Origin of the sequence: Vibrio sp. 10N.286.52.C3, assembly GCF_041468865.1 — a bacterium.
GTDB classification, from domain to species: Bacteria; Pseudomonadota; Gammaproteobacteria; order Enterobacterales; family Vibrionaceae; genus Vibrio; species Vibrio crassostreae_C.
Genome location: NZ_JBFRJM010000030.1, coordinates 1 through 45,772, shown reverse-complemented (window position 1 = coordinate 45,772; position 45,772 = coordinate 1). Strand labels below are relative to the sequence as shown.

42 protein-coding genes and 2 tRNA genes are annotated in these 45,772 nt (G+C 44.2%); 10 read left to right on the top strand and 34 right to left on the bottom strand.

Annotated elements, in window-relative coordinates; translation table 11 throughout:
- Positions 1-208, top strand: a 208-nt coding sequence (locus AB4138_RS13120; protein WP_372306275.1) for a hypothetical protein, incomplete at its 5' end; no start/stop codon positions are given.
- Positions 209-220: 12 nt separating this feature from the next.
- On the opposite strand, the gene AB4138_RS13115 is transcribed toward AB4138_RS13120, so the two are convergent.
- The 7 genes from AB4138_RS13115 to dusA form a co-directional block, all read right to left on the bottom strand.
- The gene (locus AB4138_RS13115; RefSeq protein ID WP_017059954.1) at positions 221-997 is read right to left on the bottom strand and encodes a phosphoadenylyl-sulfate reductase; all 777 of its coding nucleotides are present in this window, start codon (positions 995-997) and stop codon (positions 221-223) included.
- The gene (cysI, locus tag AB4138_RS13110; RefSeq protein ID WP_372306271.1) at positions 990-2,717 is read right to left on the bottom strand and encodes an assimilatory sulfite reductase (NADPH) hemoprotein subunit; all 1,728 of its coding nucleotides are present in this window, start codon (positions 2,715-2,717) and stop codon (positions 990-992) included. The genes AB4138_RS13115 and cysI overlap by 8 nt, the downstream gene beginning before the upstream one ends.
- Complete coding sequence (locus AB4138_RS13105; protein WP_102394623.1) at positions 2,717-4,582, bottom strand: assimilatory sulfite reductase (NADPH) flavoprotein subunit; 1,866 nt, start codon at positions 4,580-4,582, stop codon at positions 2,717-2,719. Before AB4138_RS13105 ends, cysI begins: the two co-directional genes overlap by 1 nt.
- A gap of 123 nt (positions 4,583-4,705) precedes the next feature.
- A complete protein-coding gene (locus AB4138_RS13100; RefSeq protein ID WP_004735813.1) occupies positions 4,706-4,936 on the bottom strand; it encodes a hypothetical protein in 231 nt (76 codons plus the stop codon).
- Between the two features lie 201 nt (positions 4,937-5,137).
- Entirely contained in the window at positions 5,138-5,809 is a 672-nt protein-coding gene (locus tag AB4138_RS13095; RefSeq protein WP_017059951.1) for a TIGR04219 family outer membrane beta-barrel protein, read from the bottom strand.
- A 135-nt stretch (positions 5,810-5,944) separates the two neighbouring features.
- Positions 5,945-6,166 (bottom strand): envelope stress response protein PspG, encoded by a 222-nt coding sequence (pspG, locus tag AB4138_RS13090; RefSeq protein WP_017059950.1) that lies wholly within the window; start codon positions 6,164-6,166, stop codon positions 5,945-5,947.
- A gap of 206 nt (positions 6,167-6,372) precedes the next feature.
- Positions 6,373-7,374 carry a tRNA dihydrouridine(20/20a) synthase DusA gene (gene dusA / locus AB4138_RS13085; protein WP_017069030.1) on the bottom strand — a complete coding sequence of 334 codons (1,002 nt, stop codon included), beginning with the start codon at positions 7,372-7,374 and terminating at the stop codon, positions 6,373-6,375.
- A 110-nt stretch (positions 7,375-7,484) separates the two neighbouring features.
- Here dusA and AB4138_RS13080 point away from each other — a divergent pair, with 110 nt between their 5' ends.
- On the top strand, positions 7,485-8,549 hold the full coding sequence (locus AB4138_RS13080; RefSeq protein ID WP_372306268.1) for a site-specific integrase: 1,065 nt from the start codon (positions 7,485-7,487) through the stop codon (positions 8,547-8,549).
- 348 nt (positions 8,550-8,897) lie between these two features.
- Positions 8,898-9,521: a hypothetical protein gene (locus tag AB4138_RS13075; RefSeq protein ID WP_372306265.1), complete on the top strand. Its 624-nt coding sequence runs from the start codon at positions 8,898-8,900 to the stop codon at positions 9,519-9,521.
- A gap of 27 nt (positions 9,522-9,548) precedes the next feature.
- Here AB4138_RS13075 and AB4138_RS13070 read toward each other — a convergent pair whose 3' ends face one another.
- The 6 genes from AB4138_RS13070 to AB4138_RS13045 form a co-directional block, all read right to left on the bottom strand.
- Complete coding sequence (locus AB4138_RS13070) at positions 9,549-9,710, bottom strand: hypothetical protein (RefSeq protein ID WP_172837676.1); 162 nt, start codon at positions 9,708-9,710, stop codon at positions 9,549-9,551.
- Positions 9,710-9,841, bottom strand: a complete 132-nt coding sequence (locus AB4138_RS13065) for a hypothetical protein (RefSeq protein WP_346763020.1) — start codon at positions 9,839-9,841, stop codon at positions 9,710-9,712. Before AB4138_RS13065 ends, AB4138_RS13070 begins: the two co-directional genes overlap by 1 nt.
- An 85-nt stretch (positions 9,842-9,926) precedes the next feature.
- Positions 9,927-12,290: a hypothetical protein gene (locus tag AB4138_RS13060; protein WP_017059945.1), complete on the bottom strand. Its 2,364-nt coding sequence runs from the start codon at positions 12,288-12,290 to the stop codon at positions 9,927-9,929.
- Positions 12,291-12,333: 43 nt separating this feature from the next.
- Positions 12,334-13,809 (bottom strand): glycerophosphodiester phosphodiesterase, encoded by a 1,476-nt coding sequence (locus AB4138_RS13055; protein WP_017065767.1) that lies wholly within the window; start codon positions 13,807-13,809, stop codon positions 12,334-12,336.
- A 216-nt stretch (positions 13,810-14,025) separates the two neighbouring features.
- Positions 14,026-15,180 carry a hypothetical protein gene (locus AB4138_RS13050; RefSeq protein ID WP_017059943.1) on the bottom strand — a complete coding sequence of 385 codons (1,155 nt, stop codon included), beginning with the start codon at positions 15,178-15,180 and terminating at the stop codon, positions 14,026-14,028.
- Positions 15,181-15,204: 24 nt separating this feature from the next.
- On the bottom strand, positions 15,205-15,414 hold the full coding sequence (locus tag AB4138_RS13045; protein ID WP_017059942.1) for a hypothetical protein: 210 nt from the start codon (positions 15,412-15,414) through the stop codon (positions 15,205-15,207).
- 433 nt (positions 15,415-15,847) lie between these two features.
- On the opposite strand from AB4138_RS13045, the gene zur reads away from it, so the two are divergent.
- Together zur and AB4138_RS13035 are read left to right on the top strand one after the other, a co-directional pair.
- On the top strand, positions 15,848-16,306 hold the full coding sequence (gene zur / locus AB4138_RS13040; RefSeq protein WP_372183218.1) for a zinc uptake transcriptional repressor Zur: 459 nt from the start codon (positions 15,848-15,850) through the stop codon (positions 16,304-16,306).
- Between the two features lie 17 nt (positions 16,307-16,323).
- Positions 16,324-16,785 carry a chemotaxis protein CheX gene (locus AB4138_RS13035; protein WP_017059940.1) on the top strand — a complete coding sequence of 154 codons (462 nt, stop codon included), beginning with the start codon at positions 16,324-16,326 and terminating at the stop codon, positions 16,783-16,785.
- Positions 16,786-16,938: 153 nt separating this feature from the next.
- Here the strand turns inward: AB4138_RS13035 and pgi are convergent, their stop codons facing one another.
- Positions 16,939-18,591: a glucose-6-phosphate isomerase gene (pgi, locus tag AB4138_RS13030; RefSeq protein ID WP_017065622.1), complete on the bottom strand. Its 1,653-nt coding sequence runs from the start codon at positions 18,589-18,591 to the stop codon at positions 16,939-16,941.
- A gap of 326 nt (positions 18,592-18,917) precedes the next feature.
- Between pgi and AB4138_RS13025 the strand changes: the two genes are divergently transcribed.
- Positions 18,918-19,337: a secondary thiamine-phosphate synthase enzyme YjbQ gene (locus AB4138_RS13025; protein WP_017059938.1), complete on the top strand. Its 420-nt coding sequence runs from the start codon at positions 18,918-18,920 to the stop codon at positions 19,335-19,337.
- Positions 19,338-19,454: 117 nt separating this feature from the next.
- Here the strand turns inward: AB4138_RS13025 and AB4138_RS13020 are convergent, their stop codons facing one another.
- Genes AB4138_RS13020 through AB4138_RS13010 form a run of 3 tightly spaced genes read right to left on the bottom strand, consistent with a single transcriptional unit; the run spans position 19,455 to position 23,167 of the window.
- On the bottom strand, positions 19,455-20,660 hold the full coding sequence (locus AB4138_RS13020) for a BamA/TamA family outer membrane protein (RefSeq protein ID WP_017059937.1): 1,206 nt from the start codon (positions 20,658-20,660) through the stop codon (positions 19,455-19,457).
- Between the two features lie 23 nt (positions 20,661-20,683).
- The gene (alr, locus tag AB4138_RS13015) at positions 20,684-21,769 is read right to left on the bottom strand and encodes an alanine racemase (RefSeq protein ID WP_017065624.1); all 1,086 of its coding nucleotides are present in this window, start codon (positions 21,767-21,769) and stop codon (positions 20,684-20,686) included.
- Positions 21,770-21,775: 6 nt separating this feature from the next.
- Positions 21,776-23,167, bottom strand: coding sequence for a replicative DNA helicase (locus AB4138_RS13010; RefSeq protein WP_016767560.1), 1,392 nt, complete (start codon positions 23,165-23,167; stop codon positions 21,776-21,778).
- A gap of 176 nt (positions 23,168-23,343) precedes the next feature.
- Here AB4138_RS13010 and AB4138_RS13005 point away from each other — a divergent pair, with 176 nt between their 5' ends.
- Positions 23,344-24,261, top strand: a complete 918-nt coding sequence (locus tag AB4138_RS13005; protein ID WP_372306260.1) for a DUF481 domain-containing protein — start codon at positions 23,344-23,346, stop codon at positions 24,259-24,261.
- A gap of 180 nt (positions 24,262-24,441) precedes the next feature.
- On the opposite strand, the gene rplI is transcribed toward AB4138_RS13005, so the two are convergent.
- From rplI to rnr, 5 genes are all read right to left on the bottom strand, one after another.
- Positions 24,442-24,894: a 50S ribosomal protein L9 gene (gene rplI / locus AB4138_RS13000; RefSeq protein ID WP_010434182.1), complete on the bottom strand. Its 453-nt coding sequence runs from the start codon at positions 24,892-24,894 to the stop codon at positions 24,442-24,444.
- Between the two features lie 38 nt (positions 24,895-24,932).
- Entirely contained in the window at positions 24,933-25,160 is a 228-nt protein-coding gene (gene rpsR, locus AB4138_RS12995; RefSeq protein ID WP_000090472.1) for a 30S ribosomal protein S18, read from the bottom strand.
- A gap of 112 nt (positions 25,161-25,272) precedes the next feature.
- Positions 25,273-25,662 (bottom strand): 30S ribosomal protein S6, encoded by a 390-nt coding sequence (gene rpsF / locus AB4138_RS12990; protein ID WP_004741278.1) that lies wholly within the window; start codon positions 25,660-25,662, stop codon positions 25,273-25,275.
- A 277-nt stretch (positions 25,663-25,939) separates the two neighbouring features.
- Positions 25,940-26,680 (bottom strand): 23S rRNA (guanosine(2251)-2'-O)-methyltransferase RlmB, encoded by a 741-nt coding sequence (gene rlmB / locus AB4138_RS12985; RefSeq protein WP_017063180.1) that lies wholly within the window; start codon positions 26,678-26,680, stop codon positions 25,940-25,942.
- A 188-nt stretch (positions 26,681-26,868) separates the two neighbouring features.
- Positions 26,869-29,370, bottom strand: coding sequence for a ribonuclease R (rnr, locus tag AB4138_RS12980; RefSeq protein WP_372306256.1), 2,502 nt, complete (start codon positions 29,368-29,370; stop codon positions 26,869-26,871).
- Positions 29,371-29,617: 247 nt separating this feature from the next.
- Here rnr and AB4138_RS12975 point away from each other — a divergent pair, with 247 nt between their 5' ends.
- On the top strand, positions 29,618-31,027 hold the full coding sequence (locus AB4138_RS12975; protein ID WP_017065627.1) for an amidohydrolase: 1,410 nt from the start codon (positions 29,618-29,620) through the stop codon (positions 31,025-31,027).
- 143 nt (positions 31,028-31,170) lie between these two features.
- On the opposite strand, the gene motX is transcribed toward AB4138_RS12975, so the two are convergent.
- Positions 31,171-31,806 (bottom strand): flagellar protein MotX, encoded by a 636-nt coding sequence (motX, locus tag AB4138_RS12970; protein WP_372128234.1) that lies wholly within the window; start codon positions 31,804-31,806, stop codon positions 31,171-31,173.
- Between the two features lie 298 nt (positions 31,807-32,104).
- Entirely contained in the window at positions 32,105-33,421 is a 1,317-nt protein-coding gene (locus AB4138_RS12965; RefSeq protein WP_010434108.1) for an adenylosuccinate synthase, read from the bottom strand.
- A gap of 172 nt (positions 33,422-33,593) precedes the next feature.
- On the opposite strand from AB4138_RS12965, the gene AB4138_RS12960 reads away from it, so the two are divergent.
- A complete protein-coding gene (locus AB4138_RS12960) occupies positions 33,594-33,782 on the top strand; it encodes a DUF2065 domain-containing protein (protein ID WP_010434105.1) in 189 nt (62 codons plus the stop codon).
- Positions 33,783-33,940: 158 nt separating this feature from the next.
- Here the strand turns inward: AB4138_RS12960 and hflC are convergent, their stop codons facing one another.
- From hflC to tsaE, 8 genes are all read right to left on the bottom strand, one after another.
- Entirely contained in the window at positions 33,941-34,918 is a 978-nt protein-coding gene (gene hflC, locus AB4138_RS12955) for a protease modulator HflC (protein WP_017059930.1), read from the bottom strand.
- A 2-nt stretch (positions 34,919-34,920) separates the two neighbouring features.
- On the bottom strand, positions 34,921-36,123 hold the full coding sequence (gene hflK / locus AB4138_RS12950) for an FtsH protease activity modulator HflK (RefSeq protein WP_017063176.1): 1,203 nt from the start codon (positions 36,121-36,123) through the stop codon (positions 34,921-34,923).
- 27 nt (positions 36,124-36,150) lie between these two features.
- The gene (gene hflX / locus AB4138_RS12945; protein WP_017059928.1) at positions 36,151-37,458 is read right to left on the bottom strand and encodes a ribosome rescue GTPase HflX; all 1,308 of its coding nucleotides are present in this window, start codon (positions 37,456-37,458) and stop codon (positions 36,151-36,153) included.
- Positions 37,459-37,502: 44 nt separating this feature from the next.
- Positions 37,503-37,766, bottom strand: a complete 264-nt coding sequence (gene hfq / locus AB4138_RS12940) for an RNA chaperone Hfq (protein WP_017059927.1) — start codon at positions 37,764-37,766, stop codon at positions 37,503-37,505.
- A 192-nt stretch (positions 37,767-37,958) separates the two neighbouring features.
- On the bottom strand, positions 37,959-38,891 hold the full coding sequence (gene miaA / locus AB4138_RS12935; RefSeq protein ID WP_017059926.1) for a tRNA (adenosine(37)-N6)-dimethylallyltransferase MiaA: 933 nt from the start codon (positions 38,889-38,891) through the stop codon (positions 37,959-37,961).
- A 97-nt stretch (positions 38,892-38,988) separates the two neighbouring features.
- On the bottom strand, positions 38,989-41,193 hold the full coding sequence (mutL, locus tag AB4138_RS12930) for a DNA mismatch repair endonuclease MutL (protein ID WP_372225548.1): 2,205 nt from the start codon (positions 41,191-41,193) through the stop codon (positions 38,989-38,991).
- A 102-nt stretch (positions 41,194-41,295) separates the two neighbouring features.
- Positions 41,296-43,011, bottom strand: a complete 1,716-nt coding sequence (locus AB4138_RS12925) for an N-acetylmuramoyl-L-alanine amidase (RefSeq protein WP_372158196.1) — start codon at positions 43,009-43,011, stop codon at positions 41,296-41,298.
- Complete coding sequence (gene tsaE / locus AB4138_RS12920; protein ID WP_004735870.1) at positions 43,005-43,469, bottom strand: tRNA (adenosine(37)-N6)-threonylcarbamoyltransferase complex ATPase subunit type 1 TsaE; 465 nt, start codon at positions 43,467-43,469, stop codon at positions 43,005-43,007. The genes AB4138_RS12925 and tsaE overlap by 7 nt, the downstream gene beginning before the upstream one ends.
- Before the next feature lie 240 nt (positions 43,470-43,709).
- Here tsaE and queG point away from each other — a divergent pair, with 240 nt between their 5' ends.
- A complete protein-coding gene (gene queG, locus AB4138_RS12915) occupies positions 43,710-44,888 on the top strand; it encodes a tRNA epoxyqueuosine(34) reductase QueG (protein WP_017059922.1) in 1,179 nt (392 codons plus the stop codon).
- A 633-nt stretch (positions 44,889-45,521) separates the two neighbouring features.
- Here the strand turns inward: queG and AB4138_RS12910 are convergent.
- Positions 45,522-45,597, bottom strand: a tRNA-Gly gene (locus tag AB4138_RS12910).
- Between the two features lie 56 nt (positions 45,598-45,653).
- Positions 45,654-45,730: transfer RNA gene (locus AB4138_RS12905), tRNA-Met, on the bottom strand.
- Positions 45,731-45,772 lie beyond the last annotated feature (42 nt).

Here is a 45,772-nt window from a genome sequence, read left to right as displayed (position 1 = left end):
GAGGCGGCATTATAGAGATGTTCATCACATTGGCAAGTGTTTATTAAAGAAAGATGCAAAAATAACGATTACATGGCGAATAAACACTCAAAGCCTTATTTGTGCAAGTTTAACTACAGAGTACTTACAAAATAACCACAGACTTATCCACAATTGCTCTGATTTTCATCCTAGAAAACAAAAAAGCTGCCTCATCGCAGCTTTTTAAATGGCAACGAGTCTAAATCCCAGAACCATATTGCTCTCCATCATCTTCATGGAGACCACATTCGCGTTTCAACCCATTAAAACGAGTTTCCTCTTCAGTCATACCCGGTTCCCACTTCTTAGTTGTATGTGTATCTCCAACAGAAAGGTAACCCTGCTCTCGAAGCGGGTGATAACCGAGACCATGCTCTTCTAGGTAATAGTGAACATCTTTATTCGTCCAATCGATTACCGGCAAAAATTTAAACACACCATTTTGGATAGATAAGATTGGCAAATTTGCACGCGATTGAGATTGCTCTCTTCTTAAACCGGAAAACCATGTCCCAGCCTCGAGCTCATCCAACGCTCTTCTCATCGGTTCAACTTTATTAAGCTTGTTGTACTTCTCTATCCCTTCTATACCTTGATCCCAAAGTTTTCCATATTGCGCTTCTTGCCAATTAGGGCTCTGTTGGGCGCGAAAGACTTGAAGGTTTAGAGTCAACTTCTGACTTAACTCATCAATAAAGCGATAGGTCTCCGGAAATAGATACCCTGTGTCAGTCAAAATAACCGGAATATCTGGTTTTGCTTGGGTCACTAGGTGCAACATCAATGCTGCTTGGATTCCGAAACTAGAAGACACAACATGTGTCCCTTCTAAATTATCTAAAGCCCACTTAACTCTTTCTAATGCGGTTAGCTGCTCTAACTCTGCGTTGATTTGTCCAAGACGAAGTATTTGCTCCGTCTTAGTCAATGCGAGTAGCTCTGCTAACTTCAATTTTGAAGCGACAGAATTATGCATGCAGATCCCTCTTGGAAATGATCACCTCTTCGATGATGCCAGCTCGGATTGTAAAATCACCGAACCCTTCTTTGTCGTTGCGTTCTGTAGCCCAACGTCCCACCAGCGAATCAATCTCTTCTAAGATCTGAGCTGATGTGATGTTCTCTTTATACATCTTAGGGATACGAGTTCCGGCCTTGTTGCCACCTAGGTGCATGTTGTAACGCCCCGGAGCCTTACCCACTAAACCAAGTTCAGCCAACATTGCACGACCACAACCGTTTGGACAACCTGTGATTCGAAGGATGATGTTATCTTCTTCTGGTAATCCATGTTTTTTCAGAATGTCTTCAACATCCGTTACAAACTCAGGAAGAAAGCGCTCAGCTTCTGCCATTGCTAAAGGACATGTTGGGAAAGCCACACACGCCATTGAGTTTTTACGTTGCTCTGAAACAGCATCATCCATCAAGCCATATTGACGCGCCAGTTTTTCAATCTTGGCCTTTTGACTCGTCGACACACCCGCAACAATTAGGTTTTGGTTTGCAGTCATGCGGAAGTCACCTTTGTGGATCTTCGCTATTTCAGCAACACCTGTTTTCAGAGCTTTACCCGGAAAATCAAGTAAACGACCATTCTCGATAAATAACGCCAAGTGGTGCTTACCATCAATGCCTTCCGCCCAACCAATGCGATCACCACGGCCAGTAAACTCATAAGGACGGCTTTCAGAAAATTCTACGCCTGCACGCTTTTCTACTTCTGCTTTGAATACATCAATACCAACACGGTCTAGTGTGTATTTGGTTTTTGCATTCTTACGGTTTGAACGGTTACCCCAGTCACGCTGAGTCGTTACCACCGCCGCTGCTACATCTAACGTTTTATCTAATGGCACAAAACCAAAGTCGTCAGCTTTACGTGCATAAGTAGAGGTATCACCATGTGTCATAGCAAGACCGCCACCGACTAACACATTAAAGCCCACCAGCTTTCCGTCTTCAGCAATAGCAACAAAGTTAAGATCGTTAGCATGGACGTCCACATCATTTTGCGGAGGAATGACAACCGTCGTCTTGAACTTACGCGGTAGGTAGTTGCTACCAAGGATAGGTTCTTCATCCGTTGTTTCTAGTTTTTCACCATCTAACCAGATTTCTGCATAAGCACGAGTCTTCGGTAATAGATGTTCACTGATCTTTTTCGCCCACTCGTAAGCTTCTTGATGAAGTTCAGATTCAACCGGGTTTGTCGTACATAGAACATTTCGGTTTACATCACCCGCTGTCGCAATTGAATCAATGCCAATGCTATTTAGCGTTTGGTGCATCAACTTAATGTTCGGCTTCAACACACCATGGAACTGAAACGTTTGACGAGTTGTGAGACGAATTGAACCGTAAGAGGTACTTTCGTCTGCGAACTTATCAATCGCCAACCACTGCTTAGGGGTAATGATGCCACCAGGCATACGAGCACGAAGCATGACGTTATGTAACGGTTCGAGCTTTTGTTTGGTACGTTCGTTACGAATATCACGGTCGTCTTGTTGATACATACCGTGGAAACGAATCAACTGAAAGTTATCAGCAGTAAAGCCACCTGTTATGCGGTCTTGGAGATCTTGTTCAATCGTACCGCGTAGGTTATTACTTTCACGCTTAAGACGCTCATTGTCAGCCAAAGGTCCAAGTACTTGACCTAGCACTTCTTGCTCTATTACTTGCTTGCTCATTAGTACACATCCCTTTGGTAACGTTTCGCTTTACGTAAATCATTAATATATTGTTCAGCTTGCTCGCGGCTCTGGTTGCCATGCTTTTCCGCTATCGAAACTAACGCTTCATGAACATCTTTAGCCATTCGAGTCGCATCGCCACAGACATAGAGGTACGCGCCCTCTTGCAGCCATTGCCACACCTGCTCTGCTTGTTCGATTAAACGGTCCTGAACATAAACCTTTTCTTTTTGGTCACGGCTAAAGGCAACATCGAGCTTAGTTAGCGCGCCAGACTTGAGGTACTTTTGCCATTCAACTTGGTATAAGAAATCTTGAGTAAAGGTACGGTCACCAAAGAACAACCAGCTTTTTCCTTCAGCATCATTGTTTTCACGCTCTTGAACAAAACTGCGGAACGGTGCGATACCGGTACCCGGGCCGACCATGATGATTGGTGTATTGTCGTCTTGTGGTAATTTGAAGTTATTGTTGTTCTCAACAAACACCTTCACTTCACCACCCTCTTCAAGACGTTGAGCTAAGAAGCTAGAAGCTCCGCCTAAACGAGACTCTTCGCCTTTTTGGTATTCAACCAAACCAACCGTCAAGTGAACTTCTTCATCTACTTCTGCTTGGCTTGATGCAATAGAATAGAGACGCGGTGTCAGCTTACGTAACAGGCCAATTAACTCATCAGCCGATAGCTTAGTTTTCTTCTCAGCTAAAACATCGACAACTTGAGTATTACCCGCGTATTCACGAAGCTTGTCTTTATCTTCCACCAGCTTGATTAACTTCTTGCTGCCCGATAACTCAGCAAACTTAGTCACAAGTTGAGGGTTTGAAGTGGTAATCTCAAATTTACTCACTAGCGCACTATGGATAGATAGATTCTCACCATCGACATCGACACTTTCGATACCCGATAACCCAACCTTAGAAAGAATCTGATTTGCGAGTTCTGAACTGTTTTCATACCATACGCCTAGCGCATCGCCGGGTTGGTAGGTAATGCCCGACTCATCAAGATCAATCTCGATATGACGAACATCTTTGCCCGAATCACGACCGGTGATCTTTTGACTGGTTAATAGTGTCGCGGTGTATGGGTTTTGTTTGGTGTATTGCGAATGACCGGCGGCCGCTTGACCGACTGGTAATTGAACCACATCGGCTTCAGTGCCTGTCGATAGCGTCTCTTTTACTTGCTCTAATGCTTTAGCGCGCCATTCCGTTGCTGACTCTTCGTAATCAACATCACAATCAAGGCGATCGACAAACGATTTCGCACCAAGCTTAGCGAGGAAGTTATCGAAGTCTTTAGCCGTTTGGCAGAAGAACTCATAGCTTGAGTCACCTAAACCAATCACACCGTATTGTAGGTTTGATAATTTTGGCGCTTTCTTCGATTGAAGGAATTCATGCAACTCAATCGCGTTATCAGGGGCTTCGCCCTCACCATTGGTTGAAGCGACGAAAATGACGTGTGTCTCTTTGGCTAAGTTCTTACCTTTATAATCACTCGCATCGAAAAGCTCGACGGCGATACCTAAGGCTTTTGCTTCTGCCTCGAGCGATTCAGCGACGCCTTTAGCATTACCGGTTTGAGAAGCGAAGATAATGCTGAGCTTACCCGCTGGCTTAGCCGCTACTGCAGCGGCCGCTTGAGCGATTGGCGCAGCAGCACCGACAGGCTGAGCTTGGCTCACTCCCCAAAGGTAACCACTGACCCATGCCAGTTGCTGTGAAGACAGTTCAGAAACAGTTTGCTGAAGATGACCCAATTGTTGGTCATTAAGTGGTGCTGCTAGCCCAGGTAACTCATTAGCCCCAGACTGTGCATTATTATTTTGTGAAGACTCTTTCTTATTTAAAGACATGGTCACGACATCCCTAATCATTGCGTGACGATAGATTAACCACTCCTTTTAATAACAAGAAAGAATAGAAAAGTATGTTTTATAACTTTTTGGAAGTAAAAACCGATTGAAACGCAAATTGACTTACTGGTTTTCAATACGCACTTGCTGAAAGCCAACCGCCATTGCCGATTTAGATGCTAGGTCTAAATCCGCGTAATGGCACTCTTCACCATGAACATCAGTAAGCAGAACAAAGCCACCTCCCATATGGCGAAACTCCACAACCCAAGACCCTTCTTGAATTGAGGGCTCTATGATAGCTTCAACTAACAGGTTTTCTCTATATAAATTTCGTAATTCATTGAGTGTCATATTCCATCCCTTGCTTTGACCTCACTACATAGACCTTATAAGAATAGACGCAAATTGGCTCTCTGTATTAAGGATGGTCGAAAGTGATGAATGTGCTAACTAATTCCAGAAAGATATATACTCAAGTAACCAATAGATATAAAAAACGCCACTTAATAAAGTGGCGTTCTTAAAATTCGCTCTAAATTTGCTTTATATGGCCTAGAAGCGCACTTCAGCACCAGCAAACCAGCCATCGACCATAACAAAGCTCTTACCTAGTTCTGAGCTAAAGAACTCATCCGAATCTAAATCGATAACACGGTAACCACCACGCAGGGCAATTTCAGATTCTGATACAGGGATTCGGTACTGAACACCCGCCATCAAGTCAGTGCTCTTAATACCACTGCTATCACCGAACTCCATCGTACCAATGATATCGAAGTTGGTGTCCGGCACATTGATCTCTGCGTTACCGTAGAAGCTCCACGTGAACTCATCAAACGTCGATGTTTTCGCACCTGTTGCTTTTGGTTCAATGTAATTCGAGTTTGAGTATTGAGTAAACGTCACACCCGCATCGAAGTTCATCAGCTTGTGATCTAACAACGTGTAATAGAAGGTGTAATCGTACTTATCGAAAGCCAATGAATCTGCATCAACAGAAGTATAGCGAAAGCTAGCGTTTGGTAGCATCGGGGCATTATGCTCAAATGCGAAATACAACGAAGGTGAGTTAGAGTCATCATCTTGTCTAACTTCGTTTAGCTTTGTACTTCCCCACCACATATCGGCACCGACTTTAGCCGTGTAAGAAAACTCTTCTTCAGCAGACACTGCCGAGCTTAAAGATAGCATTCCCACTAAAGCAATTAATGGCATTTTATTCATTTGAGATAGCTCCAATTCCATATCGTTGTGCTAATTGTATGCACATTCATAGATTATTGGGGAAAATTCTACCACACATCTTAAATTCCAAAACGATAAACCGCTGACGAGTAAAGATTTGACGGCACGATGACCTTAGTAACGTCTCTGGTTAGAACTGTGTACAAAATTTTTGAAAAACCACACACCGATTGCAATCACGATCAACCAAGGCAGTAACTTAAACACGACGCCCATCATACCTAAGACCAACATGACTAATAACGCCACTCCGGTTGCAGCCAATACCGTCATAAACGTAATACCAGTGACAAGTAGAGTCGCAACGAAAATAAGAACAAATATTAATTCAAACATAATGGTCTCCCTAATGAGTTAATGACCTATCTTTCCTACTTTCTAACATTGCAGCTTCCATACCAAGTGTGCCAAACCAATAAAACCCTTATTTATCAGATAAATAAAAAGCCACACATCTTCATGCGTGGCTTTTCAGAAACTTACAGTGGTAAATTTAGCCTCTAGTGGCGAATTTAACCTTAAGTTTTTAACTTAGAGGGAGCTTAAACATTTAGCTCTTTAGGGATCTTAGCCAATGCTGTTTGCATCACTTCAATACCTGCACCTTTCTTATGTGCGTTTTCACTGATGTAGCGACGCCATTGTCTTGCACCAGGCATGCTTTGAAACAAACCAAGCATGTGACGAGAGATGTGGCCTAAACTTGCGCCATTTGAAAGTTCACGCTCGATGTACGGGTACATCTCTTCGACAACCTGTGAGCGCTTCTTAATTGGTGTGTCTAAACCAAAGATCTGTTGATCAACTTCAGCCAAAATAAATGGGCTATGGTAAGCCTCACGACCAATCATCACACCATCAAGGTGTTGCAAGTGCTCCTTAGTTTGCTCAAGAGTCGTAATGCCACCATTCACGGCAATCACCAGATCAGAGAAATCTTTCTTGATTTGGTATGCACGATCGTAATCTAGCGGTGGGATCTCACGGTTCTCTTTCGGGCTAAGGCCACTCAACCACGCTTTACGCGCGTGAATAGTAAATTGCTCACAGCCACCTTTTTCAGAAACCGTCGAAACAAACTTAGTTAGAAACTCATAAGAGTCTTGGTCATCGATACCGATACGCGTTTTCACGGTAATTGGAATATCAGTGACTTCTTTCATCGCTGAAACACAATCTGCCACCAACTCGGGCTCAGCCATCAAGCATGCACCAAATCGACCATTCTGAACTCGGTCTGAAGGGCAACCTACGTTAAGATTCACTTCATCATAACCGCGTTCACCAGCAAGCTTGGCACAAGCCGCCAGATCAACCGGGTTTGAACCACCGAGTTGAAGTGCAAGAGGATGTTCTTGCTCGTTATATTCTAGAAAGTCGCCCTTACCATGTAAGATCGCGCCCGTTGTTACCATTTCCGTGTACAGAAGAGTCTGCTGAGAAAGCAAACGGTGAAAGTAACGACAGTGGCGGTCAGTCCAATCGAGCATGGGTGCAACGGATAAGCGGTTAGCCGCGTATTTACTAGTATTGTCAGGTTTCATAAGGTGTTACTCGAAATCTATATACTGCATATATATACAGCAATTTGCTAGAATTGCCCCAAACTCACCCTTTCAGTACGCATATAGTACGTATCGATGGAGTAGGACGAATGGCATCATTTAGCATTAAAAAAAGAACACTAAAAAGCGGTGAATCACGCTTCACAGTGGACATTGTAGTCAAAAAGAATTCGGCGATTATACACAGGGAATCGAAAACATTCAGGAAAAAAGAACTCGCTAGAACCTATGCAAACAAGCGGGTTCTTGAGCTAGAAAACCCTGACGAATCCGGACAGAAATCCGTACAGTTGTACGTACTTCTGGACAAGTTTATGGAAGAGCCTGATTTATGGGATAAAACAGGACGAACGAAGCAATACGTAATTAAGCTTCTTCGTGACTGTGACATATCCAAGGTTGAAAGCGACAAGCTAAAAACTAGCGACTTAATCCAACACTGTAAAAATAGAAAAGGTGGAGGAGCTGGCGGTGCAACGGTCTATCACGATGTTGCTTACCTCCGTTCTGTGATGAAAAAAGCAAAACCTGTGCTCAATATCGCGGCCAACTTTCAGATATTTGATGAAGCAATTCCGGTTCTCATTGATATGGCACTAATAGGTAAAAGCCAGAAACGAACACGTCGCCCAACTTCTGAAGAACTGAAACTCTTAAAGCTTGGATTAGAACAACGTGAGTCTTTCCGGCCAAACGGCACAACTCGAATCCCATTCACTGACATTCTAGAATTCAGCATTCTTACTTGTATGCGAATTGGTGAAGTCTGCAAGCTGCGTTGGGAAGACCTCAACCAAGAACATAAAACGATACTCGTTAGAGACAGGAAAGACCCAAGGAAGAAAGAAGGTAATCATATGATTGTGCCGTTGCTTGGCGATTCATTTGAGATCGCACTGAAACAACCAGACAAAGGCGAACTCATTTTCCCGTACAACTCACGAAGTGTTAGCGCAGGCTTCCAAAGGGTGAGAAACGAATTAGGTATTGAGGATTTGAGGTATCACGACTTGCGAAGAGAGGGAGCAAGTCGGTTGTTTGAGAAAGGGTACTCTATTGAAGAAGTAGCCCAAGTTACGGGACATAGAAACTTGAACATTTTATGGCAGGTTTATACGCAGTTGTTTCCGCACAAACTACACGACAAGGTTTAGTAATAAACCTTTTAACTCAGACATCTATAACAATTTAATTCTCTAACCTACGATGTGTGTGCATTTGAATAGGCTATGATAATCTTGTTATCTATTTGATGACTTTGGTGACTATATGCTTTGGTTTGTCCCTCTTAATATTCTACTGTTTTACCTTACAAAGTATCCAAGAAGAACCCTTAACCAAAATACCTTTTACTTCACATACAATACCAGTTTGAAGGAAAGTGGGGGAACCAAGCTTGTAAAAAAATAATCATTAGAGCTCTGAAGCCTTTCTTGGTTAGAGATTACTCAAACAACCTCAGTTTATATTGCTTTTGTAACTCGCTTCTGGCTCTTATTGTCTTGGATTTATCTTCAGTATTGGAAAGCCTATTCATCTCGGTAAATGCAGCATGTATCTTTCATTACCTAGTTTTGGCCGTACCCAATGAAAAAAATAAAGTTGCTTCACTTAGAAAACTGTATCCCATAATGCAACGATTTAAGGATAACGATGACGAGCTGTATTCAATGCTTGGTTATCAATCAAGAAGTGTGGACTTAAACGATTTCCATACAAACGACCTTGAGAGGCTTAAAGCTAAGCTAATTCTTCGAATGGACGAGTTAGTGGGAGGTAGCCGCCCACATTACATATATACCTGGGGTAGTTTGTATATATCAGAGGTCAACAGTAATGCTCGTTTCTCACAAGTCTGGGACTCGATAGTACAACTTGATGGTAACTTCTTTAAGTTAGTGAAAGAGGCAGATTTGACGCTTTTTCCAAGTTTGACGATTGCAATAGAGCACTTCTATCAGCAGCATAGTTTTCTAACTACAGCAGAGCTCAGTAAAACAAAGCCAGAAGTCCATTATCGGGGGTATTTGGTAGCTAGACAAAATGTAATAGCGGAATATATCAACACCGCAGCTAACTACACTCACGGGCATGAGCATCGTTTCATGAACTTTAAAGGAATGTAACTTCACGCTAGTAGCTATTAAAAAGCCCTATGAATTAGGGCTTTTACTTTCAAGTCGTGTCAAACGCTCATCCATCTTTTCCATCATCAAGCGCAGCCACTTAACATCGGTTTTGAGTGTGATGCCTACACCAACCCCGCTAGATAGAGCACTCACAACGGCAACAATTATTGTTTGATACTCTGCCATTACTTGAACTCATTGCGTAGGGTTTCCCATAGGCCAAATACTATTGGAGCACTCACGCCAATAATGCCACCGAATTGAACACCGTCTGCCGATACGCTCGCGGTGATAAGTTCAGGGTGACCAGCTACCAAAGCAGCTCCCGCGCCAAGTAACGCTAAACCCTTTTTAGTGGAAGGAGCAGATCATTTTCTTCTGTTCACTTTCTATGACGCGGACTTAAATAACCAACTTTTCAAGTTCGATTCGGTGAGAGGCTTTTCCTTTACTGTGCTTTACCCATAAACGCTTTGGTTGGTATCCATTGGCACGGACCTCAACATCATAATTACCCTCTGGCAATCGCATACCGGCTTGGTACCTAGGCTTAATATTCATTATTCGAACCTTAAAACCCGGTTGGTTCTGTGCATTTGAATTGATGTACATAGGAAACTCCGTTTGGGCTTCATTATTGTTTTTAGCTGAACTCACCGGTTCGCTCTCAGCACGCTGAGTTAAATAACGAGCAAAAACACCATCCAACTCCGCTACCGAATGCTCCAAAGAGGTAGAAAACCCATCAGTAATACGCATACTTTTGTCTATTTGAGCGCCAAGTGGATGAATCAACGGTTGAGTATGTATCACCCAACGAACGGCATAAGAAGCCGACGGAGATAGTGTGTCACTGACTTGCTCTAAGAAAAAGCCAATCGTTGAGTCCGTTTGAGTGTACTTGGATGAAAATACATTCACAGGCACAACAAGAATAACGAATATGACGATAAACGAGCTGCCTATATTCAGAGCCTTGCTCTTCAAGTTCGGTGCTGGCCGTGGTTTATGGTAATTCATCAACACGATAAATTTTCCTGGCAGCTTAAACACCGTTAGGACAACGAGAAATAGCGATAGTCCCATTGATATTGGCGGCACAATGATAGAACGCAATGCCGCTTTGCCTTGTTCAGCATAAGGGCCATCATCAGCAAACTGAGCGCGTGACGCCTCAATATAACCTAGCCAATAATCTCTCTCACGCCTCACATTTGGAACAATAACCTGTTGGTAAAATTGCTTATTATTCCACGTCGCCATCATGGGCTCGACGTAATAACGTTCGCCCATACGATTCTTTATTTGTTGCTGAACTTCGGCTACTTTTTGAAAATCATTCCAAGATAAGTTCGGTTCAATGTCGTAACCCCGCTGCTTTGCCTCGGCATGCCAACGAGCTTTGGTGTCCTTCATAACTTTGTTTCTGACTGCATTTTTAAACACGCTAATTTGGTTTATTTGCCAATTGGAGTCTAAATGGATCCCCTTTCGATGAACTTGAGTACGAACCTTACTTGCTGTTGTAGAGTGGGAGCGAAACTCCGACATAGAGTCGATTCCCATAGGATAACCGGTCTCTTTTAAGAACTGTTTTTGCCACACTGCCAGTATTCGTGGTGTGTAATGAGCGACACTATTGGTATACGTTTTATCTTGAATGGCTTCTCCAGCTTGCCCTGTCGCCTGCTCAATACCGGCTTGGATAACTGATAAGCCTAGAGAACCGAATGCTTCCCCCCAAGATGTTTCACCTTTCGTTCGTCGAAAGGTTTTCTCTAACCAATAATCCATCGGTTGGTGGGGAATCGAGTTATCTTTTAATAAGCGTTCATAGCGATCTTCAATGCGGCTGATACAATTGGCTCTTGAGCTTCCTTTGCGTTTATAACAGCGTTCTTTATCATCAAATAGGTCAAAAATAGGTTGTGCAACTCTTTGTGCTCTCGCCTCTGCTCGCGTTAAATAGGCCTTACTCGCCTGTTGATAATCACGATACCCCGTCGCGACGGTAGACTCGACCTCTTCCCACGCTTGATTGGCCTTTTGATGGCGAGACTCTACCGTCTGATTATACGCCCCAACATGTTTTTGATATTGATGCCACGATTGCTGAACTTCACTCCGTAATACTTTATAGTTCGCATAGTGCTCATCGAAATTGGCGTTTGCTCGATTTTGAATATAACGATCCAAAATTTGAACTTTCTTATCATCAATATGACTTAAGAATGCATCATTGCTGTAAACCAACCCACCGATCAAAGCGAGAAAAGTCATTTCTGACGACTCGGTACTCGCCTCTGAGTTATAAGGGATCCCTTCGATATTAATCGCATTCATCGCTAAACTAGATCGCAGTACAGAGGAAAAGAAAGCCTCCTGTCTCTGCTTTGCACTACTCGGTTCAATCAACCATTTATCTATTACCGCCTTTTGACCAAAAAAAACCGTTGGCCAAACCAAAGCTGTAATCACGACCAACGATGAAATAGCGCGAAACTTCGTCGTGGTCAGCCATCCTTTAAGTAGAAAATCCGCAACAATTAAAGTCACCCCGATCCCTGAGATGGTTCGGCCAAATAGCTCCGTTTTATGTAATTGAGCATCACTAACATCGATTCCACCCGCAATTTCAACCAACTTGGCGTTGAAAGCGACTTCAGGAAAAAGATAAAGAAGTGAACAAAAAAACAACAAAACAGCCAACCATTTCGGCTTCTTATTATTTGTGGTTATTACGTCCTGGCTAGGAACTGGTTTCATCTTAACGCTTCCATAATTTGTCTATCCCTGTTCTCATCAAACATCATTTTTCTGTCGGCATCGAAATGCTGATCGCATCGTTACTTAAATTTAAATCTTCATCTTGAATATCAAACAGCACTGCTGGCTTCGCGCTCTGCGTTGTTTGCGTTCTTTTTTTCACACCTTTCACGCTAGCAGGCTTGGAATATGACACACTCCTAATGAGACCTCGGTTAGTGATGTAATGGCCATCTTTGAGGTAATCTATTTGTTCATAGAGTCGGTGAAAATCAGCGTCATTGGGTAGGCCAGCAACGGTTTCGCCTGCTAACGTTGTGGGTTGGTAGCCATTTGATTGAACGACAAGCTGTGGAGCAAGCTGCTGACAAATAGAGAACTTACTGGTATCCATGATCGCCTCATCTGGCAGAGGTCGACCTGCCTTAGCTAACGAGACCAATTGATCTTGGTGGTAATCCGTTCCGTTAATCGTATAAGTCACCACCTTCATGCCTTGCGCTTTCGCACGGCTGTAAATTGTCGCATATTGTCGGTAACTTCTTATATCAACATGTAATCCACTATTGGGGCCAAGTATTCGTTTTACCGTTTTAGCGGAATGTTTGGGCTTATGCTTACGATAACGCCCCTCCATAGCAAAGGCGCGATCGATATTCTTTTTATTTTTCTGATAATAATCATCAGAACCCATGCCTCGTTTTGCATCCCGCTTAAACTGAGCAACCGACGCCGAATGAGGCTCCCATACATACCCAAGATAAACACTTGAATTGATTTCCCGCATTTTTTTCAGAACGTCCATATCCATTGATGAATAAAAATAGTTTCTATAGGGGAGACTTTGTCTGGCCATTTCGTCGAGTTTAAACAAATCTTCCATGGAGCCATCTGATGTTTTTATTTCAATATTAAGGGGTTGTTCAATCGTTGCGTAATGGTACCAATCATTCACGGCTTCATTGAAATAAGCGGGACGATACCCATCTAATGTTCCGTCAGGGCTCCTTCCACTCAGAGAGTTCCACTCACTACTCTTCATACGACTCACGCGATATCGCTTACCATCACTACGAGCGGTTGCTCTTCCTGTTTCTATGTCGTGATGTACAACCCAATCTTTATCACGCGTCAGCATCACATCAATTTCTGCTCCATCAAAACCACTTACCGCCGCCATTTGAATCGCATTACGAGAGTTTTCAGCATAATTAGAGCTGCCACGGTGGGCGATAACATCAATAGGGCACTGTCCTTTGATGTAAGAGATATCCCCTCCCATGGTTTGATAAAGATTGCGCGATTTTAACGCCAACTGCATATCACGAAACATTTCTCGCCCCTCTGCTGAGTTATGATTCGAGATTAGTTTTGCATCTGCAGGTAATCCAAGCCCTCGCTCCAAGGTTGGTTGTGGTGGTGTTACTTTATCTGTAGATGAACATCCCTGAATAAGAGCAATAGTAGTGACAAGCAGCCCTCTTGAAAGCGTGGTTACACGTGAAGGTGGTGAAAACATGAGATCCTTATCCGTTGGTAGCTTATATGTGACATAACTGGGTTTCACACGCTGAGCACGACAAAGTCGGCCTCCAAGCACGGAGACCGCAAAGTGCTAATATATGATGACTCCAACCATTGATTTCGATTGTTGATATGTTGTTGGAGTGGACGTATTTAATGGTTCAATTTGATTGAAAGCAAAGGCTCAAAAACTCATAAATACAAATCATGATTACATTATTTCATCAAATAATAATTGAATAAGCCCTTGTTCATCTGGGATGTCATACCCCTTTCGACATGGATAAGCCAAACCATCTGTGAAGTTCAAAAACGAAAAGCTATTGTCTATGCTTTCGCTCCCCTCTTCATCCTGCCATGGTTCAATAGTACTGTTCTGTTTAGTCACGATATAACCACACGAATTGACAGGCATCTCGGTCTTACGATTTAAGACTATCTTATGATTGGAATTATTGTAGTGATTTACTCGAATCTTACCGGCTAACGCTAGATATATCGCCCCTGCGGCGCCCAAAAGCAAAGTATGGCCGATAACTTTACCTGTCGCACTCGCTACGGCGATTCCAACATTAGCAGTCGCACTCGCGATGCTTTGACCTCGGTTTCCATAACGGTCTGTAGAATACACGTAATCCACGCTATGTTTTCTTTCAACGCGAGCACGTTGTCTGACAGGAGTATGGTTTATGTACTCTTGACCACCAAAAGCATCAAAGTTGTGTATTAATACCGGAACACAATGATAAGTTTCTCCATTCCAGTTCACTACACGAGCCTTCATTTGCCATGGATAATACTCTTCATCTAAATATTTCTTACATAAAGCTGGTAACAAATGGCTAAGTAACGCTGTGTTGTGATCGCTCTGCGCCATGTTGTACAGTTCTTGCGTTATTGATCGGGCCTGCTCTTGATCTCCTGATCTTGCGGCAACGATAAAGAGAATGACCTCGCCCCAAAAAGTATCGTTGATCAAGTAGTCAACCGGCAAATTATCGATTTCGATTAAAGCTCGTGGAACATCTTCATCGGACAAAGCCTCCAATACTGCAGACAAGTGATGCACGCGATCTTGAGGCTTTGCAATAGGTTCGTAATATGCGTCCCATCGTTCAACAAAGGTCTTCCAACGCATTATTTTTTTAAACTCCTCAGTTACTCCTTCCGTGGTGAGTAACTTAGGTTCAATATATTTTGCAATGTGCTTTTTATGACCGTCTCGCTTTTTCATCGCCTTTGTGTAAATTTTGCTATCAGACTTGAATAAGTGCAGTGCTAAACCATAGCTTTCATACCATTCACCAAGGTTAAGATGACTACTTTCTAATGAAGCTTTAGCCAAAGCGTCAAAATGCTTTTTCATTTTATTCCCTTCCAATTTGACGACTTAAATAAAGATAAAGGCGATGACTAAAATAATAGCTGCGGCTATAGCCAGTTTGATGTATAGCTCATTTTTTTTAACTCTTGGTTCTTCCACTTCTTCAAGCTTATCCCTCATGGCCTTAAAGTCATCCAAACGTTGTTGATAACGTTTTTCTCTTTGATTATAGATGGACAACAGTTTCAGAAATGATTCTTTGTTTACTTGCTCCACAGCTTAACTCCAAGAATTTGAAATTAAAGACTAAAACTCCAATACACCATGACAAGCTCATGTTGACAGGAGGGGTCAATAGTCTTCTTCTAGTCTATATTAGGCATCGACTTTAGCGAATAAGGAACAATATGCGATAAGAAATGTGATTTAAAACAGCACATTATTGTAAGAAAAATTAATTGAGCTAAATTGAACTCAAATGAAGATGTCATATCAACTTTACCTCATACTTTTTTATAAACCTATTCACCAGATCTCTAATTCAACCTCATTAATCAGTTATGCCTTGAGTCACACTGTCATTTTGAGTTACCTTGTCTTATTCAAAGTCGTGGGTCACAATACGCTCTGTACCTGACTTTAATAGAAATCATTGGCTCCCAAAACGTAATAACCTAGAAATAAGGTTTGATTAGGGATGTCCGATTGAATGGTGAAAAATTTGGACCACACATTAATAGAGCAAGTTGAAGGGATATGCGCATCGCGAGGCGTTAGATTAACACCTCAAAGAAAGCGAGTGTTTGAGCTCATCCTCTCTAATAAAAAAGCCTCCAGTGCTTATGAATTATTAGAGCAGTTGAAAGTCAGTGAACCGCAAGCCAAGCCACCTACTGTTTATCGCGCTTTGGATTTCTTGCTGGAACAAGGTTTCATTCACCGAGTTGAGTCAACCAATAGCTTTATATGCTGCTGTTCTTGCAATGCCCATAAACATTTCTCTCAACTACTGATCTGCGATAAATGTGGCACAGTGGTAGAACTGCAAGACGATGCGCTTGTCACCCTACTCGCCAGTAACGCTGAGAAGCATGGCTTTCAATTGACGAATCATGTCATTGAATCGCATGGCATTTGCCAATCTTGCTCCTCCGAGATGAAAGAATAAGATTATAGAAGAACATTATGCGCGCTGAATTTGTAAACCCGTTTTTAGCTTCTTTGATGAACGTATTAAAAACGATGGCTTCTCTAGAATTGAAGCCACAAAAACCGAGAGTTAAGAAAGATGAAATCGCTCGTGGTGATGTATCCGGCCTAATTGGTATGGTGGGTACACAATCTCGTGGCTCTATGTCGATCACCTTTGATGAAGGTCTCGCTCTCGAAATCATGGAAAACATGCTTGGTGAACGACCAAACGGCCTCAACGAAGAAGTGACCGATATGGTGGGTGAAATCACTAACATGGTGACTGGCGGTGCAAAACGTATTCTTGCGGAAAGCGGTTTTGACTTCGATATGGCAACACCAATCGTGGTTTCCGGTAAAGGTCATACGATTCGTCACAAGTGTGATGGGGCAATCATCATCATGCCTTTCTCATCTCAATGGGGTAATGCTTTCATCGAGATCTGTTTCGAATAACAGCTGTTTATTTCTAGCAGTACTGAGTATCAAATCAAAGAAGGTTGGCATCATGCCAGCCTTTTTTATTACCTGCGATTTAACCAATGCTTGCTATACAGATATAAAAGCGCCAACCCGAAGGTTGGCGTTTTTTTGGTGCTATCAACTCAATTAAGCTTTAAGCGCTTTAAATGCGTTGATTAGACCGTTAGTTGAGCTGTCGTGAGACGTTACTTGAGCATCGTCAGCAAGCTCTGGAAGAATTTGGTTTGCTAGTTGCTTACCAAGTTCTACACCCCATTGGTCGAAGCTGAAGATGTTCCAGATAACGCCTTGAACGAAGATCTTGTGCTCGTACATCGCGATTAGGTTACCTAAAGAGCGAGGGTTGATTTGCTTAACAAGAATAGAGTTCGTTGGACGGTTACCTTCAAATACTTTGAAAGGTACAAGCTCAGCCACTTCTTCAGCTGTTTTGCCAGCCGCTAGGAATTCAGCTTCCACTGTCTCTTTTGTCTTACCGAATGCTAGTGCTTCAGTTTGAGCAAAGAAGTTAGACATTAGCTTCTGGTGGTGATCAGATGCTGGGTTGTGGCTGATAGCAGGAGCAATGAAGTCTGATGGGATCAGCTTAGTGCCTTGGTGAATCAGTTGGTAGAAAGCGTGCTGACCGTTTGTACCTGGTTCGCCCCAGATGATAGGACCTGTTTGGTACTCTACCGGGTTGCCTTCACGGTCTACAAACTTACCGTTTGATTCCATGTTGCCTTGCTGGAAGTAAGCTGCAAAACGGTGCATGTACTGGTCGTAAGGTAGAATTGCTTCTGACTCAGCGCCGTGGAAGTTGTTATACCAAATACCGATAAGCGCAAGGATTACTGGAATGTTGCTTTCAAACTCAGTTGAAGCAAAGTGGTTATCCATCTCGTGAGCACCTTCTAGTAGCTCAACGAAGTTATCGAAGCCAACAGATAGTGAGATAGAAAGACCGATTGCAGACCATAGTGAGTAACGACCACCAACCCAGTCCCAGAATTCGAACATGTTGTCAGTATCAATACCAAACTCAGCGACCGCAGTTGCGTTAGTTGATAGTGCTGCGAAGTGTTTAGCTACGTGTGCGTTGTCACCCGCTTCAGCCAAGAACCAATCACGTGCAGAGTGCGCGTTAGTCATTGTTTCTTGAGTCGTGAATGTTTTAGATGCCACTAAGAATAGCGTTGTTTCTGGGTTAAGAGGCTTAAGTGTCTCAACGATGTGAGTGCCATCTACGTTAGAAACGAAGTGCATGTTTAGGCGAGTTTTGTATGGCGTTAGTGCTTCAGTCACCATGTATGGACCAAGATCCGAACCGCCGATACCGATGTTTACAACATCAGTGATCTCTTTACCTGTGTAACCTTTCCACTCACCAGAAACGATGCGGTGTGTGAACAGTTCCATTTTTGCTAGTACAGCGTTAACTGCTGGCATTACGTCTTTGCCGTCAACCATTACTGGCTTGTCGCTACGGTTACGTAGAGCAGTGTGAAGTACTGAACGACCTTCAGTCTTGTTGATTGCATCACCACCGAACATTGCTTCGATTGCAGACTTAACTTCAGTCTCGTTCGCAAGAGCAAATAGGTGCTGCATAGTTTCAGCATCGATAAGGTTCTTAGAGTAATCCACTAAGATGTCAGAACCGAAACGAGTAGAAAAGCTCTCGAAACGCTTTGCATCTTGAGCAAACAGCTCTTTCATATCCATATCTTGAGCAGACTCAAAATGTGCCGTTAGAGCTTTCCACGCTTGTGTTTGCGTTGGGTTGATATTTTTCAACATGGTATCTATCCCGATGTTACTGTAGGTTTTATTCTAAACGTCACCTGGGTGATGAATAGAACCCCCGATTAGGCGAAAGTTTATATTTTTCTGTGATGACCAAACCGCGTCACCACTGAAAGATTCTTTGTAATTTTTTTTCACGACGTATTATGCCGCATATGAAGAGCTGTGCCTTGAGATAAATCAGGATTAGATTTCCTGACAGAAGAATCGGTACAGACTCTAGCTCTAACATAATTAAATGTGAGCGATACCTGATAAATTCAAGTTCAAAAGATAGCGTTAAACCACTTTTTTTCCAAATACATTATAAAGGATGGCGTATGTGGATTCAGAAGACTATACACCTAAATGCACGAAAGCGTGGATTTCATCTCATTACTGATGAAATTGAACAACAGATACACGATATCAATTCTCTATCTGTTGGTTTATTACATCTTTTTATCCAACATACCTCTGCCAGCCTCACGCTAAACGAGAACGCTGATCCTACCGTCCGTACCGATATGGAGTCGCACTTTAATAAGTTTGTCCCAGAGCGAGCGCCCTACTACAGACACACCTATGAAGGTGATGATGACATGCCTGCCCACATTAAAGCATCGACACTTGGCACCAGTGTGACAATACCAATTAGCAATGGTCGTTTAGCTTTAGGAACATGGCAGGGTATTTACTTAGGAGAGCACCGAGATTGTGGTGGAAGCCGAACTGTGATTGCTACGATGCAAGGTGAGTAGACTGCTTGAAAACAAGATCTCCTTAATAAAAACAATATCTTGTTAATAAAAAAGAGTGGTGTGTTTCCACGACCACTCTTATAAAAATAGTATTTGGCCTACTGTAGGCCGAAAGGTTTAGAAGGGCTGGTTTATCATAACCCTAAAGGCCCCTTCGTCACCACCTCGCGCCAACTCAGCACGTACAACAATACCTTCCACTTGGAAACGCACCGCGCCACCTAAGCTCCATTTCATGTCCGAGTGCAGTGTTTTGATGTCGTACTCATCGGCAACGCGCCCTAATTCAGCAAACGCTACCCATTGCCACCAAGGCAAATCGTAGTAGTTTATCAGTGGGATATCGCCAAGTGGTTGCCAGTCAGGAAGTACTCGGTACTCAGCAGAATAATGAACTGCAGAGCGACCGTGATAACGACCTCCGGTATAACCTCGTAAACGATACAAGCCACCCAATCGAGCTTGCTCCGTTTCTGGTGGGCGAGCACAATCTTGCCCAGAGCAGTTATCCCACGTTGGCGTGTCAGCGGTATAGAAATCAAATGCTAAAACTTGTTGATCGAATAAGTCCCCTAAAGGACCTAAAGCAAAGTACTGGCTATTTTGGAAGGTCCACTTAAGCCACAAGTCATCGTTAGACCAACTCTCTGCGCCAGTGGTGAACTCAAGGTTAGTGTGAGAACCTCTGGTCGGGTTGCGTGTGCTATCACGGTTATCCCAATCAAACGCCAAACTAAAGCCTGTTGCCTCCTCGGTATTATTTAAACCTTCCAACTCACGAGCAGTATAAAAAGGCGTAAATAGAATCGAACTGACACCCGATTCGATTGGCGAAGCAAAGCTCACATCTTTGATTGGCTGAAAAGCACCGAGTAAACCGTGTTCTGCAACGTTGCCCCAAGGTAGCAAATACTTAAACTCAAACTGATAGTTTTGCTCTAAGCCATCAGCAATGGTTTTGTCATCGATAGATGAATCATTATCGCCTTGAGAACCAATGTAATACGGGTTGTCGTTGAAGCGCGCTTGATACATCTGAGTGCTAAACAATACGTTCTCAGACAAGGCATAGTTAAAAGCCGATAGAAAACCGACGTAACTGTCTTTGTCTGAATAGAGTGCCATACCAAACAGAGCGGCTTGAGGTTGCCAAACACCCTTTGCGACACCCGCAACCCCAAAGGTGTTACCCATGGTTTCGGTGCTGAAGTAGAAAGGAACAAAGGCTGAATCTTTTTCTTCACTCACAGCGGAAGAAGAAAAGCTGACACCGAGTAATGTCATTGCAGACATTAGCCAGCTTCGAGTCGTTCGCTTGAACATAATTTACTTATCAAGATCCATGATTACTTCACATATTCCATCGCAACACGCGAAGTCAGCTTAGTGACTAACTCGTAAGCGATAGTGCCGATATGTTCAGCCACTTCTTCTGAAGGTAAATCTTTACCCCACAGAGTCGCTTCATCGCCGACTTTATCTGCCGCATCAGGGCCTAGATCAACCGTTAGCATGTCCATTGATACACGTCCTGCGATCGGTACTTTTCGACCGTTAACGAACACTGGAGTACCGTTAGGTGCAGTACGAGGATAACCATCACCGTAACCAATCGCGATAACACCAACCTTGGTATCACGTTCACTGGTCCAGTTTCCGCCATAACCCACACTTTCACCGGCTTTCACATCGCGAACGGCAATTAGGTGTGAGGTCAGGGTCATCACAGGCAAAAATCCAAGCTCTTGCGCTGATTTATCAACAAACGGAGAGACACCGTAAGATATGATTCCCGGACGAACCCAATCAAGGTGGCTGTCTGGCCAAGCGAGTAAACCCGCAGAGGCAGCAAGTGAACGCTCCCCTTCACAACCTTCAGTAAGCGACAAGAAAAGCTCTGTCTGTTCAACGGTGGTTGCTCTATCCAGTTCATCAGCACAACCGAAGTGGCTCATGTAACGTAGAGGTTTGGCAACATTCGCACATTGATGCAAACGCTCAACAAAGTTTTGGTATTGCTCAGGGCGAACACCTAATCGGTGCATACCACTGTCGACTTTTAGCCATACCACAACGGGTGTTTCCAAATCCGCATTCTCTAGCGCGCTTAATTGCTCTTCACAATGCACCACCGTTTGAATGTTATTGGTCACCAAGATTGGCAAATCGCCCGAAGAGTAAAATCCTTCCAGCAACAAAATAGGTTTAACAATGCCACCAGCACGAAGTTGTAACGCTTCTTCAATACGCGCCACACCAAAAGCATCTGAACTTTTTGAATGCTTGGCTATATGCAGTAAGCCGTGTCCGTAGCCATTGGCTTTCACAACAGACATGACCTTGCACTGAGGAGCCTTCGACTTTATCTGGTTCAGGTTATGTTCGAGCGCGTTTAAGTCAATGCTCGCCGTCGCCGCTTTCATGTAAGTCATTAGCGATTACTCATCATCAAATGCAGGGCCTGCATAGTTATCAAATCGGGAGTGTTGGCCTTGGAACGTAAGACGAACAGAACCGATCGGACCGTTACGTTGCTTACCAAGGATGATCTCAGCAATGCCTTTCAAGGAACTATCTGGGTTATAAACCTCATCACGATAGATGAACATGATCAAATCGGCATCTTGCTCAATCGAACCTGATTCACGCAAATCCGAGTTTACTGGGCGCTTATCAGCACGTTGCTCTAGGGAACGGTTAAGCTGAGAAAGTGCCACAACCGGAACGTTGAGCTCTTTTGCTAACGCTTTCAATGAGCGAGAAATCTCGGCGATTTCAAGAGTACGGTTATCAGATAACGAAGGTACACGCATTAATTGAAGGTAATCTATCATGATCATAGAGATACCATCGTGTTCACGAGCGATACGTCGAGCACGAGAACGCACTTCTGTTGGCGTTAGACCCGAGCTGTCATCGATATACATATTCTTCTTATCCATAAGAATACCCATACTCGACGAGATACGAGCCCAATCTTCATCATCTAGCTGACCAGTACGAATCTTGGTTTGGTCTACGCGAGAAAGTGACGCAAGCATACGCATCATCAGCTGTTCGGCTGGCATCTCTAGCGAGAAGATTAAAACCGGTTTGTCTTGCTTCATCGCCGCGTTTTCACACAAGTTCATCGCAAATGTGGTTTTACCCATCGATGGACGAGCAGCAACAATAATTAAGTCAGAGCCTTGTAGACCTGCTGTTTTCTTGTTGAGGTCGTTGAAGCCAGTATCGACACCTGTCACACCATCTTGCGGCGTTTTGTATAGGATCTCGATACGTTCTAGCGTCTTCTCTAGAATGCTATCAACGTTTTGTGGACCTTCGTTTTCACTTGCACGGCCTTCGGCAATCGCGAAGACTTTACTTTCAGCAAGATCAACCAGCTCTTCCGAAGTACGACCTTGAGGGTCATAACCAGAATCAGCAATCTCATTCGCGACACCAATCAGGCTACGAACAAGTGCACGTTGCGCTACGATATCCGCATACGCATTGATGTTTGCGGCACTTGGTGTGTTTTTCGCTAAGTCAGCAAGGTAAGCAAAGCCACCCACTTCTTCAAGTTGCTCACGCAGCTCTAAATGTTCAGAGAGTGTAATAAGATCCAGAGGAGAACTTTCTTCAAGGATATCCTTTACCGCTTCAAAGATCAGACGGTGAGGACGGCTATAAAAGTCTTTGGCCACAACCTTTTCGGCAACTGTATCCCAGCGTTCGTTATCTAATAACAAACCGCCAATAACAGATTGCTCAGCTTCTAATGAATGTGGTGGGACCTTGATGGCGTCCACCTGATCGTTGGCTGATTTCTGACTTTTGGTATCCACTATGACTACACTCAATAACTAATAATGATCGTTCATTATACCCAAGAACATCCGTTTGTAATCCGATCCTATGAGTTTGTTTTATTCTTCAGGAAGAATTTACCTATTGCTGACGGAATTAACCAAAGGTAGCATTACGATCCTGCCATTCACTCACTGTATAACTAGAGGTATGCGTGTCCAAATTATTGGCTCTGAGCACTGGTCTTCTAAGCTCTAGTCTTCTAAGCATCGGTCTCCTGAGCGCTCCGATGGCCTTAGCTGATGATACTAAAGCCTCTGTTGATGCTAATACCTCTGTTGATGCAATCCTCGACTCTATAGTAGTTTCAGAACCTACTTCTGAGCCGATCGTCGTTGCACCGACACCTGAAGAAAAAGAGTTGGATATCGCACCAAGTGATACGGCTGATACAGAACTGCCTAACCCACTAAAGACTGAGGTCGAATTTGGATATCAGTCGCATACTGGTAATTCGGATTCACGATCGCTTAACGCACGCCTGAACGGTGAGTATACAGCTGGTCGTCATAGAACCAGTGGCGAATGGAAATACTACAACCTCTACAAAGATGGCGAAGAAGATAAAAGGCAATCGACTTACTCAGCTCAGAGTGACTACAAGTTAAGCCCTAAAACCTACCTTTACGGCAGTTTCAAAGGAGTCGACTCGAGATACAGTGCTTACTTTAAGGACTACACAATTTCGAGTGGTCTGGGTTACCAATTTTCGAATACCGAAGAGTTTGTGTTGGAAATTGAGGTGGGACCGGGTTTTCGTTACCAAGAACCGAACCTTGATGAGATTGATGATGATGACATCATCTTCCCAGAGATTGTTGAAGAGGCAATTTTCCGTGGCAACGTGAATACGTCATGGCAGGTGTTGAAGAATTTGCAGCTCAAGGCAGACGTGACGCTTGTCTCTGGTCACAGTAACCTAAAGTTTGATACTGAGTTAGAAGCCATCAACGATATTACTGACAATATCGCGCTGAAGATCGCTCACTCTCGCCAGTACCACGATAAAGTGCCTGAAGGCTTAAGCAAACAAGACTCTGTTCTATCGATCAACTTGCTCTTCCAGTTCTAATCTTAGGCCACCTCTAACCTTGAGAACAACTTGTTCAGCAATAACAGCTTATGGATCACCGTAAGCTTTTTACCTACTGTAGCCCTTCCTTGTACTTTCCTATATTCCAGACATAAAAAAACACCAGCCGAAGCTGGTGTTTAAAACTTTCAAAAGAAAGAATTCGTCTTGGTACTGAAATTACTCAGCTGCAACGATAGCGATTTTCGCAGTAGCAAAAACTTCAGAGTGAAGTTGGATGCTTACTTCGAATTCGCCGATGTTACGTAGAGCGCCTTCAGGTAGGCGTACTTCGCTCTTAGCTACTGCAACACCTGCCGCTGTAATAGCGTCAGCGATGTCACGAGTACCGATAGAACCGAATAGTTTACCTTCGTCACCAGCTTTAGAAGCGATTGTAACGCCTTCTAGAGTGTTAACGCTCTCTGCACGAGCTTCAGCAGCAGCTAGTTGCTCAGCAACTTTAGCTTCTAGTTCAGCACGACGAGTTTCGAACATAGCAACGTTGTCTTTAGTTGCCATAACTGCTTTACCCTGTGGGATAAGGAAGTTACGAGCGTAACCAGATTTAACGTTTACTTGGTCGCCAAGGCCACCTAGGTTACCGATCTTATCAAGTAGAATAACTTGCATTATCTTAGTCCTCTTAAACTATTATTAACTATTACCGATTACTGATGCTTGTCAGTGTACGGTAGTAGAGCTAGGTAACGAGAACGCTTGATAGCGCGAGCTAGTTGACGCTGGTACTTAGCGCTTGTACCAGTGATACGGCTAGGTACGATTTTACCAGCTTCAGTGATGTAGTTTTTAAGAGTTGCTACGTCTTTGTAGTCAATCTCTTGTACGCCTTCTGCAGTGAAACGGCAGAATTTACGACGACGGAAGAAACGAGCCATGGGCTATCTCCTGATCTTAAATTTAGTAAAGCGGTCTTTCACAATTATCGAAATAACTATCAATGACCTAAAACAAGTTGAGAATTTTTTAAGGCGTTAAGCCAAAAAAGAATTACTCAGCAGCTGCTTCTGGTTTAGCTTCTGTACGCTCTTCGCGACGAGGAGCACGCTCTGCACGCTCTTCTTTTTGCTTAAGCATAATAGATTGCTCAGTCACAGCGCCTTTAGTGCGCATGATCATGTTACGTAGAACTGCATCGTTGAAACGGAAAGCAGTTTCTAGCTCGTCAATCACTTCTTGACCAGCTTCAACGTTCATAAGAACGTAGTGAGCTTTGTGAAGCTTGTTGATTGGGTAAGCCATTTGACGACGACCCCAGTCTTCTAGACGGTGGATAGTACCGCCAGCTTCAGTGATAGAACCAGTGTAACGCTCGATCATGCCAGCAACTTGCTCGCTTTGATCAGGGTGAACCATGAATACGATTTCGTAATGACGCATTTGGTTGCTCCTTACGGATTATTAGCTTCCACGAGTGGCCCGGTCGTCCAGAGGAAGCAAGGAACTAAAGATAAATGACCGAGTTTTAAGGACGGCAAATGTTATAGAAAGAACCCGGTATTGGCAAGCGCTATTTGGTGAATAATGAAACAGTTTTTCTGTCGCCATCTAGCCATCCGACAAACCGATGGATTTTGCTATAACAGCCTAAAAAGAAACGCCCACCAGCAAGTGGTGAGCGCTAATAAATTCATAGACTTAAAGCAGCGTTAACGCATTACTGAGCTAAACGCTGTCTTACCGCTTCGAACAGGCAAATACCCGACGCCACAGAAACATTTAAGCTCGATACGCTACCTGCCATTGGAATCTTAATCAGATCATCGCAAGTTTCACGAGTTAAACGACGCATACCGTCACCTTCTGCACCCATAACTACCGCAAGAGGACCCGTTAGCTTCGCTTGATAGATATCATGCGTTGCTTCACCTGCCGTACCCACAAACCATACGCCCTGCTCTTGCAGTGCACGCATTGTGCGAGCTAGGTTGGTTACGCGCACGAGAGGAACCGTTTCAGCTGCGCCACATGCAACCTTGCTTACCGTTGCTGTTAACGGCGAAGAGCGATCTTTAGGTACGATAACAGCAGCGACACCTGCGGCATCCGCGTTACGTAGACAAGCGCCTAGGTTATGAGGGTCTGTTACGCCGTCTAGAACTAACAGCAAAGGCTGTTCGTGCTGCGCTAGGATATCGTCTAGGTGAGTTTCATTAAGCTGCTTAGCAGGCTTCACCTTAGCAATAAGACCTTGGTGATTCGCACCTTGTGCTTTTTCATCCAACGGCTTACGACCCATCTGTTGAATCGACACACCAAACTGTTGCAGTTGGTTCAGTAATGGAAGAAGACGCTCGTCTTGGCGACCTTTCAATACATACGCTTCGATAAAACGTGCAGGATCTTTTTCTAGTACGGCTTTCACCGCGTGAATACCGTAAATAAATTCGTTACTCATTGTCTCAACTTACTCTTATTGCTCAGAGATGAATGACATCAATGCCGATGCATCCCTCTCTGTGTTGTTCATTTCGAGAGTATGCGTCTTGTGCCTGATACTCTCGCATTAAAGTCATTTCACACTAAATCAGTAGGCGCTAAACCTGATTAGCAGAGCGCCTTATTTAGCCTTAAGATCTATCAGTCTTAAGAGTTATCAGCCTTTGGCTTACGGCTTGCAGCACGCTTTTTCTTAGCGCGAGCTTTAGCAGCACCGGTTTTATTCGCTGGCTTTTTCTTCTTAGCAGGGCCTTCGCTGCTTCCGTCAGGTCGCTTAGTTGGCTCAACCATAGGCTTCGCTGATACACCTGGCTTATTACTCTTCACTGCTAAGCGCTTCTTGCTTTTCGCCTTTTTCATCGCTTCTGCTGCACGCTTCTTGGCTGTTTTGCCTTTGCCACGCGGCTGACGATCAGTGTCTTCTAAGTCAAAGTCGATTTGGCGAGTTTCTAAATTAACCGCAGAAACCTTCACTTTAACCGAATCACCCAAGCGGTAGATATTACCTGAGCTTTCACCCACTAGACGCTGACCAACAGCATCAAATTGGTAGTAATCATTCGCTAGCGCTGAGATGTGTACCAAGCCATCAATGTGCAGTTCAGTTAGACGAACAAAGAAGCCAAAACCAGTCACGTTGGCAATCACACCATCCATCACCTCACCGACATGGTCTTGCATGTATTCACACTTCAACCAGTCGTTTACTTCACGCGTTGCGTCATCAGCACGACGTTCAGTCATTGAACACTGCTCGCCGTAGAAGTCCATATCATCGAAAGTGTAGTGGTAACCACCAGTTGGCGTCCAACGTTCGCTGTTACGACCTTCTTCTTTCGCAATAAGGTACTTAATCGCACGGTGCAATAGCAAATCTGGGTAACGACGAATTGGCGAGGTAAAGTGAGCATAGCGTTTAAGAGCTAAACCAAAGTGACCCGCGTTATCCGCGTTGTATACCGCTTGCTTCATTGAGCGTAGCAGCATAGTTTGGATTAATTCACGATCTTCACGTTCATTAATCTGTTGCATCAGTTGTGCATAGTCTACTGGTGATGGCGACAGACCACCTTCCAGTGTTAAACCTAATTCACTTAAAAAGCTCTTGAAGCCCATTAAGCGCTCTTCGCCCGGAGTTTCGTGAACACGGTACAGCGCAGGCTCTTTCGCTTTTTCTACGTAAGATGCCGATGCGATATTCGCAAGAATCATACATTCTTCGATGATCTTGTGTGCATCGTTACGAATTACTGGCTCAATACGGTCAATCTTACGATCCGCATTGAAGATAAACTTAGTTTCTACCGTTTCAAATTCAATCGCACCACGTTCGTCACGCGTTTTCTTAAGCACCTTATACATCTTATGAAGCTCTTCAAGATGTGGTACTTCAGGTTCGTAACGCTCACGTAATTCTTCATTGCCATCTAAGATCGCGCCTACTTTGTTATAAGTAAGACGAGCATGAGAATTCATTACCGCTTCGTAGTGCTTGTAGCCTGACAGTTTACCTTTGTCTGAGATAGTCATCTCACACACCATACATAAACGGTCTACCTGAGGGTTCAATGAACACAAACCATTTGAAAGCACTTCTGGCAGCATTGGCACGACTTGTGACGGGAAGTATACCGAGTTACCACGGTTAATCGCTTCTTTGTCTAGCGCTGTATCTGGGCGAACGTAGTAACTTACGTCAGCAATCGCTACCCACAGGCGCCAGCCGCCGCCTTTCTTCGCTTCACAGTAAACCGCATCATCGAAGTCACGCGCATCTTCACCATCAATGGTAACCAATGGCAGTTTACGCAGGTCTACACGTCCTTCTTTTGCTTCTTCAGGAACATGCTCACCTAGGTTTTCGATTTGCTTATCTACCGCTTCAGGCCACTCTTGTGGGATCTGGTGAGTACGGATCGCAATCTGCGTTTCCATACCCGGCGCCATGTTTTCACCAAGAACTTCGGTTACTTTCCCCATCATGTTACGAGAACGACCACCGCGATCCGTAATTTCAATCACAACCACATTACCCATTCGAGCACCGCCTTTATGCTCAGTAGGGATCTGGATGTCGTGACTAATACGCGAATCATCAGCAACAACGTAAGAATGGCCGTACTCTAGGAAGAAGCGACCAACAAGTGGCGTTTTACGCTCTTCAAGCACACGAACCAAGCGACCTTCACGACGGCCACGCTTACTGTTGTCAGTAGGCTGAACCAATACGTAATCACCGTGCATGATGGTTTTCATCTGATGATGCGGCAGCACGATATCATTGTCTTTACCCACACTGCCGTCTGGGCGAACCCAACCATGACCGTCTTTATGACCAATCACATAGCCTTTGATCAGTTCCATCTTCTCAGGCAATGCGTAGCACTGACGACGAGTAAAGATAAGCTGTCCATCACGCTCCATTGCACGCAAACGACGACGCAGCCCTTCATATTGTTCCTCTCCAGCAAGACCCAAAGCTTCGAATAGATCGTTGCGGTTCATCGGAATATTCGCGTCTGTTAGAAACGAAATAATGAACTCTCGGCTTGGTACTGGGTTATCGTAATTTTTCGACTCTCGGTCGGCAAAAGGATCAACAGTGGTTGTCGCTGTCGTGTTTTCTGACGTTGGTGTGTTTTTTGACATAGGCGGGCCTGCTTAAGCAAGGAAGGTATATACCCCTAGTATATCTGATGCTAGGGGTAAGCTACAGATATGCTTTAGAAAACACTCAAATAACCTCAGATTGATACATATCTTCACTTTGTGAAACATCGCTTCATAGACGTGGATTATCATCAAAATTTCAAGCAAACGATAAAACAAACGTTTGCGCCATGAATGAAATACACTATTATCCACGCACTTTACCAACTCCTGTTCTGGGTATGATATGAAACTAAAACGCACTTTATTGGCTTCAGCTATGGCGAGCCTAGCGCTGTTCCCATTCGCAAGTTCGGCAATGGAAAAGGCTGACCTGATGATTACCGATGCGATGGTTCTAACCATGAACCAAGACAAAACGGTTTATGAAAGCGGTACTGTTGTGGTCAAAGACAACAAAATCATTGCGGTTGGTGATGCTTCACTAGAAAAGCAGTACCAAGCTAAGCAAGTGTTAGACGTTGATGGCGATATCGTTATGCCGGGTCTCATCAATACTCATACTCATGTATCAATGACAGTTTTTCGTTCGTTGGCCGATGATGTGCCAGATCGCCTACACCGCTACATCTTCCCGCTAGAGAAGAAGCTAGTATCGCGAGACATGGTACGCATTGGTGCCAACCTAGGTAACGTTGAAATGGTGAAAGGCGGTGTGACCACTTACGCCGACATGTACTACTTCGAAGATGAAGTCGCAAAAACCGTCGATAAGATCGGTATGCGTGCCATCCTAGGTGAAACGGTGATTAAGTTCCCAGTCGCCGACGCGGCCAACGCAGAAGAAGGCATTAAGTACGCGTTGAACTTCATTGAAGAATACAAAGATCACCCACGCATCACACCAGCGTTTGCCCCACATGCGCCTTACACCAACACCACAGAGATCCTACAGAAAATATCTAAACTATCCCTAGAATTAGATGTTCCAGTAATGATTCACCTTGCAGAATCACACCGTGAAGAAGAGAAAATCGCAGAGCGTTCTGATGGATTGTCCCCGGTTCAATACATGGACAGCATTGGCGCACTCAACAAGAACTTGGTGGGTGCACACATGATCCTCGTTGACGAACATGATATCGAACTGGTGAAGAAATCGGATATGGGCGTGGCTCATAACATGAGTGCTAACATCAAGTCAGCAAAAGGTGTATCACCTGCCCTTAAGATGTATGACGAGAACGTGCGTATCGGTTTAGGTACTGATGGCCCAATGTCTGGTAACACACTGAGCACCATTGATGAGTTCAACCAAGTCGCTAAAGTTCACAAGCTAGTTAACAAAGATCGTGCTGCGATGCCGCCGATCAAAGTGATCGACATGGCGACAATGGGTGCAGCAAAAGCGCTGCACATGGAAGATAAGATCGGCTCTCTTGAAGCAGGCAAACTGGCTGACATCATAGTGATCGATACTAAGGCGCCAAACATGGTTCCAGTCTACAACCCATACTCAGCACTGGTGTACTCAGCTAACTCAGGCAATGTTCGTCACTCCATCGTTGATGGCAAGATCATCATGCAAGATCGCGACATGCTAACGGTAGACGAAGATAAGATTCGTCAAGAAGCACTCGATTTCACCAAGGTTGTTCGTGAAACGGTGATTGAGTCTGGTGAGGTGGTTCAATAACGCTACCGAATTAGATAAACGGTTTTCCGTTCAGATCAAAAAAGGCCTCGTTGATGAATCTCAGCGAGGCCTTTTTAATACGAGTTTTTTAGATGATTAACGAGTGCAGTCATTAATCATCATTGCTCATTCAATAATCTGTCTTACCAGAATACGTCTCGACGTTTTGCTCGAGCAATAATATTGTCTGGCATTCTCTGTTCCAGACCGCTACGAAGCACAGTGATACGTCTGTGTTGTCTTTGATCTGCGGTTACCGAGTTATACAACCAACGGTAAGCATCTTCATAATCCAATGGGCTACCGTAGTCACGTAACAAGAGTTCCGCTAAGTGAATGCTCGCACTTAAGTTGCCCATAGAGGCCGCTTCACGTAGATACGGAATCGCACGCTCTTGATCTTGTTGTACCAAAGTACCACGAGAGTAATAACGACCTAACTGCTCTAATGCAGCGGGTAAACCTTGATGTGCCGCGTTTTCCATATAGTAAAGGCCAAGCTCTACATCTTGTGGAACACACACACCCCAAGCCAACATATCACCGTATAAAAACTCATAAGAAGGCAAGCTAATACGCGTTGCACGAGCAACGATATCTTCAACTAACTGGCACTTATCAGCTTTCACTCGCTCTAGATGTTGATTATTTTCGATTAAATTAATCAGTCCAGCTTCTGTATATATTGGAACGGGCTCTCCCACATCAGCCAAATTAGCATGACTCAAGGGTGAGCTCAGCGCCATTATTAATGAAGCTGCCACAATTCGTAGCTTCATACCTGCACTCTATTATCTGTCGCTAAAGTTATCTATTGAGGAATGCAGAGGATTTCTACACGCACAAAACAGGGTGAACTTCACTTTCCATGATATCTGTATCGGCAATAACCCCGACGGCTTTAGACAAAACTTGCCGCTAATGGGCAATATTTTGCCTGATGACGCTTAAAAGATCACCATCAAAGAGTGAACGGCTAAATTGCAGGTATTAAAAAGCCGACTTAATAAAGTCGGCTTTTAGAAAACTATTTTATTATCAAAGCACTGTTCGTGCCTGGTAATCACTCAGCAGGCATTATGCGCCGTATGGGTGAACCTTGATGATAGTTTCGTTACGATCTGGGCCAGTTGATACGATATCAATTGGAACGCCAGTTAGGTCTTCGATACGCTTGATGTAATCTAGAGCAGCTTGTGGAAGCGCGTCGATAGATTTAGCACCAAATGTGTTTTCAGACCAACCAGGCATTGTTTCGTAGATTGGCGTCGCTTCTTCGAATGACTCAGCAGCCATTGGAGAAACTTCTAGGATAGAACCATCTTTCATCTTGTAACCAGTACAGATTTTTAGTTCTTCTAGGCCATCTAGAACGTCTAGTTTAGTTAGACACATACCAGATAGAGAGTTGATTTGGATTGCACGACGCATAGCAACAGCATCGAACCAACCAGTACGACGTAGACGACCAGTTGTTGCGCCAAACTCGTGACCAACATCGCCTAGGTGTTTACCAACTGGGTCTTGCTTCTCAAGGCCATCGTATAGCTCAGTAGGGAATGGACCTGAACCAACACGAGTACAGTAAGCCTTAGTAATACCAAGGATGTAACCGATGTGACGAGGACCGAAACCAGAACCTGCAGCAACACCACCAGCAGTCGTGTTAGAAGACGTTACGTATGGGTAAGTACCGTGGTCGATATCTAGTAGCGTACCTTGAGCACCTTCGAACATGATCTTGTCGCCGCGCTTACGTGCTGCGTCTAGTTCGTCAGTTACGTCGATAACCATCGCAGTTAACATATCTGCGTAGCTCATCGCTTGCTCAAGAACTTCTTCGTAGCTTACTGTTTCAGCTTTGTAGAAGTGCTCTAGTTGGAAGTTGTGGAATTCCATCACTTCTTTTAGCTTCTCAGCAAATGCTTCTTTATCGAAAAGGTCACCAACGCGTAGACCGCGACGAGCAACTTTATCTTCATAAGCAGGACCGATACCACGACCCGTTGTACCGATAGCTTTAGCGCCACGAGCGATTTCACGCGCGTTGTCGATTGCAATGTGGTACGGAAGAATTAGAGGACAAGCTTCAGAGATGAAAAGACGTTCACGTACTGGAATACCGCGATCTTCAAGAGGCTTCATTTCTTTTAGAAGTGCGTCAGGCGATAATACTACACCGTTACCAATAACACATTTAACGTTATTACGTAGGATGCCTGATGGAATTAAGTGAAGAACGGTTTTTTCACCGTCAATTACAAGTGTGTGACCTGCATTGTGACCGCCTTGGTAGCGAACCACGTATTTTGCATCTTCAGTTAAAAGGTCAACGATTTTACCTTTACCTTCATCACCCCATTGGGTGCCTAGAACGACTACGTTATTTCCCATCTTTCCAATTTCTGTTGCTAATTAAAAATGGATTCTAGCACTGAATCACACTTCTTGCAGTCACTTTTTGTTCATAAACGTTAACGCTGTACAAAAATAAACCAGCCATAACTGGGGGCAGATGTGTAAAGATACTGATATCATTGCTTTTTTACAGACAAAAGGCAGAACCATGTCTCAATCAATTTGGCTCGCTATTGGGCTCGTACTTATTGTGGAAGGGCTCGGCCCCTTGATTGCACCCAATGGCTGGAGAAACATGGTCGCGCAACTGAGCGAGCAACCAGACACGCAACTGCGCCGCATTGGCGGTTGTCTTGTGGTGGCTGGAGCGGTTATCGCTTTCATGACCTACCGCTAGGTTTAGGTTTCTATAAGTAGAACGCTATTGAGCGCCTTCCCTTGCGCCCCCAATCGTAGATCTGAAAACAATAGAAAACAAAAAGGCTCCCATTATGGGAGCCTTTTAAGTTCTAACGTATTTTGCTTATTGAGCTAAGCATTTACTAACGCATCAGCTTACTTTGCTGGAGCGCCGCTTGCTTGATTCATGTATTGGAAGAAGTCAGTCTTCGGATCCAGTACTAGAATGTCGCTCTTATCGCTAAATGATGTCTCATAAGCTTGCAATGAACGCATGAAGCCGTAGAACTCAGGATCTTTGCTGAACGCATCAGAGTAGATCTTCGCTGCTTCTGCATCCGCATCACCACGAGTGATTCGAGCTGTACGGTCAGCTTCAGCAAGAACTGTTGCCACTTCTAGCTCAGCTTGAGCACGGATAACTTCCGCTTTCTCACGACCTTGAGAACGGTGTCTACGAGCAACCGATTCACGTTCTGCACGCATACGGCGGTAGATAGATTCACTGATTTCGTCAGGAAGGTTAATCTTCTTCATACGAAAATCAACAACTTCAACACCTAAATCAGCCATCGCACTTTCTGCCGTTCCAGACAAAACGTTCTCCATGATCTTATCGCGTTCGCCATCAACTTCTAGTGCTTCTGCAGCCGCTACCGTTGTGACGACTTCGCTATCAGCAGAGTCTGGCAGGATGTCCTTGTTACGAGGGCCTGACACGATCTGCTTAATTTCACGAGAACCAATTTCAGAACGAAGAACATCTGTCACTTTACGCTCAAGAAGTGCTTCTGCCGTCATGATATTACCGCCACCGGTACTCAGATAGAAACGTCCAAAATCAGCAATACGCCATTTTGCGTAAGTATCAATTAGAACGTCTTTTTTCTCTGATGTTACGAAACGGTCAGAACGGCCATCCATCGTTTGAATACGAGCATCAAGTACTTTTACGCGATCAAACATCGGTAGTTTAAAGTGCAGACCTGGTTCATAGATTCGTGATACGCCGTTGTCATCGAGAACTCGACCAAAACGAATTACCATGCCACGCTCACCTTCTTGAATCACAAACACTGACATCAATAGAAGGGCAATCGTCACAACTAATACAGGGATCATTAATTTACGCATTATTAGTATCTCCCTTGGCGTGAACTGTCTGAACGAGTTTGAGTGCTAGGCTTTGGATCCGCTTGAGTTTCTAACTCAATTTGATCGTAAGTTGATGATGCTTTTGCAGGGCGAGAGCCCGACTGAGAACCACCTTGTGCGCCTAGCTTATCAATTGGTAGGTATAGCAAGTTACCGCTTGATTCAGAATCAATCAGGACTTTCGATGTGCTTGAGTACACTTTTTCCATTGTATCTAGGTACATACGGTTACGTGTTACTTCAGGAGCAGCTTGGTATTCAGGTAGCAGTTTCTCGAATTGAGCAACTTGACCTAGAGCACCATTAACTGTGCGCTCTGAGTAACCCACCGCTTCTTTCTTCAAACGCTCAGCACGACCTGTTGCTTTTGGAAGAATGTCATTTCGGTAAGCTTCAGCTTCACGCTCGAAACGCTCTTCATCCTCACGAGCCGCGATAGCATCATCAAATGCATCTTTCACTTGCTCAGGTGGACGTGCTGACTGGAAGTTCACATCAACAATCAGAATACCCATATCGTAGCTATCAATAATACGGTTCAACGTTTCTTGAGTGCTTTGACGAATCTGCTGACGACCACTTGTCAGGATACTATCCATTAGTGAGTCACCAATTACCGCACGAAGCGCGGAATCGGTTGCTTGACGTAAACTGTCGTCTGCATTCGTTACACGATACAAGTACTTGTATGGGTCAGAAACACGGTATTGAACACCCATTTCAACGGTCACAACGTTTTCATCTTTCGTTAGCATCGTGCCAGCAGCACGTAGAGAACGAATCGCTTGAACGTTTACTAGTTGCTCATCACTGATTTCATCGATGAAGCGTGGGTGCCAGTTAAGACCAGGTTCTTCGATACGGTCGAACTGACCCAGTCGAAGTACTACTGCTCTTTCTGCTTCGCCAACGGTGTAGAAACCAGCGAAGAACCAGATAGCAATAGCAATAACGGCAATGACACCAAAGCCAATTGCACCGCCACCACCAATAGATGGCCCGTTACCGTTGCCACCCTTTTTACCAAACTTGCCACCTAACTTTTGACTTAGTTTATTAAACACTTCGTCTAGATCTGGCGGTCCTTGATCTCGGCCGCCGCGATTATTTTTATTACCCCAAGGGTCATTATCGCGGCCGTTATTATCGCCGTTGTTGTTATTTCCAGGCTCATTCCACGCCATTAGAAAGCTCCATCATTTGATATGACGTTATACTGTAGCAGTCTCTTTGGTAACGATAAAGTCACCTAAGAGCGCCCCTTCTCTTTTTTCAAGTTTAGACCAATCTATTTGTTGCATTCGGATATCTATCAACAAGTTACCATTTTCATCATACTCTTCCTGTTGAATACATTTCATCTCGAAGAATAAGCTGCGAATGCGACCCTGATGTTGATGTGGAATACACAACCGGAATTGAACCATCTGGCTAGCTAAACGCTCAGTTAAAGCTTCAAACAGTAGCTCAATACCTTCTCCTTCCATTGCAGAAACCCAAACAGCGCGAGGTGCGCCCTCTTCGTCTCTTTCAATTCGAGGTTTTTGGTCTTCCATGCAGTCAATTTTGTTCATGACTACAAGGGTTGGCACTTCATGAGCATCGATTTCTTCTAATACTTCATGAACAGCCTGAATGTTCTCACGAAAACGGTCATCACTGGCATCAACAACATGTAACAAAATGTCAGCTTCCTGCGTCTCTTGTAATGTTGCCTTGAACGCAGCGACCAAGTCGTGTGGTAGATGACGGATAAAACCTACGGTATCTGCGAGAATTGCAGGCCCGACATCTGCCAAATCAATCTTACGTAGTGTTGGGTCTAGGGTTGCAAACAGTTGGTCTGCCGCATAAACACCAGCACTTGTGATGCGATTGAAAAGTGTTGATTTCCCTGCGTTGGTATAACCAACCAAAGAAATTGTTGGGATTTCAGCTCGATTACGAGCACGTCGTCCTTGTTCACGCTGTTTAGCAACTTTCGCTAAACGACGTAGTATTGCCTTTATACGGTCACGCAACAAACGTCGATCGGTTTCCAGTTGAGTTTCACCTGGACCACGAAGACCAATACCACCTTTCTGCCTTTCAAGGTGAGTCCAACCACGAATCAATCGGGTAGAGATATGACGAAGCTGAGCGAGCTCAACTTGTAGCTTACCTTCATGAGTTCGCGCACGTTGTGCAAAAATATCTAAGATCAAACCCGTGCGATCAATCACACGACATTTACACAATTGCTCGAGGTTGCGCTCTTGGGCAGGAGAGAGGGAGTGGTTAAAAATCACAATTTCAGCACCGGTCAGCTGAACAGCTTGTGCGATTTCTAGGGCTTTACCTTCTCCAACGTAGTATTTAGGGAGTGGGGATTGTCGGCTACCAGTAATCACTTGTAGCGTTTCTACCCCCGCTGAGGAGACCAGCATTTCACATTCGCTTAGATCTTCCCATTCTCCCTCTTGCGTGAAGTTGATATGAACAAGTACGGCTCGCTCGCCGGATTCATAACGGTCAAACAAGCAACCAACTCCTTATTACAGCGCAAGCTGTACAAATTGAACGATTAATCTTCAGTCTTCTCTGGACGATCAGATGGCGTGCGTTGCTCGCCGCTGTGGTGACTAACTGCGCGAGCAGGTACCACAGTAGAAATCGCATGCTTGTAAACCATTTGGTTTACTGTGTTCTTCAATAAGATCACGAATTGATCGAAAGACTCGATCTGACCTTGCAGCTTAATGCCGTTAACAAGATAGATAGAGACTGGAATGCGCTCACGACGGAGTGCATTTAGGAATGGGTCTTGTAGCGATTGCCCCTTAGCCATTTTATTTTCCTTATTTGTATTTTGTTGTAATTATTTAGCTAGTGGTGCACAAAAAGGTGCGGCCTTTGCATCTGAGCTAAATGAATAAAAAAACTCCGTTGTTATTGAAAGGCTGTGATTTTTAAAAGCCTCAATAACGGATCCTTTCCAGAGTATATTCACGCAAAAGCGATCACATTATACACAGCAATACTAATCAGATGCTATTGCATCTGAAAGAGTTTCTAACGCTTGATCAATGTTTTCGCTATCTAACCAAGTTAAATCATCCCAACTGCGCAACCAGGTGATTTGTCGCTTGGCCAACTGACGGGTTGCACAGACACCACGGAAAACCGCTTCGTCTAAATCACAATTACCGTCTAAATAATCCCACATCTGCCTATAACCAACGCATCGGATCGATGGCAGTTCAGGGTGAAGATCTTCTCTGGCGTACAACGCCTTCATTTCATCTTCAAACCCAGCTTCTATCATCTTCTCGAAACGCAGCTCAATGCGGCGATGGAGTTCAGTCCTTTCCTTGGGAGCTATTGCAAATTGTTTTACACGAAATGGCAGGCTATCGCCTTTCGTTTGAGTTAGCTCTGTTAATGTTTTACCCGAAATTCGGTAAACTTCCAATGCCCTTGAAAGCCTTTGTGGATCATTTGGGTGTATTCTTTCAGCGGATACGGGATCTATCTCTCTTAATTGATCGTGCAATGCCTGCCAACCTTGTTCGATAGATTCCGCTTCAATCTGCTTACGAATCTCTTGATCCGCGGCTGGTAATGGCGATAAACCTTCCAACAATGCTTTGTAGTACAGCATTGTGCCACCAACAAGTAACGGGATTTTGCCTTCCGCTACAATCTTATTCATTTCATTGATCGCATCACGACGAAAATCTGCCGCAGAATACGCTTCGCTTGGATCCAAAATATCAATCAAGCGATGAGGCGCGAGCTCAAGCTCTTCCGCATCCGGTTTAGCGGTACCAATATCCATGTCTTTGTAGATCAATGCCGAATCGACGCTGATGATCTCTACAGGGTATTTCTGACGTAAGCGGATAGCTAAATCTGTTTTTCCTGACGCCGTTGGGCCCATTAAAAACAACGCTAAAGGTAATTTTTCAGTCATGATATTTTGTATTTGCTTCTCTGTTTTAGCGCTTTTTAGCAAAGGGCTTTGTGTCGCGACGTATTCAGCTAAAAAGACAAAGGTCGTCGCGAAAAAATTAAACCGTAAACGCGGCTATAGTCGCTGAAAAGTCGATAGGATTAACAAACTCTGGATCATCTAATGGAAGTAGACCATGCCAAAGTTGTTCTAGTTCCCCAACTAGTTGAACCGCTTCAGATAAAGTGTAGTCGCTTTTTACTTGTGCGGTTTGAATCCCGATCCAGTTAACCAAAGCTGACAACATGTCATTAGGTTGCTTCACTGCACCCTGGGCATTTATTGAAGCCGCGTAAGATAACAGATCTGGGATCAAAATTTGTAAGTTTTGCTGCCTTAAAGGAGAAGGCACGCCCATCACCATTACCGCCTCGCTGTTTCGCGCCTTAAGCTCAATCCCCAGTAATGCCAGAGTTTGACTCAGCGCCTTAGCAACTTCGACAAGTTCACTACCCAGCTTAATCGATAAAGGCACCAATAGTGGTTGGCTTTTTAACGCACCACCTCGAGTATCAAGCTGACCAACAACACGCAATAACTCAGCCTTAGCCAAGGAAACCAGCACACTGCCGTTCTTATTGCCCATTACCAGATACTGACGTTCCACAATCGAGACCGCTTTGCCCAAGTCCGTTACAGGTGCTCTTGGCTTTAAATGAACAGGATTCTGTTGAGCAGGCTTAGCTTCTTTATTTTCTTTATTTTCTAAGTTGTCTCTGGTTTCTACTGGTGCCACATGCTCTTGAGAAAGTGAAGGCTGTACAACTTGCTCATCAAAATCTGGCGTTTTCAGAAGCTCTTTATAGGCTTTCACTTCTCGCTTAGATGGCGCGGGTTCACCATGATGTTGGTGTGGCTCTTTCTCTTTTCTCGGAACAGGTCGAGACTCTATCCACTCTTGGCGAGAGGAACCGGTAAAACTGCTGTCACTAGTAGCCGAGCTTCGGCCAGCTAATGAACTTGGACTGGTTGATGAGCTTGGGCTAATTGATGAAACATAGTGTCGCCCACCATCATTAACGCTGTGTTGAGGCTTATCAAAAGCGTGCTCTGATTCTGCTTTTCTCGGGTAGGCAGGCGTTTGCTCAATAGCGTGTCGCACCCTATCCGAAACTTGGGTTTGATCCGAACTGCTAGGCATTACGCTTTCTGGCTCAGCGAAACTTGCAACACCATCAACTGCAGAGCTCGTACTATCTTGCTGATGATGAATCACTTCTGACTGATGAAAAGCCGACTGATTGATTGGTGCAGCATCGATCTGCTTGCTCTGCGCTAAACCATCGCTCAATGCTTGGTAAATAAAGTCATGCACAAGGCGCGCTTGATGAAAACGCACTTCATGTTTTGCAGGGTGGACATTCACGTCCACCTGATGTGGGTCGAGTTCAATGAACAACACATACGTCGCGAATTGGTCTGGACGCAGGCTGGTTTCGTAGCTTTGACGAATCGCATGATTGATCAGCTTGTCACGCATCATACGACCATTCACATAGCAGTATTGCAGGTCGCTTTGTTGTCTTGCTCCTTCTGGCGTGGTGATCCAGCCATGAAGTTTTAGGCCTTGATGCTCAAGTTCGATCTTAAGCATATGACGAACAAAAGGATTGCCACATACCGCAGCGATTCGCTTTTCTGCTTGAACTTGTGTCTTGGCAGCGCGGTACTGACGAATCATCTTGCCGTTATGACGAAGGTTGATCGTCACATCAAAGCGACTTAATGCAATACGCTTGAGCAACTCATCAATATGGGTGAATTCAGTCTTCTCGGTGCGTAAGAATTTGCGGCGCGCTGGTGTATTGAAGAACAGATCCAACACCTCAACCGAAGTACCAATTGGGTGTGCTGCTGGCTGCAGTTTTACCTGCATATCACGACCTTCACTGTGTGCTGCCCAAGCTTGATCTTGAGTGGCAGGGCGTGACGTCATGGTTAAGCGCGCAACCGAGCTAATACTCGCCAGCGCTTCACCACGAAAACCAAGGCTGACGATCGCCTCAAGGTCATCAAGGGTATGGATTTTGGAGGTAGCATGGCGGCTCAGTGCTAAGGCAAGCTCATCTTTTACGATGCCCTTACCATTGTCACGAACGCGGATCATCTTGGCGCCACCTTTCTCGATATCAATATCGATACGAGTGGCACCCGAATCCAAACTGTTCTCAACCAACTCTTTTACAACAGAAGCGGGTCTTTCTACCACCTCACCCGCTGCGATTTGGTTAGCTAACCGAGCTGGCAGTATTTTGATCGTCATATTAATTGCTACCTTACTGCCATTGATGGAAACGCTGTTACGTTTGCACTAGTTCTTCTTTTTTAACATTGATATACCTGAAGCCGCTTAGTATTCCCAAGGCTACTTGTGAGGAATAATCAACACTTGGCCGATAGCCAGGCTGTCAGATTTTAACTTATTCGCTTGGCGAATGCTGTTGACGCTCACGCCGTATTTCGAAGCTATCTTGCCAAGGTAATCACCTCTTGCAACTTTGTGTTTGCGCAGAGGAACATCTTTAACTTCAACCGTAATACGTAACTTTTGGCCTACTCTCACCGTCTCTGATTTCAAACGGTTCTCACGTTTAATATCAGCCACCGACACTTTATAGCGGCTGGCGATCTTACCTAGGTACTCTCCAGACTTAACCGTGTGAGTGATGGTCTTCGTTTTAACCGCACTGCTTGATGATGAAGTTGAAGCACTGCCTGGAATCTTAAGTACTTGGCCAATTGCTAGGCTGCTCGATTTCAGATTGTTGAACTTCATCAACGTCTGTGTCGACGTACCATACTTGCTCGCAATCACAGACAAAGACTCACCACGAGAGACTTTATGTTGGCTCACGCTGCCCGTTGATGACGTTGCGTTAGACAAGATAATCCCTTCAGGCGGGTTAGCCTTCAAATACTTAACCACCGCTTTAGTCACTGCTCGTGCCAATTTATCTTGGTGCGAACGTTGGAAAAGAAGCTTCTCTTCCGTCGGATTCGAAATAAAACCTGTCTCTACCAGTACTGATGGGATCTGTGGTGAACGTAATACTGCTAAGCTGGTGTTAATCGGCTTGCTATTGTGCAGTTTCGCAACCTTACCCATTTCAGACAGAATTGCCGTTGCCAGTTTGTAGCCCTCTTTTTGAGAGTGGCTAAACTGCAAATCAAGCAGGGTTTGGTTTACGTTCTTATCATCAATATTGCTTGTGAACGCTGCACCGCTACCACCAAGCAATTCAGACTGTTTCTCTTTATTCTCAATCCAACGAGAGATCTCTGTATTTGCGCGTCGAGTGTTCAATACAAACACTGAACCACCTCTTGGTTGAGGCGTCGTAAAGGCGTCGGCGTGAATAGAGATCAACAGGTGAGCTTCATTCTCTCGAGCAATCGCAACACGTCGATTCAGGTTCACAAAGTAATCAGCATTACGAGTCATACGAGTTTTGATCCCCGGGACCGCATTCAGTTGAGCTGCTAACTTCTTAGAAATACTCAGAGTCGCGTCTTTTTCGTATTTACGCGTAGGACCAATCGAACCTGGGTCTTCACCACCGTGGCCAGGATCAATCACAATTAGAATATCTTTCTGGCGCTTAACCTGATTAATGTTCTTACTTACCGTTGGCTTACTCGGTGTCGATGTCGCTTTACTTGCCGCACCATGAGGTAAATCGATCACCAAGCGGTGTCCATACTGACCACCCGGAGTCGGGCTCAGTTTAAACAACTCTGCTTTAGACGACTTCTTTAACTCAAAAACCAGGCGATAGGTGCTTTTGTCTGGCGGTGAGCTCTTACGAATCTTAGATAGAACAGGGCTGTCTTTCACCTCGACCGGTAACTTAGTCGCAAGACTGGTATTTTTTAAATCAACCACTAAGCGACTCGGGCTACTCAGGGTGAAATAGCTAAAGTCCGCTTCTGACTTTAAATCAATAACCACACGAGTTTCTTCTGGAGAAGGCCAAACCCTCAAACTTTTCAGTGAGTTTGCTGAAACAAGCGAAGAAAACAGTAAAGAGAAAACAGCAGCCATCATGGCCGCTGTTGAAAAAAGGCGTTTAGAAATCAACATAACTCCAACTGACTAAGTAAGCGCTGTCCGTATTCACTATTAGCGGTTAAAGAAACAATACGGTGATCGTCTTGGTAACGAATATCAATATCCAAATCCGCTTCTGGTAGCATCCCATAGCCTTTCTCAGGCCATTCAACCAAACAGATAGCATCTGGCGTGAAGTAATCACGAATCCCCATGAACTCTAATTCTTCAGGATCGGCTAAGCGATAAAGATCGAAGTGATATACCTGCCAGTCGGCAAGTTGATAAGGTTCAACTAGAGTATACGTAGGGCTTTTTACATTTCCTTGATGGCCAAGTGCTTTTACAAAGCCACGACTGAAAGTCGTTTTACCTGCGCCAAGATCACCATGCAGATAAATAGTCGTCTGCTGTGAGCAAAGATTAGAAAGCTCCGTTCCTAATTGAATCGTTGCTTGTTCATCTTTCAAAGTAAATTGTTTCGTGCTCATGAATACGTTCTCTAAAAATCGATCGTTGACTATATAAAAATCAAAAGAACAAGAATAGTAAACCGTGATGCTTTTGGGAGACAAGCACTCAAGTGTAAGTTCTATGAAAAATACTGCTCAAAACGCGTCTGTTCTGGTCAACACCACTAAGATCCGTTAAGATCCGCCCCCATTTTTGCCGAACCTAATTTTAATTAGCCTTATCTCTAATTGTAAAACAGAGAAAATAAGAAATAAGCCATGAATCTAGACCATCTTGCTGAAAAAATTAAAATCTGGGGAAAAGAGCTGGGCTTTCAAAAAGTTGGCATCTGCGATGTTGATTTAAGTGAACACGAAGCCCCTCTTCAAGCATGGCTAGATGCTGGCAACCACGGCGAAATGGATTGGATGGCTCGACATGGGATGATGCGTGCACGTCCTGATGAACTTCACCCAGGCACAATTCGAGTGATCAGCGCTCGAATGAACTACCTACCACCAGAAGCTCAGTTCGCCTCTAACCTAAGCGATACCACTCAAGGCTACATCAGCCGCTATTCTTTAGGCCGCGACTATCACAAATTGTTCCGTAACCAGTTGAAAAAGCTAGGACAAAGAATTGAAAAAGAGGTCGAGGGTTTAGACTCACGCCCTTTCGTCGATTCAGCGCCCATTTTGGAAAGACCACTCGCTCAAAAAGCAGGGTTGGGCTGGACAGGTAAACACTCATTAATTCTTGATAAAGACGCTGGCTCTTGGTTCTTTCTAGGGGAGCTGTTAGTTAACATCCCTCTTCCCACGGATGAACCCAGTGTTGATGAGTGCGGCAAATGCACCGCATGTATCACTTCTTGCCCAACGGGTGCCATTATTGCTGATGGCGTGGTTGATGCGCGCAAATGTATTTCGTACTTAACCATTGAATATGATGGTGTGATCCCTGAAGAGTATAGAGATGCCATTGGTAACCGTATCTACGGTTGCGATGATTGTCAGTTAGTTTGCCCGTGGAATCGTCATGCCGAACTCACAGAGCAAACAGACTTTCACCGCAGAGAAGATTTCCAAGAAGCCGATCTGGTTTCACTTTCAAGTTGGGACGAAGCAACCTTCCTAAAGAAAATGGAAGGCTCAGCAATCAGACGTATCGGCCACACCCAGTGGTTACGCAATATCTTTGTTGCGATGGGCAATGCACCATTTCAACAACGCATTATTGAAACCCTGGAGTCTCATCAAGGCAAAAACGAAATGCTTGATGTGCATATTGAGTGGGCTTTGAATAAACAACTACAGCAGTTACCCAACGCTAGCAGTGTGCAAGAAGATAGCTCTACGCAGAAAAATAGCTGTGTGCAAAAAAGTAACAGCAAAATCTCCACCAAAAAGCACAGACTGATACGTATAGTAGAGAAAGGACTACCAAGAGACGCCTAGCCCTTTTGGTATCAACGATTGACAGCGACACCCACATCGATAGTCCAATATTTAAGACAACTCGTTGCACATAATTTTAGAACAATGTTTGACCTTGTTCTCAATTCTAACAATGTGGAAAAAATTCAGAACTCTCGTAAACTTCCGACACCCGAGCAAAGTTAAACACAGTACCGATAAATGATTAAGATCAAAAAACAACAAGTTAACGATCTTTTATTAAATCCAAGATAGGCATCCAACTTGATAAAAAACAACAAGTTACGATCGCTGCAATTCATCTAATATATTGAAAACAAGAAAGATCTTTTAGGGATAGGTAAAGAATTAAGCCTGAAACAACTTTATCAACCAAGTTATCCACACCTAACATTTTGTGGATAAGTCTGTTTATAGATGTGAAAAACCTCAAGTGTCTGCTTCAGAGACCTGATATTTACTAGCATTTCAGTTGCTAAGAAAAATTTAAGACAAAAAAATATCCACCATGATGGAGGATTATTTGCTTTTTTGGGGGATTATGCTTCGCAGCATTAAAGAAAGAGCGTGACCTTTGCGGTCGCCTTTAAACTCTGTGATCTAAAGAAAAACACGGTGGTTTAAAGAGTCTTAATAGCTTTTTTAGAAGAAAGCTGGAGCGATACATCGGGTTCGAACCGATGACCTCAACCTTGGCAAGGTTGCGCTCTACCAACTGAGCTAGTATCGCATAAGTTATTCGCTGCTCATACTGCCTTGGGCAACAGATAGCGCTTAACTGTAATGTGGTTGCGGGAGCCGGATTTGAACCGACGACCTTCGGGTTATGAGCCCGACGAGCTACCAAACTGCTCCATCCCGCGTCCGAATGCATTATTTAAGTTAATGACTCTGTTCTCTAAAAA

Excerpts from the sequence above, each read along its gene's own strand:
- AB4138_RS13070 (WP_172837676.1), bottom strand. The coding sequence starts at position 9,710 with ATGGCAGAGTATCAAACAATAATTGTTGCCGTTGTGAGTGCTCTATCT.
- hfq (WP_017059927.1), bottom strand. The coding sequence starts at position 37,766 with ATGGCTAAGGGGCAATCGCTACAAGACCCATTCCTAAATGCACTCCGT.
- AB4138_RS12960 (WP_010434105.1), top strand. The coding sequence starts at position 33,594 with ATGTCTCAATCAATTTGGCTCGCTATTGGGCTCGTACTTATTGTGGAA.
- AB4138_RS13050 (WP_017059943.1), bottom strand. The coding sequence starts at position 15,180 with ATGAAAAAGCATTTTGACGCTTTGGCTAAAGCTTCATTAGAAAGTAGT.
- rnr (WP_372306256.1), bottom strand. The coding sequence starts at position 29,370 with ATGTCAAAAAACACACCAACGTCAGAAAACACGACAGCGACAACCACT.
- rpsR (WP_000090472.1), bottom strand. The coding sequence starts at position 25,160 with ATGGCTCGTTTCTTCCGTCGTCGTAAATTCTGCCGTTTCACTGCAGAA.
- AB4138_RS12925 (WP_372158196.1), bottom strand. The coding sequence starts at position 43,011 with ATGTTGATTTCTAAACGCCTTTTTTCAACAGCGGCCATGATGGCTGCT.
- AB4138_RS13095 (WP_017059951.1), bottom strand. The coding sequence starts at position 5,809 with ATGAATAAAATGCCATTAATTGCTTTAGTGGGAATGCTATCTTTAAGC.
- AB4138_RS12975 (WP_017065627.1), top strand. The coding sequence starts at position 29,618 with ATGAAACTAAAACGCACTTTATTGGCTTCAGCTATGGCGAGCCTAGCG.
- AB4138_RS13060 (WP_017059945.1), bottom strand. The coding sequence starts at position 12,290 with ATGAAACCAGTTCCTAGCCAGGACGTAATAACCACAAATAATAAGAAG.
- rplI (WP_010434182.1), bottom strand. The coding sequence starts at position 24,894 with ATGCAAGTTATTCTACTTGATAAGATCGGTAACCTAGGTGGCCTTGGC.
- AB4138_RS13115 (WP_017059954.1), bottom strand. The coding sequence starts at position 997 with ATGCATAATTCTGTCGCTTCAAAATTGAAGTTAGCAGAGCTACTCGCA.
- AB4138_RS13025 (WP_017059938.1), top strand. The coding sequence starts at position 18,918 with ATGTGGATTCAGAAGACTATACACCTAAATGCACGAAAGCGTGGATTT.
- dusA (WP_017069030.1), bottom strand. The coding sequence starts at position 7,374 with ATGAAACCTGACAATACTAGTAAATACGCGGCTAACCGCTTATCCGTT.
- zur (WP_372183218.1), top strand. The coding sequence starts at position 15,848 with ATGGTGAAAAATTTGGACCACACATTAATAGAGCAAGTTGAAGGGATA.
- AB4138_RS13105 (WP_102394623.1), bottom strand. The coding sequence starts at position 4,582 with ATGTCTTTAAATAAGAAAGAGTCTTCACAAAATAATAATGCACAGTCT.
- pgi (WP_017065622.1), bottom strand. The coding sequence starts at position 18,591 with ATGTTGAAAAATATCAACCCAACGCAAACACAAGCGTGGAAAGCTCTA.
- hflK (WP_017063176.1), bottom strand. The coding sequence starts at position 36,123 with ATGGCGTGGAATGAGCCTGGAAATAACAACAACGGCGATAATAACGGC.
- queG (WP_017059922.1), top strand. The coding sequence starts at position 43,710 with ATGAATCTAGACCATCTTGCTGAAAAAATTAAAATCTGGGGAAAAGAG.
- AB4138_RS13055 (WP_017065767.1), bottom strand. The coding sequence starts at position 13,809 with ATGTTTTCACCACCTTCACGTGTAACCACGCTTTCAAGAGGGCTGCTT.
- rlmB (WP_017063180.1), bottom strand. The coding sequence starts at position 26,680 with ATGAGTAACGAATTTATTTACGGTATTCACGCGGTGAAAGCCGTACTA.
- AB4138_RS13020 (WP_017059937.1), bottom strand. The coding sequence starts at position 20,660 with ATGTTCAAGCGAACGACTCGAAGCTGGCTAATGTCTGCAATGACATTA.
- tsaE (WP_004735870.1), bottom strand. The coding sequence starts at position 43,469 with ATGAGCACGAAACAATTTACTTTGAAAGATGAACAAGCAACGATTCAA.
- hflC (WP_017059930.1), bottom strand. The coding sequence starts at position 34,918 with ATGCGTAAATTAATGATCCCTGTATTAGTTGTGACGATTGCCCTTCTA.
- mutL (WP_372225548.1), bottom strand. The coding sequence starts at position 41,193 with ATGACGATCAAAATACTGCCAGCTCGGTTAGCTAACCAAATCGCAGCG.
- miaA (WP_017059926.1), bottom strand. The coding sequence starts at position 38,891 with ATGACTGAAAAATTACCTTTAGCGTTGTTTTTAATGGGCCCAACGGCG.
- alr (WP_017065624.1), bottom strand. The coding sequence starts at position 21,769 with ATGACTTACATGAAAGCGGCGACGGCGAGCATTGACTTAAACGCGCTC.
- motX (WP_372128234.1), bottom strand. The coding sequence starts at position 31,806 with ATGAAGCTACGAATTGTGGCAGCTTCATTAATAATGGCGCTGAGCTCA.
- AB4138_RS13080 (WP_372306268.1), top strand. The coding sequence starts at position 7,485 with ATGGCATCATTTAGCATTAAAAAAAGAACACTAAAAAGCGGTGAATCA.
- pspG (WP_017059950.1), bottom strand. The coding sequence starts at position 6,166 with ATGTTTGAATTAATATTTGTTCTTATTTTCGTTGCGACTCTACTTGTC.
- rpsF (WP_004741278.1), bottom strand. The coding sequence starts at position 25,662 with ATGCGTCATTACGAAATCGTATTCATGGTTCACCCTGATCAAAGCGAG.
- AB4138_RS12965 (WP_010434108.1), bottom strand. The coding sequence starts at position 33,421 with ATGGGAAATAACGTAGTCGTTCTAGGCACCCAATGGGGTGATGAAGGT.
- AB4138_RS13100 (WP_004735813.1), bottom strand. The coding sequence starts at position 4,936 with ATGACACTCAATGAATTACGAAATTTATATAGAGAAAACCTGTTAGTT.
- cysI (WP_372306271.1), bottom strand. The coding sequence starts at position 2,717 with ATGAGCAAGCAAGTAATAGAGCAAGAAGTGCTAGGTCAAGTACTTGGA.
- AB4138_RS13035 (WP_017059940.1), top strand. The coding sequence starts at position 16,324 with ATGCGCGCTGAATTTGTAAACCCGTTTTTAGCTTCTTTGATGAACGTA.